The sequence below is a fragment of the Cupriavidus sp. L7L genome (assembly GCF_004353535.1).
GTDB classification, from domain to species: domain Bacteria; phylum Pseudomonadota; class Gammaproteobacteria; order Burkholderiales; family Burkholderiaceae; genus Cupriavidus; species Cupriavidus oxalaticus_A.
Genome location: NZ_SMNY01000008.1, coordinates 54,026 through 109,978, shown reverse-complemented (window position 1 = coordinate 109,978; position 55,953 = coordinate 54,026). Strand labels below are relative to the sequence as shown.

General features: G+C 65.4%; 54 protein-coding genes, 1 tRNA gene and 1 pseudogene (2 of these 56 only partly in view). 9 read left to right on the top strand and 47 right to left on the bottom strand.

Going from position 1 to position 55,953, the window contains the following annotated elements; all coding sequences use genetic code 11:
* From E1J61_RS07660 to E1J61_RS07645, 4 genes are all read right to left on the bottom strand, one after another.
* Positions 1-888: the 5' portion of an efflux transporter outer membrane subunit gene (locus E1J61_RS07660; protein ID WP_133093491.1), read on the bottom strand. 555 nt of this gene lie to the left of the window's left edge; only the first 888 of its 1,443 coding nucleotides appear in the window; it begins with the start codon at positions 886-888; the stop codon falls past the left edge of the window.
* A complete protein-coding gene (locus tag E1J61_RS07655) occupies positions 885-4,070 on the bottom strand; it encodes an efflux RND transporter permease subunit (protein ID WP_133093490.1) in 3,186 nt (1,061 codons plus the stop codon). Before E1J61_RS07655 ends, E1J61_RS07660 begins: the two co-directional genes overlap by 4 nt.
* Positions 4,067-5,326: an efflux RND transporter periplasmic adaptor subunit gene (locus E1J61_RS07650; protein ID WP_133093542.1), complete on the bottom strand. Its 1,260-nt coding sequence runs from the start codon at positions 5,324-5,326 to the stop codon at positions 4,067-4,069. The genes E1J61_RS07655 and E1J61_RS07650 overlap by 4 nt, the downstream gene beginning before the upstream one ends.
* A 196-nt stretch (positions 5,327-5,522) precedes the next feature.
* Positions 5,523-7,817 carry a carbohydrate-binding family V/XII gene (locus E1J61_RS07645; protein WP_133093489.1) on the bottom strand — a complete coding sequence of 765 codons (2,295 nt, stop codon included), beginning with the start codon at positions 7,815-7,817 and terminating at the stop codon, positions 5,523-5,525.
* A gap of 284 nt (positions 7,818-8,101) precedes the next feature.
* On the opposite strand from E1J61_RS07645, the gene E1J61_RS07640 reads away from it, so the two are divergent.
* Positions 8,102-9,247: a metallophosphoesterase gene (locus tag E1J61_RS07640; protein WP_133093488.1), complete on the top strand. Its 1,146-nt coding sequence runs from the start codon at positions 8,102-8,104 to the stop codon at positions 9,245-9,247.
* Between the two features lie 103 nt (positions 9,248-9,350).
* On the opposite strand, the gene ettA is transcribed toward E1J61_RS07640, so the two are convergent.
* Entirely contained in the window at positions 9,351-11,018 is a 1,668-nt protein-coding gene (gene ettA / locus E1J61_RS07635) for an energy-dependent translational throttle protein EttA (RefSeq protein WP_029048366.1), read from the bottom strand.
* A 137-nt stretch (positions 11,019-11,155) separates the two neighbouring features.
* Between ettA and E1J61_RS07630 the strand changes: the two genes are divergently transcribed.
* Both E1J61_RS07630 and E1J61_RS07625 read left to right on the top strand, forming a co-directional pair.
* On the top strand, positions 11,156-11,374 hold the full coding sequence (locus tag E1J61_RS07630; protein ID WP_133093487.1) for a hypothetical protein: 219 nt from the start codon (positions 11,156-11,158) through the stop codon (positions 11,372-11,374).
* A gap of 49 nt (positions 11,375-11,423) precedes the next feature.
* Positions 11,424-11,918, top strand: a complete 495-nt coding sequence (locus E1J61_RS07625) for a M48 family metallopeptidase (protein WP_133093541.1) — start codon at positions 11,424-11,426, stop codon at positions 11,916-11,918.
* A gap of 98 nt (positions 11,919-12,016) precedes the next feature.
* Here E1J61_RS07625 and E1J61_RS07620 read toward each other — a convergent pair whose 3' ends face one another.
* Both E1J61_RS07620 and E1J61_RS07615 read right to left on the bottom strand, forming a co-directional pair.
* Positions 12,017-12,469, bottom strand: a complete 453-nt coding sequence (locus E1J61_RS07620) for a PA2169 family four-helix-bundle protein (protein WP_133093486.1) — start codon at positions 12,467-12,469, stop codon at positions 12,017-12,019.
* Between the two features lie 371 nt (positions 12,470-12,840).
* Positions 12,841-15,570, bottom strand: coding sequence for a UPF0182 family protein (locus E1J61_RS07615; protein ID WP_133093485.1), 2,730 nt, complete (start codon positions 15,568-15,570; stop codon positions 12,841-12,843).
* Positions 15,571-16,154: 584 nt separating this feature from the next.
* Between E1J61_RS07615 and E1J61_RS07610 the strand changes: the two genes are divergently transcribed.
* Positions 16,155-16,343, top strand: coding sequence for a DUF1484 family protein (locus E1J61_RS07610; protein WP_133093484.1), 189 nt, complete (start codon positions 16,155-16,157; stop codon positions 16,341-16,343).
* Positions 16,344-16,397: 54 nt separating this feature from the next.
* On the opposite strand, the gene E1J61_RS07605 is transcribed toward E1J61_RS07610, so the two are convergent.
* Genes E1J61_RS07605 through E1J61_RS07595 form a run of 3 tightly spaced genes read right to left on the bottom strand, consistent with a single transcriptional unit; the run spans position 16,398 to position 20,810 of the window.
* Entirely contained in the window at positions 16,398-18,266 is a 1,869-nt protein-coding gene (locus E1J61_RS07605; protein WP_207951187.1) for a TRAP transporter large permease subunit, read from the bottom strand.
* A 39-nt stretch (positions 18,267-18,305) separates the two neighbouring features.
* The gene (locus tag E1J61_RS07600) at positions 18,306-19,325 is read right to left on the bottom strand and encodes a TRAP transporter substrate-binding protein (protein WP_133093482.1); all 1,020 of its coding nucleotides are present in this window, start codon (positions 19,323-19,325) and stop codon (positions 18,306-18,308) included.
* 21 nt (positions 19,326-19,346) lie between these two features.
* Entirely contained in the window at positions 19,347-20,810 is a 1,464-nt protein-coding gene (locus tag E1J61_RS07595; RefSeq protein ID WP_133093540.1) for a mannitol dehydrogenase family protein, read from the bottom strand.
* Positions 20,811-21,080: 270 nt separating this feature from the next.
* On the opposite strand from E1J61_RS07595, the gene manD reads away from it, so the two are divergent.
* Complete coding sequence (gene manD, locus E1J61_RS07590; protein ID WP_133093481.1) at positions 21,081-22,289, top strand: D-mannonate dehydratase ManD; 1,209 nt, start codon at positions 21,081-21,083, stop codon at positions 22,287-22,289.
* A gap of 65 nt (positions 22,290-22,354) precedes the next feature.
* Positions 22,355-23,389 carry a Zn-dependent oxidoreductase gene (locus E1J61_RS07585; protein ID WP_133093539.1) on the top strand — a complete coding sequence of 345 codons (1,035 nt, stop codon included), beginning with the start codon at positions 22,355-22,357 and terminating at the stop codon, positions 23,387-23,389.
* Between the two features lie 89 nt (positions 23,390-23,478).
* Here E1J61_RS07585 and E1J61_RS07580 read toward each other — a convergent pair.
* The 6 genes from E1J61_RS07580 to petA form a co-directional block, all read right to left on the bottom strand.
* Positions 23,479-23,554: transfer RNA gene (locus E1J61_RS07580), tRNA-Thr, on the bottom strand.
* Between the two features lie 52 nt (positions 23,555-23,606).
* Positions 23,607-24,095: a ClpXP protease specificity-enhancing factor gene (locus E1J61_RS07575; RefSeq protein WP_133093480.1), complete on the bottom strand. Its 489-nt coding sequence runs from the start codon at positions 24,093-24,095 to the stop codon at positions 23,607-23,609.
* Between the two features lie 56 nt (positions 24,096-24,151).
* A complete protein-coding gene (locus tag E1J61_RS07570; protein ID WP_010812311.1) occupies positions 24,152-24,763 on the bottom strand; it encodes a glutathione S-transferase N-terminal domain-containing protein in 612 nt (203 codons plus the stop codon).
* Between the two features lie 221 nt (positions 24,764-24,984).
* On the bottom strand, positions 24,985-25,728 hold the full coding sequence (locus E1J61_RS07565; RefSeq protein ID WP_133093479.1) for a cytochrome c1: 744 nt from the start codon (positions 25,726-25,728) through the stop codon (positions 24,985-24,987).
* A gap of 36 nt (positions 25,729-25,764) precedes the next feature.
* Positions 25,765-27,168 carry a cytochrome bc complex cytochrome b subunit gene (locus tag E1J61_RS07560; protein ID WP_133093478.1) on the bottom strand — a complete coding sequence of 468 codons (1,404 nt, stop codon included), beginning with the start codon at positions 27,166-27,168 and terminating at the stop codon, positions 25,765-25,767.
* A gap of 2 nt (positions 27,169-27,170) precedes the next feature.
* A complete protein-coding gene (gene petA, locus E1J61_RS07555; protein WP_133093477.1) occupies positions 27,171-27,788 on the bottom strand; it encodes a ubiquinol-cytochrome c reductase iron-sulfur subunit in 618 nt (205 codons plus the stop codon).
* A 214-nt stretch (positions 27,789-28,002) separates the two neighbouring features.
* Between petA and mscL the strand changes: the two genes are divergently transcribed.
* Complete coding sequence (gene mscL / locus E1J61_RS07550) at positions 28,003-28,428, top strand: large conductance mechanosensitive channel protein MscL (protein ID WP_133093476.1); 426 nt, start codon at positions 28,003-28,005, stop codon at positions 28,426-28,428.
* A gap of 45 nt (positions 28,429-28,473) precedes the next feature.
* On the opposite strand, the gene E1J61_RS07545 is transcribed toward mscL, so the two are convergent.
* A complete protein-coding gene (locus E1J61_RS07545; RefSeq protein WP_133093475.1) occupies positions 28,474-29,220 on the bottom strand; it encodes a Nif3-like dinuclear metal center hexameric protein in 747 nt (248 codons plus the stop codon).
* 20 nt (positions 29,221-29,240) lie between these two features.
* Between E1J61_RS07545 and E1J61_RS07540 the strand changes: the two genes are divergently transcribed.
* A complete protein-coding gene (locus E1J61_RS07540; RefSeq protein ID WP_133093474.1) occupies positions 29,241-30,434 on the top strand; it encodes a Do family serine endopeptidase in 1,194 nt (397 codons plus the stop codon).
* A gap of 348 nt (positions 30,435-30,782) precedes the next feature.
* On the opposite strand, the pseudogene E1J61_RS07535 reads toward E1J61_RS07540, so the two are convergent.
* The 28 genes and pseudogenes from E1J61_RS07535 to E1J61_RS07400 all read right to left on the bottom strand — a co-directional run bounded on the left by E1J61_RS07535 (position 30,783) and on the right by E1J61_RS07400 (position 53,434).
* Positions 30,783-32,027, bottom strand: a pseudogene (locus E1J61_RS07535) (IS3 family transposase).
* Between the two features lie 134 nt (positions 32,028-32,161).
* On the bottom strand, positions 32,162-33,262 hold the full coding sequence (locus tag E1J61_RS07530) for a porin (protein WP_133093473.1): 1,101 nt from the start codon (positions 33,260-33,262) through the stop codon (positions 32,162-32,164).
* A gap of 241 nt (positions 33,263-33,503) precedes the next feature.
* Positions 33,504-34,301: a twin-arginine translocase subunit TatC gene (tatC, locus tag E1J61_RS07525; RefSeq protein ID WP_133093472.1), complete on the bottom strand. Its 798-nt coding sequence runs from the start codon at positions 34,299-34,301 to the stop codon at positions 33,504-33,506.
* 125 nt (positions 34,302-34,426) lie between these two features.
* Complete coding sequence (gene tatB, locus E1J61_RS07520; RefSeq protein WP_133093471.1) at positions 34,427-34,936, bottom strand: Sec-independent protein translocase protein TatB; 510 nt, start codon at positions 34,934-34,936, stop codon at positions 34,427-34,429.
* Between the two features lie 84 nt (positions 34,937-35,020).
* Positions 35,021-35,260 carry a Sec-independent protein translocase subunit TatA gene (gene tatA, locus E1J61_RS07515; RefSeq protein ID WP_133093470.1) on the bottom strand — a complete coding sequence of 80 codons (240 nt, stop codon included), beginning with the start codon at positions 35,258-35,260 and terminating at the stop codon, positions 35,021-35,023.
* Between the two features lie 146 nt (positions 35,261-35,406).
* Positions 35,407-35,763: a histidine triad nucleotide-binding protein gene (locus E1J61_RS07510; RefSeq protein ID WP_133093469.1), complete on the bottom strand. Its 357-nt coding sequence runs from the start codon at positions 35,761-35,763 to the stop codon at positions 35,407-35,409.
* A gap of 54 nt (positions 35,764-35,817) precedes the next feature.
* Positions 35,818-36,207, bottom strand: coding sequence for a hypothetical protein (locus E1J61_RS07505; protein WP_133093468.1), 390 nt, complete (start codon positions 36,205-36,207; stop codon positions 35,818-35,820).
* Between the two features lie 73 nt (positions 36,208-36,280).
* Complete coding sequence (locus tag E1J61_RS07500) at positions 36,281-36,658, bottom strand: phosphoribosyl-ATP diphosphatase (protein ID WP_133093467.1); 378 nt, start codon at positions 36,656-36,658, stop codon at positions 36,281-36,283.
* Positions 36,655-37,059, bottom strand: coding sequence for a phosphoribosyl-AMP cyclohydrolase (gene hisI / locus E1J61_RS07495; RefSeq protein WP_063241227.1), 405 nt, complete (start codon positions 37,057-37,059; stop codon positions 36,655-36,657). The genes E1J61_RS07500 and hisI overlap by 4 nt, the downstream gene beginning before the upstream one ends.
* A gap of 2 nt (positions 37,060-37,061) precedes the next feature.
* A complete protein-coding gene (gene hisF, locus E1J61_RS07490; protein WP_063241228.1) occupies positions 37,062-37,832 on the bottom strand; it encodes an imidazole glycerol phosphate synthase subunit HisF in 771 nt (256 codons plus the stop codon).
* 93 nt (positions 37,833-37,925) lie between these two features.
* On the bottom strand, positions 37,926-38,672 hold the full coding sequence (gene hisA, locus E1J61_RS07485; protein ID WP_029047635.1) for a 1-(5-phosphoribosyl)-5-[(5-phosphoribosylamino)methylideneamino]imidazole-4-carboxamide isomerase: 747 nt from the start codon (positions 38,670-38,672) through the stop codon (positions 37,926-37,928).
* Positions 38,673-38,860: 188 nt separating this feature from the next.
* Positions 38,861-39,514: an imidazole glycerol phosphate synthase subunit HisH gene (gene hisH, locus E1J61_RS07480; protein WP_165971443.1), complete on the bottom strand. Its 654-nt coding sequence runs from the start codon at positions 39,512-39,514 to the stop codon at positions 38,861-38,863.
* Positions 39,511-40,134: a YchE family NAAT transporter gene (locus E1J61_RS07475; RefSeq protein WP_133093465.1), complete on the bottom strand. Its 624-nt coding sequence runs from the start codon at positions 40,132-40,134 to the stop codon at positions 39,511-39,513. The genes hisH and E1J61_RS07475 overlap by 4 nt, the downstream gene beginning before the upstream one ends.
* Positions 40,135-40,224: 90 nt before the next feature.
* Positions 40,225-40,812, bottom strand: a complete 588-nt coding sequence (gene hisB / locus E1J61_RS07470; RefSeq protein ID WP_019451384.1) for an imidazoleglycerol-phosphate dehydratase HisB — start codon at positions 40,810-40,812, stop codon at positions 40,225-40,227.
* A gap of 4 nt (positions 40,813-40,816) precedes the next feature.
* Entirely contained in the window at positions 40,817-41,917 is a 1,101-nt protein-coding gene (gene hisC / locus E1J61_RS07465) for a histidinol-phosphate transaminase (protein WP_133093464.1), read from the bottom strand.
* Positions 41,918-41,952: 35 nt separating this feature from the next.
* On the bottom strand, positions 41,953-43,296 hold the full coding sequence (hisD, locus tag E1J61_RS07460; protein WP_133093463.1) for a histidinol dehydrogenase: 1,344 nt from the start codon (positions 43,294-43,296) through the stop codon (positions 41,953-41,955).
* 51 nt (positions 43,297-43,347) lie between these two features.
* Positions 43,348-44,022, bottom strand: a complete 675-nt coding sequence (gene hisG, locus E1J61_RS07455; RefSeq protein ID WP_029047631.1) for an ATP phosphoribosyltransferase — start codon at positions 44,020-44,022, stop codon at positions 43,348-43,350.
* 19 nt (positions 44,023-44,041) lie between these two features.
* Positions 44,042-45,292: a UDP-N-acetylglucosamine 1-carboxyvinyltransferase gene (gene murA, locus E1J61_RS07450; protein ID WP_133093462.1), complete on the bottom strand. Its 1,251-nt coding sequence runs from the start codon at positions 45,290-45,292 to the stop codon at positions 44,042-44,044.
* 81 nt (positions 45,293-45,373) lie between these two features.
* Positions 45,374-45,622 carry a BolA family protein gene (locus tag E1J61_RS07445; RefSeq protein WP_133093461.1) on the bottom strand — a complete coding sequence of 83 codons (249 nt, stop codon included), beginning with the start codon at positions 45,620-45,622 and terminating at the stop codon, positions 45,374-45,376.
* Positions 45,623-45,673: 51 nt separating this feature from the next.
* Positions 45,674-46,495: an ABC transporter permease gene (locus E1J61_RS07440; RefSeq protein ID WP_133093460.1), complete on the bottom strand. Its 822-nt coding sequence runs from the start codon at positions 46,493-46,495 to the stop codon at positions 45,674-45,676.
* Positions 46,492-47,442: an ABC transporter ATP-binding protein gene (locus tag E1J61_RS07435; RefSeq protein ID WP_133093459.1), complete on the bottom strand. Its 951-nt coding sequence runs from the start codon at positions 47,440-47,442 to the stop codon at positions 46,492-46,494. Before E1J61_RS07435 ends, E1J61_RS07440 begins: the two co-directional genes overlap by 4 nt.
* A gap of 261 nt (positions 47,443-47,703) precedes the next feature.
* Positions 47,704-48,021, bottom strand: a complete 318-nt coding sequence (locus E1J61_RS07430) for a lipid asymmetry maintenance protein MlaB (protein WP_133093458.1) — start codon at positions 48,019-48,021, stop codon at positions 47,704-47,706.
* A 153-nt stretch (positions 48,022-48,174) separates the two neighbouring features.
* Positions 48,175-48,804 (bottom strand): phospholipid-binding protein MlaC, encoded by a 630-nt coding sequence (locus tag E1J61_RS07425; protein ID WP_133093457.1) that lies wholly within the window; start codon positions 48,802-48,804, stop codon positions 48,175-48,177.
* 211 nt (positions 48,805-49,015) lie between these two features.
* On the bottom strand, positions 49,016-50,020 hold the full coding sequence (locus E1J61_RS07420) for a VacJ family lipoprotein (RefSeq protein ID WP_371703153.1): 1,005 nt from the start codon (positions 50,018-50,020) through the stop codon (positions 49,016-49,018).
* Positions 50,017-50,538, bottom strand: coding sequence for an outer membrane lipid asymmetry maintenance protein MlaD (gene mlaD, locus E1J61_RS07415; RefSeq protein ID WP_133093456.1), 522 nt, complete (start codon positions 50,536-50,538; stop codon positions 50,017-50,019). Before mlaD ends, E1J61_RS07420 begins: the two co-directional genes overlap by 4 nt.
* A 77-nt stretch (positions 50,539-50,615) precedes the next feature.
* Entirely contained in the window at positions 50,616-51,395 is a 780-nt protein-coding gene (gene mlaE, locus E1J61_RS07410) for a lipid asymmetry maintenance ABC transporter permease subunit MlaE (RefSeq protein ID WP_133093455.1), read from the bottom strand.
* A complete protein-coding gene (locus E1J61_RS07405) occupies positions 51,392-52,210 on the bottom strand; it encodes an ABC transporter ATP-binding protein (RefSeq protein ID WP_133093454.1) in 819 nt (272 codons plus the stop codon). The genes mlaE and E1J61_RS07405 overlap by 4 nt, the downstream gene beginning before the upstream one ends.
* A 135-nt stretch (positions 52,211-52,345) precedes the next feature.
* Entirely contained in the window at positions 52,346-53,434 is a 1,089-nt protein-coding gene (locus E1J61_RS07400; RefSeq protein ID WP_133093453.1) for a tripartite tricarboxylate transporter substrate binding protein, read from the bottom strand.
* A 250-nt stretch (positions 53,435-53,684) separates the two neighbouring features.
* Here E1J61_RS07400 and E1J61_RS07395 point away from each other — a divergent pair, with 250 nt between their 5' ends.
* Complete coding sequence (locus E1J61_RS07395; protein WP_133093452.1) at positions 53,685-54,224, top strand: GNAT family N-acetyltransferase; 540 nt, start codon at positions 53,685-53,687, stop codon at positions 54,222-54,224.
* A gap of 86 nt (positions 54,225-54,310) precedes the next feature.
* Here the strand turns inward: E1J61_RS07395 and E1J61_RS07390 are convergent, their stop codons facing one another.
* Positions 54,311-55,774, bottom strand: coding sequence for a glutamate synthase subunit beta (locus E1J61_RS07390; RefSeq protein WP_133093451.1), 1,464 nt, complete (start codon positions 55,772-55,774; stop codon positions 54,311-54,313).
* A 115-nt stretch (positions 55,775-55,889) separates the two neighbouring features.
* Positions 55,890-55,953: the 3' portion of a glutamate synthase-related protein gene (locus tag E1J61_RS07385; RefSeq protein WP_371703147.1), read on the bottom strand. 4,742 nt of this gene lie beyond the right edge of the window; 64 of the gene's 4,806 nt are visible here — the last part of the coding sequence; its start codon lies off the right edge, out of view; its stop codon occupies positions 55,890-55,892.

Here is a 55,953-nt window from a genome sequence, read left to right as displayed (position 1 = left end):
CGCATTGGCGGCGATGGCGGCCTGCTCGGCCTGCAGCACATCGGGCCGGCGCGAGAGCAAGGCGGCCGGCAGGTCGGCGCCGACTGGCGGCGCCTGCAGCTCGTGGATCGGCTTGCCACGCTCGATCGGGCCCGGCGGCCGGCCCAGCAGCACCGACAGCGCGTTCTCGGTCTGCGCGATGCTGGCACGCAGCGGCGGGATCGAGCCCTCGGCCACGTAGTAGTCATTCTCGGCCTGTGCCAGTTCAAGCTGCGAAATCACGCCGCCTTCATAGCGCTGGCGGAAGATATCCAGCCCGCTCGCGCGCGATGCCAGCGTCTGCTGCGCGACATCGAGCTGCGCATCGAGCCCGCGCAGCGTGGCATACCCCTGCACCACGGAAGCCGCCAGCGCCAGCACCACGCCGCGGCGCGCGTACTCGGCATTCCACAGGCTGGCCTCGGCCGCCTCGGCCTGCCGGCGGATGCGGCCCCACAGGTCGATCTCCCAGTTGGCGTTGGCCAGCAACTGGTAAGTATTGCCGGTGCCGCTGCCGAACTGCGTGCTGTTCAGGCTGCCGATGCTCTGGCGCGCGGCCGACGCGGAAAGATTGAGCTGCGGGAAAAAGCCGGCGCGCGCCACCATCAGCTGGCCACGGAATTCGTCGATGCGTGCGGCGGCGATGCGGATATCGTAGTTGCCTGCCAGCGCCTCATCCACCAGCGCGTTCAGCACCGGGTCGCTGAACTGGTTCCACCAGTCGCTGTCGGCGGCGATCGCCAGCGCGCCGGTGTCGAGCCGGTACTGCGACGCGTCCGGGGTCTCGGGACGCTGGTAGTTGGGGCCGATCGCGCAGCCGCCCAGCGTTGCCGCCGCACAGGCCGCCAGCATCCACACGCGCGGGCTCATAGCGTTTCTCCGGCCGACGGCGCGGTGGGTGGAGTAGTGGGTGGCTGCTGTGCATCGCCGGCCTTGGCGGGCTTCCTGGGCTTGCCTTCGGACATGCGCTCCAGGCCCCAGAAGAACATCGGGATAAAGAACAGCGCGATCACCGTCGCCCCGAGCATGCCGCCGATCACGCCCGTGCCGAGCGACTGCCGGCTGGCGGCCGAGGCGCCGCTGGCGATGGCCAGCGGCACGCAGCCCAGGATAAAGGCCAGCGAGGTCATGATGATCGGCCGCAGGCGCAGCTTGGACGCGTGGATAGCGGCATCGTAGGCGCTCAGCCCTTCCTTCTCGCGCATTTCCACCGCGAACTCGAAGATCAGGATCGCGTTCTTCGCCGCCAGCGCGATCAGCACGGTCAGGCCGATCTGGAAGTAGACGTCGTTCTCCATGCCGCGCATCAGGATGCCGAGCAGCGCGCCGAACAGCGCGAACGGCACCGCCAGCAGCACGCCCAGCGGCAGCGACCACTTCTCGTACTGCGCCGCCAGGATCAGGAACACCATCAGCAAGGCAAAGGCGAAGACGTAGACCGCGGTGGAGCCGGCGGTCTTTTCTTCATAAGCCTGGCCGCTCCAGGCATAGGCGTAGCCCGGCCCCAGCACCTCCTGCGCCACCTCCTCCATGGCCGAGATAGCCTGCCCCGAGCTGTAGCCCGGCGCGGCGTCGCCCATGACCTTGGCGGCCGGGAAGTTGTTGAAGCGTGTGACGATGTCCGCCCCCGGCACATACTTGGTGGAGGTCACCGCCTTGATCGGCACCATCTCGCCGTTGTGGTTGCGCACGTAGACCTTGTCGAGGTCTTCCGGGCGCGAGCGGAACTCGGGCTCGGCCTGCAGGATCACCTGGAACAAGCGGCTGTTCTTCGGGAACTGGCTCACGTAGAGCGAGCCGAACATGGTCTGCAGCGCAGAATAGACGTTCTCGACCGGCACGCCCTGGGTCTCGGAGCGCTCCCGGTCGACTTCGACCAGGAACTGGCGCGAGCGCGAATTGATGGTGGAGTTCACGCCGGTCAGCTCCGGCCGCTGGCGGGCCTTGGCGATGAACTCGTGGACCTTCTGCTCCAGCTGCTGGTAAGTCCCGTCCGCGGTGCTCTGCAGCCAGAACTCGAAGCCGCCGGTGGTGCCCAGGCCCGGGATCGAAGGCGGATTCAGCGGGATCACGACGCCGTCCTGGTAGCGCGAGAATTCCCGCATCGACTTCTGGATCAGGTCGGCCGCGGACTCGCCCGCGCCACGCTCGTGGAAGCCCTTGAGCGTGATGAACAGCGTGCCGGCATTGGCCTTGTTCTGCGAGTCGATCAGGCTGTAGCCATCGACCGTGGCCACCGATGACACGCCGGGCTGCCTGGACAGCCAGGATTCGGCCCGGCTCGACAGCGTCTGGGTGCGATCCAGGCTGGCCGCGTCCGGCATGACCACTGCGCCGAACAGGTAGCCCTGGTCCTCCACCGGCAGGAACGAGGTCGGGATGCGCATGAACATGACCACGCTGACCGCCACCATCGCCAGGATGATGGCGATCGACATCACCGTGCGCCGGATCACGATCTGCAGCGACCTGTCATAGCCGGCAATGAGCCGGTCGAAGGAGTTGTTGAACCAGGTGAAGAAGCGGTTCTTCTTGTGCTGGCCGGGCTTGAGCAGGATCGCCGCCATCGCCGGCGACAGCGTCAGCGCCACCACGCCGGACAACACCACCGACACCGCGATGGTGATGGCGAACTGCTTGTACAGCTGCCCGGTGATGCCCGACAGGAACGCCACCGGTATGAACACCGCCAGCAGCACCAGCACGATCGCGACCACCGGGCCGCTGACCTCGTCCATCGCCTTCTTGGCCGCCTCCTTGGGCGGCAGGTTGAACTCCGTCATGTTGCGCTCGACGTTTTCGATCACCACGATCGCGTCGTCGACCACGATGCCGATGGCCAGCACCATGCCGAACAAGGTCAGCATGTTCACCGAGAAGCCGAACGCGCTCATGCCGACGAAGGCGCCGATGATCGACACGGGCACGGCCAGGATCGGCACGAGCGTGGCGCGCAGGCTCTGCAGGAACAGGAACACCACCAGGATCACCAGGATCACCGCGTCGCGCAGCGTGTGCACCACCTCGTCGATCGACTCCTGCACGAACTCGGTGGTGTCGAGCGCGATCTCGTACTCCAGCCCGGGCGGAAAGCTCTTCTTCAGCTCCGCCAGCGTGGACCGCACCTGCTTGGCCACATCCAGCGCATTGGCTCCCGGCTGCTGGTACACCGCCAGCAGCGTGGCGGTCTTACCGTTGTAGCGGCTGCGCAGCGAGTAGTCCTTGGACCCGAGCTCGGCGCGGCCGATGTCCTTCAGGCGCACCAGCGCGGCGTCGCCGGACTGCGCGCGCAGGATCATGTTGTCGAACTCGGCCGGCTCGGTCATGCGGCCCTTGGTGGCGATCGGGAAGGTCTGCTGCACCGGCCCGGTGGTCGGCGACTGGCCGATGCGCCCCGCGGAGAACTGCTGGTTCTGGTTGGCGACCGCGTTCTTGACGTCCTCGGTGGTGATGCCCAGCGACGCCATGCGGTCGGGCCGCAGCCAGATGCGCATGGCGTAGTCCGGGCTGCCGAAGATCGACGACTGGTTGGCGCCGGGAATGCGCTTGAGCGCGTCCAGCACGTAGATGTTGGCGTAGTTGCCGACGAAGGTCTGGTTGTAGCTGTTGTCGGGCGAGTAGATGGCAATCACCATCATGAACGCCGACGACCGCTTCTGCACCGAGACACCCTGCGCCGTCACGGCATCGGGCAGCGTGGGCAGCGCCAGGTTGACGCGGTTCTGCACGTCCACCTGCGCGAGCTCGGGGTCGGTGCCGATCTCGAAATACGTGGTCAGCGTCAGGTCGCCGGTCGAGGAACTCGTCGAGTTCATGTACATCATGTGGTCGGCGCCGTTGACCTGCTGCTCGATCGGCGCGGCCACGTTCTGCGCCACCACCTCGGCGCTGGCGCCGGGGTACTTGGTCGTGACCGTGATGGACGGGGGCGTGATATCCGGGAACTGGGCGATCGGCAGCTTGGTCAGCGCCACCAGGCCGCCCACCGTGATGATGATGGACAGCACCGATGCGAAGATCGGCCGGTCGATAAAGAAATGGGCAAGCTTCATGGCTTGCCCCCGGTGGAGCCCGCCGCCTGCTGCGCGCCTGCACCGGATGCAGCCGGAGCGGCCGGAGTGGCCGAGCCCGCGGCAGCAGGCTGGGCACCCGTGGGCTGGGCACCGCTGGCCGCGCCATGCGCGGCCAGTTCGGTCGCCGGCACGGCCTTGACCGTCGCGCCCGGCATCAGCCGCACCAGGCCGCTCACCGCCACGCGCTCACCGGCCTTCAGGCCCGAGCGCACCACCCAGTTGGAGCCGGTCCATTCCCCCACGTCGACCACGCGCTGCTGCGCCTTGCTGTCCGGGCCGATCACCCAGACCGTCTGCCCGCGCGGGCCTTGCACGATGGCTTCCTGCGGCACGGCAATGGCCTGCGTGCGCATCGCGCCATGCACCTTGACCCGCACGAACTGGCCCGGCCTCAGCGTGCCCTGCGGATTGGCGACCTCGGCGCGGACCAGGTAGGTGCCGGTTTCCTGGCTGAACGAGGCGTCGGCGAAAGCGATCCTGCCATGGTGCGGGAACTCCGTCCCGTCGGCCAGCACGATGACGATGTCGAAGGCTGCCTGCGCCGGGTACCGGACCGCCCCCGACTTCTCCGACGAGCGGAACGACAGCACCTCGTTCTCGGACAGGCTGAAGTTGACCCACATCGGATCCAGCTTGGCGACATAGGTCAGCAGGCTGTTGGTGGTATCGATATAGGAGCCCACCTGCCGCTTGGCAAAGCTCGACAGGCCCGCCACCGGCGACTTGATCGTGGTGTAGCTCAGGTTCAGTTTGGCATTGATCACATTGGCGCGCGCCTGCTCCACCGCGGCTGCTGCCTCCTGCTCCTTGCCGGTGGCGTCATCCAGGTCGCGCTGGCTGAGGGCATTGCGCGCCGCCAGCGGGCGCACGCGGTTCAGGTCTGCGCGTGCGGTGTTCAGCCGCGCCTGCTGCTGCGCAAGCTCGGCCTCGGCCGCCTTCAGCGTGGCCTCGAACGGCTTGGGATCCATCAGGAACAGGGTCTCGCCCGCCTTGACCAGCGCGCCTTCCATATAGACCCGCTTCTCCAGGAAGCCATTGACGCGCGCACGTATCTCCACCTGCTGCGAACTCTGGGTCTGGCCGACGAAGTCATAGACGAGCGGCACGTCGCGCAGCGCCACGGTGATGACACCCACCTCGGCTGCCGGCGGCGCCACCGCCGCCGGTTTTTCCTTGCTGCAACCCGCCACCAGCAGCAGGGCCAGCAGGCCCGCCACGCCGCACCCGTTAAGCATTGTCCTCACAAAGCCTCCTCCGCCAGCAACCATGGCCGCCCCCGATGCCGGACGCAGCGGCGCCCGCCGCCGATCCTGTGCCTGTTCAGGCAGGTTAAGGCGCGCCCATGGACGCGCCAATTCAATCTTTCTTGTGCCCGTGTTTACTCATTTCGACAGCCGGGACCGGGCTGGCGGCAGTTGTCCGGCCACCGCTTCAGCGCCGGAATCCGCCATGGAAGCCGCCCCCGCGGAAGCCACCGCCACCACCGCCGCCAAAGCGCCCTGCGCCCTGCCAGTGCTGCGCCATGCCCTGCCAGCGCTGCTGGCCGACCTCGCGTGCCTGGCGCTGCGACTCCAGCCGGCTGGTGGCGTCGTTGTTCGGCTGCACCGGTTCCCAGCCGCCGGCGGTGTGTTTCTGCCAGCCGTCGTCGGTGTGCTGGTACACGGAGCCGTCGTGGCCGGCGTAGACGTTGCCGTTGTTCCACACCAGGGCGTTGTCCTTGCCGGGGTTGGCGACAAAGCCGCGGCTGCCGGCGGTGTGCGCGCCGGTCCGGGTGTTGCCGGCAATACCGGCCTCGCCCGCGCCGATGCGGCCGGTCGACGGTTTGGCGAACGAGCCCTGGTGGCCGGCCGCGTAGTTGCCGGAATATGGGTTGAACGCCGCGCCGCGGCTGCCCTGGTAGCGCGCGCCGGTCGCCGGGTTGAAGCCCGAGGCCGCGCTGCCGCGCCACTCGGTGCCGGTCCAGGCATTCCAGCCTTGCGCATGCGTCACCGTCCCCTGTCCCCAGCGGCCATAGAAATTGGCCTGGTTCACATTGACGTAGTTCCAGTTAAACGGGGCGCCCCACCAGTACGGTCCCCAGTACGGCGACGCCGCACCCCAGAACGCACCCGCGGCGAAGCCGAAGGCAAACCCCTCGGCCATGCCGACGCCAAAGCCTGCGCCGTATCCATAGGTAACCGGGTAGCCGTAGTAGACCGCGCCGACGTAGGCCGGATAGACGTAGCCGGTGCCGTACACGACCGTGCCGTCGGGGCTGACCACCACGCCCATGTAGCCGGGGGTGTAGCCGACCGCGACGGTGTCAGGCGTGACCGAGTAGATCCGTACATAGGTCACGTAGTGGAGCGGCGAGGCCGGCGGGATGGTGTAGATCGCCGACGGCACCTCGGTGGCGACGCGCCACGGTCCCGACGGTGCGGGCGCCGCGAACCAGACACCATTGGCGACCGCGTAGTAGTGGCTGGCATCGACCTCGATCACCGGCGTGCCCGTGTTCGCCGCATAGCTGAGCGAGGTACCGGTGATCGGCGTAAAGCGCGGCGCGCCGTCGTAGGCGACGTTCAGGCTGGCCTTGCTGCGCGAGACCGTGGCGGTCTGCGGGATGGTGGCGGCGATCTCGGCCTCGCGCGCCTGCGGCGTGCCCGGCACCGACACCAGCACGTTGGCCTTGGGATCGGTCGTCGGGATCTTGGCAAAGTCGGCCGGCAACTCGCGGCCAGGCACGTATTCCCACGGCCCGGTCAGCATCGGCGCGCGGAACCAGCGGCCTGACACCAGCACGTAATACTGGTTGGTGGCCGGGTCGACGAAGATGGCGTGATCGGCGTTGGAGACCGTCAGCAGGCCCACGCCACTGACCGGCGTCATCTGCGGCGCGCCGCTGGTGATCACCAGCTCGGTCGGCCGGGTGGCGAAAACGATGGCCGGCGCCCGCGCCGGGCGCTTGCCGTCCGCGGGCAGCATCGCGTCCGGTTTCATGCCGGCGGCGGCCTTGGTGGCGGCATGCTCCAGCGCCTTCGGCACCGTCGTCATGACCTCCCATGCGCCGCCCGCGGATTCCGAGCGGTACCAGTAGCCAGCGGCCTTCAGGTACAGCTCGCCGCCCGACTCGCGCAGCAGCAGGGCGCGGCTGTTGAGCGCGCGTTCATATTGCGTGCCGGCAACGGCGCGCCAGGCGGGGTCGCCGTCGACCAGCACCAGCAGTGTCGGCGTGGTCGCAAACAGGATCTGCGGGGCGTCGTTGCGGACCGGCACGCGGCCGGCGCGGGCCAGCTGCTGTGACACGGCATAGCTGGCCTGCAACTGGTCCAGCGGCACCGTCAGGCCGTTGGCCGGCAGCCGGGACACCAGCGCCTGGCGCACCCGGTCGGCGGCGTCCGGCCTGGTGGGGACTTCCACGCTCTCGATGCGCAGCGCACTCAGCTGCACCAGCCCGGACGGCTTGTCGATATCGGCGGTGGCCAAAAAATGCACGACGCCGTAGGTAGGCGAGCCGCTCTTCTCGCCTACCGCCACGGCGGCACGGCCCGACAGGCGGTTGCCGTCCCATGTCTCGACCTGCGGCTGGTACAGCTCGACATGGTCGTTGGCGGCGTCGAAATTGCGCGGCCAGGCCAGCGCTGCGGCGGTTGGCTGCGGTGGCGTAGCGGCCTGCGGCGCGAGGGGCGCGAGCGCAAGCCACGCCGCCACGATCAGGGCGCTGGTCTGCTTGAGGCGAAAAGGCATGGCTTTCTCCAGCGTGGAGGGCACGATGCAGCACAGCAGGCGGCCCATGCTGGCAATCTAAATTAGGCCGGACAGGCGAACAATCGCATTTGAAAACATTCAGGGCGCTTGCAAAAAAAGACAGATCGGGCCGTCTGCGTGCATGATGCACCGCCCCTGCGGCGCCTGGTGGTCAGGAAGACACCGAGGCGCGATGCGCCGTTGCGCCAGCCACCAGCCGCCGCCCTTGAAGCGACCGCGCCACGGCCTCATCTCTAGTGTTTCCCTGGCTATTGCCGCGCCCCATGCCTCCTCGCACCACGATCCTGACTGCCGCGCTGATCACGGCGCTGCTGCACGCCTACATCGGGCTGCGCCTCTTGCCGGCAATGCCCGTGCCGATGCTGGTCAAGATGCTTGCTGTTGTCTGGCTCGCCCTGTCTTGCGCGCTGCTGCCCGCCGGGCTGCTGGCGCGGCGCTTCAGCCAGCCGTGGGCGGACCGGATTTCCTGGATCGGCATGCTGGCAATGGGATTCTTCTCATCCCTGCTGGTGCTGACGCTGGCGCGCGACGTCGCGCTGGCCGCCGCCTGGCTGGCGGGCAAGCTGCTCGGCTGGCAGGCCGCCGGACTGGCATCGGGCAGCGCCCTCGCCGTGCCGCTGCTGGCACTGCTGGTCACGCTGGCCGGCTATATCAACGCCCGCCGCGTGGCGCGCGTGGTCGAGGTCGACGTGCCGGTGGCCGACCTGCCCGAGGCGCTGCACGGCTTCACCATCGCGCAGATCAGCGACATCCACGTCGGCCCCACCATCAAGGGGCCTTACCTCGACCGCATCGTCGAGCGCGTTAACAGCCTGCAGCCGGACGCCGTGGCCATCACCGGCGACCTGGTCGACGGCACCGTGCGCGAACTGTCCGCGCATACCGCGCCGCTGGCGCGGCTGCAGGCGCGCCATGGCAGTTACTTCGTCACCGGCAACCATGAGTATTACGCCGGCGCGCAGCCATGGATCGACGAACTGCGCCGGCTCGGCCTGCGCGTGCTGATGAACGAGCACGTGGTGGTGGAGCACGGTGGGCAGCCGCTGGTGCTGGCGGGCGTGACCGACTACTCCGCCGGCCGCTTCCATGAAAGCCACCGCAGCGACCCGCACCGCGCCATCGCCGGCGCTCCGGCGCAGGCCGGCGTGCGCGTGCTGCTGGCGCACCAGCCACGCACTGCCGCCGCCGCCGCGGAGGCTGGCTTTGACTTGCAGCTATCAGGGCATACTCACGGGGGGCAGTTCTGGCCGTGGAACCTGTTCGTGCCGATGCAGCAGCCGTACACCGCGGGGCTGGTGCGGCATGGCGCGATGTGGGTCTATGTGAGCAGGGGGACGGGGTACTGGGGGCCGCCGAAACGGTTCGGGGCGCCTTCGGAGATTACGCGGTTGCGGCTGGTGCGGGCGTAGGACTAAGCAGCATCGCCAATGCGCTCGCGAGCGTTACAGCCATAAAAAAGCCATAAAAAAACCAGGCCCGCAGGCCTGGTTCTCTTTCACACTCAGCAGTACCTTACCGCGCAATCGGCTTGTACCGAATCCGCTTCGGCTTGGCCCCTTCTTCACCCAGCCGCTTCTTCTTGTCCGCCTCGTATTCCTGGTAATTGCCCGGGAAGAACTCCACATGCGAGTCGCCCTCGAACGCCAGGATGTGCGTCGCGATCCGGTCCAGGAACCAGCGATCGTGCGAGATCACCATTACGCAGCCGGCGAACTCCAGGAGCGCATCTTCCAGAGCGCGCAGCGTTTCCACGTCGAGGTCGTTCGACGGCTCGTCCAGCAGCAGTACGTTGCCGCCGGCGATCAGCGTCTTGGCCATGTGCAGGCGGCCGCGTTCGCCGCCCGACAGCGTGCCGACCTGCTTTTGCTGGTCGCCGCCCTTGAAATTGAAGCGGCCGATATAGGCGCGCGACGGGGTTTCGTAACGGCCAACGGTCAGCACGTCGGCGCCGCCGGAGATTTCCTCGAATACGGTCTTGGTGCCGTCCAGCGCATCGCGGCTCTGGTCGACAAACGCCATCTTCACGGTCGGCCCGATCTTGATTTCGCCGCTGTCCGGCTGTTCCTTGCCGGTGAGCATCTTGAAGAACGTCGACTTGCCGGCGCCGTTCGGACCGATGATGCCGACAATGGCGCCCGGCGGCACCTTGAAGCTCAGGTTTTCGATCAGCATGCGGTCGCCGAAACCCTTGCTGACGTTGTCGAACTCGATCACTTCGTTACCCAGGCGCTCACCGACCGGGATGAAGATTTCCTGGGTTTCGTTGCGCTTCTGGTATTCCTGGCTGTTGAGCTCGTCAAAGCGGGCCAGGCGCGCCTTGGACTTGGCCTGGCGGCCCTTGGGGTTCTGGCGCACCCACTCCAGTTCCTTGTGCAGGGCCTTCTGGCGCGCCGACTCGCTGGCCTCTTCCTGCTTCAGGCGCGCTTCCTTCTGGTCCAGCCACGAGCTGTAGTTGCCCTTCCAGGGGATGCCCTGCCCGCGATCCAGCTCCAGGATCCACTCGGCGGCGTTGTCGAGGAAGTAGCGGTCGTGGGTCACGGCCACCACGGTGCCCGGGAAGCGCGTCAGGAACTGTTCCAGCCAGTCGACCGACTCGGCATCCAGGTGGTTGGTCGGTTCGTCGAGCAACAGCATGTCGGGGCGCGACAGCAGCAGGCGGCACAGCGCCACGCGGCGCTTTTCACCGCCGGACAGGTGGCCGATCTTCGCGTCCCACGGCGGCAGGCGCAGCGCGTCGGCGGCGATCTCCAGCTGCAGCTCGACGTTGTTGCCATCGCTGGCGGCCAGGATGGCTTCGTACTTGGCCTGGTCGGCGGCAAGCGCGTCGAAGTCGGCGTCCGGCTCGGCATAGGCGGCGTAGATCTCATCGAGCTTCTTGCGCGCCTCGAACACGCCGCCCAGCGCCGCCTCCACCGATTCGCGCACGGTCTGCTCGGGATCGAGCTGCGGCTCCTGCGGCAGGTAGCCGATGTTCAGGTTCGGCATCGGCGTGGCCTCGCCCTCGATCTCCTTGTCGAGGCCGGCCATGATCTTGAGCAGCGTGGACTTGCCCGAGCCGTTCAGGCCCAGCACGCCGATCTTGGCGCCGGGGAAGAACGACAGCGAGATGTCCTTCAGGATGTGACGCTTGGGCGGAACGATCTTGCCCACGCGGTTCATGGTGAAAACGTACTGTGCCATGGGTGCGTGTTGGTGTTGGTGCGGGAATGGCGGGAGTGTATCAGGCACGCCGGCGCGCGCTGCCGGCCCCAGCCAGCTTTGGCCCCCGCCGGTACAATGGCGGGTTCGACTTTCCGCTGATTTTCCGAGCCATCGCCATGAGCAGACCCGCCCTGACCCTGAAGTTCAAGTGCAAGAAGTGCGCAAAACCCGTCACCCTGTACCTGCAGAAGACGTCCGCGTGCTCGCACATCACTCCGTACCAGGGCTTCTGCAAGTGCGGCGAGATGATGCGCCACGCCACCGGCGACAAGGACGCAGTCGAGTCCTTCGTGAACTCGCTGGACAACAGCTGGATGCATCACCATCACCACTAAGCAGGCTGCAGCAGTGACGGAAACCTGGCGCCCCGCCGGCAAGGACCCGATGCGCTTCCTGGGCGGCTATCCGCCCGAAGTGCTCGACCAGGTGCGCGAACTCGCCGCCGCCGGCCGCCTGGGCGACCACCTCGCCCGCCGCTATCCCGGCCGCCATACCGTGCAGACCGATCGCGCGCTGTACGACTACGCCACCGAACTGAAGCAGGAATTTTTGCGCAGCGCGCCGCCGCTGCATAAGGTCGGCTTCGATGCCACGCTCGACTCGGCGCACAAGGCCTTGGGCCTGCACACCGCGATCTCGCGCGTGCAGGGCGGCAAGCTGAAAGCCAAGAAGGAAATCCGCGTGGCGTCGCTGTTCAAGGAAGCGCCGACGGAATTCCTGCGCATGATCGTCGTGCACGAGCTCTCGCACTTAAAGGAGAGCGACCACAACAAGGCCTTCTACCGGCTCTGCGAACACATGGAGCCGCGCTACCACCAGCTGGAATTCGACACGCGCCTGTGGCTGGCGTGGCGCGAACTGGACAAGGCGGGAAGCTAGTTACAGCTTCTTCGCGAATCGTCGGCCGGATTGGCGAAGTCGCATTACCGCCGGCAACGCGGCGGTAATGCACCTCCGCTTGGTGTGACTGCGAGCCCTCAATGAACCTGCATGCCGCGCATGGCATGTATCCGCTCATGCTGCCGCTTCAACGCGTCATATTGGCGCTGAAGTGTCGCGCTGGCATCGGGTGGCAGTGTCTTCATCATGACGGACTGATACTCGCGCCTGGCGGCATCTTCCTCGTGCTCGCACATTCCCAGCACGGCGTCGTCGTTGTTTGGCTGCAGCATGTGACGGAACGCCATCCAGCCACGGAACAGCGTGCCATTCATGGTGCCCCGGTCGGTCGGCCGGCCGCCCATGGCACTGACCATCGATTGCAATTCCTTCACCGACGCCCGGTAGGTGTCCGCCGTAGCGGTCAGGATGTCGCGAAGCTGTGCATCGCGCACTTCACCGGCACCGCTCATGCAGGCCAGTTCGCTGTCCTTGCCAGCTTCGATCAGCTGGTTCAGCGCCAAGACAGTTTGTTGCTGGTTGTCGCCCATGGCATTCTCCCAACACGCATTCAGGCGACGCGCAGATTTGGCGCCGCCAGGTAAGCCAAAGGAGGAACCGCCGCCGCGTAACCGGCCGTGAGAGCGGCGTCGCAGACGCCATCGACATGAATCAGCTGGTTCGCGCCGGGCCCCATTTGCCTGCTCGTTCAGAGGTAAGGCGTGACTACATGATAGGAGATGGCTGAAGCCCGGCGGGATGGCGCCGGCGCCACGATCCCAAGGGGCTATGCTTGAGCGGCAGCAGGAGTACAAGCGGATCATGCGCCACCCACACCTTCAGCCCGGCGCACTCTGGCCGGCCCTCGTGCAGCGCCCCCCTCCCCCAGAGGGCGGCGACAGCGGAGCCTTAGACGGGCTGTTCACCTTTGCCTGTCGGCACCCCCGCCCCCGAGCGCCTCAAGCAGCGGCCGCAAGGCATCGAGTTCCGCGCCGAAGCCGGCCCAGTCCCCTGCTTTCAGGCGCTCGATGGCGCGGTCATAGTGCGCGAGTGCCTCGCGCGCACGGGTGTTCGCAGCGCCCTGCTCAAATATCGCCACCGGGGCGGATCCCCCGAAAAGGGCCGCAAGGGCCGCGCCCAGGGTGTCCTCCATGGCAACGCGATCACCATAGGCGGCGATCACCCGCTTCAGTTCGGGTAACTGGCCGGACTCCGCGCGCAGGTAGAGCGGCGAGACATAGAGGATGGAATTCTCGATCGGCACGACCTGCAGATGGCCGCGGATGACGCGCGAGCCCATCTGGTTCCACAGCGAAATCTGCTGCGAGATCTCGGTATTCTGCTGGATGCGCGCCTCGATCTGGAACGGCCCGTAGACCAGCTTCTCCTTGGGGAAGGTGTAGGCGACAAGCTTGCCGTAGTTGGGCGGATCGGAGCGCGCCGCGAGCCACGCGATCATGTTCTCGCGCTGGCTGGGCACCATCGGCAGCATGAGCACGAACTCGGCGCTCGCTTCCTCAGGCAGCCGCAGGATCATGTAGTAGGGCATCATCCGCGCGGCGGGCGTGTTCCCTGCGCTCATGCCCGACAACTGGCGCGGGAACTCCCAGAGATCCTCGCGGTTATAGAAGACTTCCGCCGCTTCCATGTGGTAGGCGCGGTAGATCTGCGCCTGGACCAGGAACAGGTCTTCCGGGTAGCGGATATGCCGCTGCAGGTCCCGCGGCATTGCGCCCAGCGGCCTGAACATGCCCGGGAAGATGCGCTGGTACACCCGCAGGATCGGATCAGCGGGGTCGCTGACGTAGAAGTCCACCGTGCCGTTGTAGGCATCGATCACTACCTTGACTGCGTTGCGGATGTAGTTGTCGGCGTGGCCGGTGCCAGGCTGCGAGTAAGGGAACCAGCGGCTGGTGGTGTAGGCGTCCTGGATCCAGTAAAGGCGCCCGTCGCTTGCCACGATATAGGGGTCGCGGTCGAGGATGAGGAACGGGGCAATCGTGCGCACCCGGTCCCGGATGTTGCGATGGAGCAGGATGCGGCTCTGCGGCGTGATGTAGCCGCTCAGCAGGATATTGGGATCGTCGAGCTGCCAGGCAAACAGGACCCGGCGCGCCAGGCTGCCGACGTCGATGCCGTCGCGCCCGCGGTAGGCCGTATAGACGTTGTCCTTGCCCTTGGGGTAGTCGAACTCGGGCACACTGCCGTTGACGATGACATAGCCTTTGCCGCCTTCTCCGAAGTAGAGGCGCGGCTCGTGGATGACCGGGCCGCGGTCTGAGAGCGGTGGAATGTCATGCAGATAGAGCAAGGGCAGGCCTTCGGCGGATTTCTCGGTGACCGGCGACATGACCACGCCATTGCCATGGGTGAACAAGAGATGCAGGTTCACCCAGGTCTGGGCATTGGGCGGGATCAGCGCCGGCTCCAGCTCCCGCGCCGACAGCATGACCTGCTGGTAACCGGCGTCGAGTTGGTAGCGGTCGATATCCGTCGCGAGGAACTTGTAATAGGTCCTGATCTCCTGCAGCTGCGCATAGGTATCGCGCAGCGGCTGCAGGTCCCACAGGCGGATATTGTCGATGGTCGGGCGATTGGCCTGGAGTGAGGCAAGATTCAGGTTCTGTTCGACCGGGAACGGCTTTGCCCTGATCTGCGTTACGCCATAGGCCTCACGTGTCAGCGCGATATTGTGTTCGAGGTACGGCGTCTCCAGTTGCAGTTCGTTGGGCTTGACATAGAATCGCTGGAACAGCGCCGGATAGACCGTGCCGAGCAGGAACGCGCTGCCGGCCACCAGGATTGCCCCGGCCGCAGGCACCCGGTAGTCCCGCCAGCGCAGATAGGCCCATGAAGCGGCGGCAGCCGCGGCAGACAGGCTGCACTGCAGCCACAGGACCGGCAGCCCCACATGGATGTCGGTATAGCTCGCGCCGACCACGACGCCGTTGTCGCCATAGAGAAGAAGGTAGCGGTCAAGCCAGTAGGACCACGCCTGCAACGCGAAGAACAAGCCCAGCAACGCGGCAGCATGGATAGCGGCCGCCGCTGAAAGCCCGCGCGGCGGCTGGACCAACGCGATATCGCCGCGCAACCCATAGACCGCGCCGGCAATCACTGCGCAGCAGCCCAGCAGCAGGAGCAGCCAGTTCCTGAGTGCCAGATACGCAGGCAGCGAGAAGAAGTAGAAGCCGATGTCCTTGCCGAAGATCGGATCGGACTTTCCGAATGGAACCTGATTGATGTAGCGCAGCGCAGTGTCCCAGCTCGACAGCTCTCCGACGGCCATCAGCAGCCCTACAAAGACGGCAACGCCGGCAATGGCGGCGCGCCAGGGCAGGCGCATCGCCATCTCGCCGACCGGTTCGCCCCGGGCCTCCGGCGTCCAGGCCTGCGCCTGCCTCGCGCAGCGGTGCGCCAGCCAGCCCGATACCCAGATCGCACCCGCCGACACGCCGAAGACGGCAAGCAACAGCACCGCCTGGGTCGAGAATATGGTGCGGAAAACCCCGGCGTAGCCAACGGAGGTAAACCACAGCCAGTCAACGATGAGGTCGCTGACGCGCCCGGCAGCGACCAGCGCGACGATGACGGCCACTACCCAGGTCGCGGGGCGTCTCAGGCGCGTGGCATCCATCGCTGGCGAGCGCATCGATCATGCTCCTTTGCCGCACTGTCGTCCGTGACCTGCTTGCCTGTGCGATGGGTCCGGGTCGAATTGTGCAGTCTGATTCATTGTAGGCGAGGCGATCGGGTGACAGCGAGCCCTGCACTCGCAGGAGGCCATGCAAAAGACGCCAGCGCGCCGGCTGACTCCGCGATGTGCCCGTCTTCGACTTTCTGCCCACGTACAAGGACGCGCAGTACAAATCGGAAGATGAGCGAGGGTGTTTCGGCGTTTGGCTATTTGCTGGCCGATTGCGCTCAGGCAGGATGCGGCGTCCGTATGGGAATGCGAAGTGTCTTATCGCGCTGTTGATAGCGGCGCGAGAGACTGGCACCGTCATCGCACACAACGATGACCGGGCGTGGAACCCCGAGTGCAAACATGACAGGCCGGCGTCCTTGACGCCGCCTGTTTTCGCGTACGCGCTTGTCATCCATGGCGGGCCGACACGAGGCAGCCGCAAGGCTGGCCGGCTTAGTGTATGCACCGGAGTTCCACCCTCGCTGTCGGGCCTGCCGCCACCCCTTCACGGCTGTGCGGCAGACCTTCATCAAACGATGGGAGGTCCTATGTCGGAAATTCATTTGTCCACGTTGCAGTACAGCCTTGGGGCGGTGTTGGCTGGGTTGGAAGGCGTGCTCGCACTGCTAGAACAGCATAGTGAGCGGTCAGAAGCCTGCTTTAGTGGGTTTTGCTTGTTGGCGCTGGTGAAGACGCAGCTGGAAGGTGTGTTGGCCGATGAGTTGCTTGCAGCATAGCGGGAATGGCTTCCCGGCAAAAGCGCTGATGACTGCGACGCCGGGAAGCCTCCCTCACAGGAACCCGATCGAGAACCACGGCACCAGCGTCAGCAGCAACAGCGCAACGGCCAATGCCGCCATATGCGGCCAGACCCGCGGCATGGCAACGTCCGGCGACACGCGCCCGATGGCGCAGGCGGCATAGAAGCCCACCCCGAAGGGCGGCGCGAACAAGCCCAGCCCCATGGCGAAGATCACCACCATGGCGTAGTGCACCTCATGCACGCCGACCAGCCTGGCAATCGGGAACAGCAGCGGCCCGAACAGCACGATGGCCGGGATGCCTTCCAGCAGGCTGCCCAGAATCACAAAAGCCAGCGCCGACACCAGCAGGAAGCCGGTCTTGCCGCCTGGCACACCGGACATGACGCGGACCAGGTCCTGCGCGAATCCCGACTGCGTCAGCGCCCACGCCATGGTGGTGGCACAACCCACGATCAGCAGGATCGCGCCAGACAAGGCCGCCGTATCGATCAGGATCGGATAGATACGCCGGAAGTCGAACTGCCGATACATCAGCACACCGGCCAGCACCGCATAGAAGATGCCGATGGTCGACACCTCGGTGGCAGTGGCCACGCCCTCCACCACTGCGGTGCGGATGATGACCGGCAGCGCCAGCGCCGGCAGTGCCACCATCAGCAATCGCAGCAACGCGCGGCCCGATGGGCGTGCCGTGCCCCGCATGTCCTCCTTGCGCGTCTGCCACCAGACCACCAGCGCCATCATCGCCAGGCCGACCAGCGCCGGCATCAGCCCGCCGATGAACAGCGAAGTGATCGACACGCCCGTGACCGACCCGACCGTGATCAGCACGATGCTCGGCGGGATCGTCTCCGACATCGCGCCGGACGCCGACAGCAGGCCGATCAGGTCGCCATCGTTCGCGCCACGCCGCTTCATCTCGGGGAACAGCGCCGGCGCGACCGCCGCCATATCGGCAGCCTTCGAACCGGAAATGCCCGAGACGATATACATCGCGCCAAGCAGCACGTACTGCAGCCCGCCGCGCAGATGGCCAAGCAGCCCGGCCAGGAACTGGATCATCGCGCGCGCCAGGCCCGTCATTTCGATCAGCCCGCCCAGGAAGATGAACAGCGGCACCGCCAGCAGGATCAGGTGCGACATGCCCTCCTGCATGCGGTTCGGGATGATGGACAGCGGCGTGGCCGTGGACAACGCCAGATAGCAGAGCGTGGAGAGCCCGAAGGCAAAGGCGATGGGCACGCCGATGGCGACGCAGCCAACCAGCATCAGCAGGAAGAAGATCACCAGGTTGGCATTGCCCAACCCCATCAGCACCGGCGAGAGCAGCCACAACACGCCGGCACCGAGCCCGACCAGCAAGCCGCTGATGGCCGCCTGCCTGCGGCTGGCGCGCTCCAGCAGGCGGATCACGGCGGTCACGAGCATCAGCACGGTGCCGGCGAGCACCGCTCCGGCGCGCCAGGCTTCGCTGACCTCCAGGGTCGGCGTCAGCACGTCCACGTGTTCGACGAGATGTTCCCAAGCCGGCCGCACCAGCAGCAACAGGAACGCCACCACCATCCACATGCCACAGGCATCCAGCCATGCGCGCCGGTGCGGCGGCATTTTGCTGATGAAGGTGGTGAGCTGCATATGCGCGCTGCGCTGCAGGGCAATGATGGCGCCGAGCATCGCCAGCCACAGGAACAGGATGCCGGCGAGCTCCTCCGTCCAGGGCAGCGGCGCATGCAAGGCATAACGCGCAAACGCGCCTCCCCCGAGGATCAGGGTCTCGGCCACGACGATCAGCGCGGCCGGAACCTCGACCACGCGGGCCAGGACGCGGCTCCAGCGTGCGCTGGCCGTGGAGGGGGTACTGGCGGGCCGGTCCAGGGTCTCGGCGGTGTGCTCCATCTTTGTCTCCTCTTGCATGTCGGCTTGATGGTGCCTGCCTCAGACCAGCGGCCCGGTGTATTTTTCCAGCATCTGCCATGCCTCGTCGCCAAACTTCTTGCGCCACTCGGCGTAGAAGCCCGCGTCCCGCAGCAGCTTGCGGAACGGCGCTGGATCCGGCTGGTTGAACTTGATGCCAAGCCGGGTCATCTCCGCCTGCGCCTCGACGTCGACCCGCGCGATATCCTCGCGCTGCTTCAGCGCCGCGGTGGTGAAGCGTGTCGTCAGCGAAGCCTGCACCTCGCGCGGCAGTGCCTGGAATTTCCTGGCGTTGCCGAAGATAAAGTGGCCGTCCCAGGTATGCGCGGTCATCGAGCAGAACTTCTGCACTTCATACAGCTTGCCGCTGCGGATCAGCGACAGCGGCGTCTCCTGGCCATCCACCACGCGTGTCTGCAGCGCCGAATAGAGATCGGCGAACGGTATGACCGTCGGCGCCGCGCCCAGCATCCTGAACATCGAGACCCACAGCGGGATCGCCGGGACGCGGATCTTGAACCCCTTCAGGTCCGCTGGCGTGTTCACCGGGCGGGTAGCGGAGGTGATGTTGCGATAGCCGTTGTCGAGGCACTTCTCGAACACGTGCAGGTTCACCTTGCCCAGCGCGCCCCGGACATAGGCGCCCAGTCCGCCGTCCATCGCGGCCCACACCGCGGCGTAGTCCCTGAAGGCAAAGGCCACACCGTTGATGCTGGCGGCCGGGACACGTGTCTGCAGGTTGGTGCTGGCCGTGGACATGAAGTCGATGGCACCGGCGAGGACCTGAGAGACCATGTCCGGCTCGCTGCCCAACTGGCTATTGGGATAGACCTGCAGGTCGACCTTGCCGCCGGTGTCCTGGCGAATGGCCTCGGCGGCCTCCTTGATGCGCAGCGTGCCCGGATGGTCGGCCGGGAAGGCCGTGCCGTACTTCAGCCTGATGGTGGCGTTCTGGGCGAACGCGTTGCGCGCGGGCAATGCCAGCGCCAGTCCGCCGGCGGCGAGTGCGCCGAACTGCCGGCGAGTGAACCGATGGGCCATGATGTGCTTGTCTCCTGTTGTTCAAGTTGTGGGCGGGAAGGACAGCAGTGCTGCCGCGCCGCGCTCGCGCAATACCGTCAGGTGTGCGGCAAGCCGGCGCCGGAACTGCTGCGGCCACGGGGCGTCGCCAAATACGGCGCCGTGCGCCAGGGCCCGGCGCACCGCGTCCGCATCGCTGTCCGTGCCGCGCAGCGCTGCGGCAAGCGGCGGCGCACCGGGATCGCTGGCGACCAGCGGCTCGCCACGCTCGTTGATGTCGCAGCGCAGATAGTGGAGCCACAGCGCCAGCGCACGCTCCAGGCATGGCCGCTCGATGCCCGCGGCCAGGCTTTCGCGCAAGGCCGGCAGCCAGCGCACCGGGACCTTCTGCGTGCCATCCATCGCGATCTGCGCGGTGTGATGCGAGATCGCGCCATTGCGCAGGCGGCACAGCAACGCATTGCCATAGCGGGCGACGTCGAACCCCGGCGGCGCGGTGACGGTGGCATGCATGTCCTCCATCACCCCGCGCGCGAAGGCACCGAGGACCGGATCGGCCATCGCCCCGGCCACGGTTTCTATGCCGCACAACTGCGCGGCATAGGCGATCGCCGAATGCGTGCCGTTCAGCATGCGCAGCTTCATGGCCTGGAACGGCCGGACATCACCGGTCATCAGCGCGCCGCCAGCCTCCCACGCGGGCCGCGCTCCGGCGAAGCGGTCTTCGATCACCCATTGCGTGAACGGCTCGCAGACAATGGCGGCTTCATCGCGTAGTCCGAGGCGCTGCTGCGCCCAGTTCAGCGACGTTGGCGTCGCGGCCGGCACAATGCGGTCGACCATGGTGTTCGGCAGCGCCACCTCATCGTGGATACGCCGGGCCAGCGCCGGATCGACCTGCGACGCGTACTGCGTCAGCAGCTTGCGCAGCGTGTCGCCGTTGTCGGCCATGTTGTCGCAGCAGACAATGCTCAGCGGCGCGCCGGACGGCCGGCGGCGTATCCCCGCCGCCAGCACGCCGAGCGTGCTGCGCGGCGCCTCGGGATGGGCCAGGTCATGACGGATATCCGGATCGCTGGTGTCGAGGTCGGATGTCGACGGATGCCGGTGGTAGCCTTTTTCAGTCACGGTGCAGGTCACGACCGACGCGGCGGGATCGGCGATGGCGCCGATCACCTGCTCCAGTGCATGCGGCGCATACAGGGCCTGCACCAGCGCCCCCACGATGCGCCCCGTGGCCTCGGCACCCTGTCGCTCGATGACCGCGTACAGGCAATCCTGCGCAGTCAGCGCGCGCGCCATGCGCGGTTCCCGCAAGCTGACGCCCACGATGCCCCAGCGCGTGTCGCCATCATGGATCGCTGCCTCGGTGTACAGCGCCTGGTGCGCGCGGTGGAAGGCGCCGAGCCCGATATGCACCACGCCTCGCGACAGACGGCTGCGCTCGTAGCCGGGCTGTTGCACGGCGGCGTCGGCGCTGCAGACGGTACGCTGCGCCAGCCTCATGCCCTGACCCTCGATCGTTTGTATTGCGGCATCGTGCGTGGCATCCGTGCTGTTGACCATGGCAAAACGTACCATTGAGAAATGCTGCAGACGTGCAGCCGTTTCGCAAGATTTGTGCAGCCCATGCGCTTTCCCGCTGCAGAATCCGCTCGTATCCGCCCCGCCCTTCGCGCGGTAACCTGCTTCGCATCCTTCCCATACGGTCATGCCCGTGCGCACCCCGCATGCGATGACGCAGCAGTGGGAAGCGCACAACTGCCGGAGCACGTCTTGAAGATCGAACGGATACAAACCATAGTCACCTGTCCGGGCCGCAACTTTGTCACGGTCAAGGTGATGACGGACCAGGGCGTCTACGGACTTGGCGATGCCACGCTCAACGGCCGCGAGCTTGCGGTCAGCGCCTACCTCGACGCGCATGTCATCCCCTGCCTGATCGGCCGCGACCCGCGCTGCATCGAAGACATCTGGCAGTACCTGTATCGCGGCGCCTACTGGCGGCGCGGGCCCGTCACGATGACCGCGATCGCCGCAATCGACATGGCGCTGTGGGATCTCCTCGGCAAGCTGGCGAACATGCCGGTGTACCAGCTGCTCGGCGGCAAGAGCCGGCAACGGCTGCTGGTCTACGGGCACGCCAATGGCCGCGACCACGAGGAAGCCGTCGATGCCGTCCACCGGCATATCGAGGAGGGCTTCAAGGCGATCCGTGTGCAATCCGGCGTGCCGGGACTCTCCAAGGTGTATGGCGTGGGCAAGCAAGCCGGCCACTATGAACCCGCGGAGAAGGGGCTCCCGCCGGAAGAACCGTGGGACACTGCCCTCTACCTGCGCCACACGCCGGAACTGTTCCGCAAGGTGCGCGATGCCATCGGCTTCGGGCCACACCTGCTGCATGATGCGCACCACCGGCTGACGCCGATCGAAGCGGCCCGCCTTGGCAAGGCACTCGAGCCGTTCAGCCTGTTCTGGCTGGAAGACGCCACGCCGGCCGAAAGCCAGGACGCCTTCCGCCTGATCCGCCAGCACACCACCACGCCGCTGGCGGTAGGAGAAGTCTTCAATTCGATCTGGGATTGCAAGGACCTCATCGGCAACCAGCTGATCGACTTCATCCGCACCACCATCGTCCATGCCGGCGGCATCACGCATGTGCGGCGCATCGCGGACTTCGCCGCGATGCACCAGGTGCGCACCGGATTCCACGGCGCCACCGACCTGTCGCCGGTGTGCATGGCGGCGGCGGTCAACTTCGGGCTGTGGGCGCCGAACTTCGGCATCCAGGAACTGATGCCGCACAACGCGCTGACCGACGAAGTGTTCCCGCACAACTATCGCTTTGCGGACGGCCATCTGGTCATGGACGAGGTGCCTGGACTTGGCGTCGACATCGACGAAGCGCTGGCCGCCAGGTACCCGTATGAGCGTGCCTACCTGCCTGTGGCAAGGCTACGCGATGGAGCGATGTGGAACTGGTAGCCTGGCACGCGATAGATGACGCTCACTTCCACACAATGCCGTCCCCCATGCCACCAGCACCCAACATGTTGAGCATCGTCGTTAACCAACCCCACGGCCTGTCCTTGTGCGCAAGGCCCATCCCCACCCCCGCCCCCGGCGAAGTCCGCCTGCGCGTGCGCTATGCCGGCATCTGCGGCTCCGACCTGCACATCTTCCACGGCAAGAATCCGTTCGCAGCGTATCCCCGCGTTATCGGCCATGAATTCATGGGTCATATCGACGCTGTCGGCGCGGGCATCAGCGCGCAGCGCATCGGCGAACGCGTGGTGGTGGATCCGGTCATCAGTTGCGGCCAATGCCACGCCTGCCGCATTGGCCGGCGCAACGTCTGCAGCCGCATGCAGGTAATCGGCGTGCACCGTGACGGCGGCTTCAGCGAATACACCTGCGTGCCGGCGTGCAATGCCTACGCGGTGCCGGCTGGCCTGGCGGCGACGAGCGCGGCGGTGATCGAGCCCTTCGCCGTCGCGGCAAACATGACCCACCGCACAGGCGTGCTGCGCGAAGACATCGCGTTGATCTATGGCGCCGGCCCTATCGGTTTGAACCTGCTGCAAGTACTCAAGCGCGTCTACGGTGCACGGGTTCTGATCACCGACCACCTTGACGAACGGCTGGCGCTGGCCCGCCATTGCGGCGCCGATGCGGACGACGTAATCAACACCTCACATGAGGACATCGGACAGGCCCTTGCAAAACGCGGCGTGGCAGAGGGCCCGACACTTATCTACGACGCCGTCTGCCACCCATCGATCCTGGAGGAAGCCGTGCGCATTGCCGCCCCGGCAGGACGCATCGGCATACTGGGCTTTTCCGCGACGCCATCGGCCGTTCCGCAACTGGAGCTGACCCGGAAGGAACTCTCGCTCTATGCCTCGCGCCTGAACTGCGACATGTTTACCACCGTGATCGACTGGATCTCCCAGGGGCTGGTCGACCCCGGCTGCATCGTCTCGCATCGGATCGATTTCCACGATGTCGCCGATGCCCTGGACCTTGCCGAACACAACCCGCGCGAGAGCTGCAAGATATTGCTCGACTTTGGCGAGCCTGCCTGATATGCCGCCAATCTTAGATATCGTCGAATGTTGCTAATGCACTACCCAAATGAAAATGGCCTCCCGAATCGGGAGGCCATTTATATTCCTGGTGCCGGCTGCAGGACTCGAACCCGCCACCTGATGATTACAAATCAACTGCTCTACCTGATGAGCTAAGCCGGCATGTCTGGTGCAGACCGCGATTCTACTGCATCGCAGCCCACTTGGGGATGGCTTACTTCACCACCTTCAACGCTGGCTTCTTGCCGCCGATGCGAGGCACCGGGGGCGGCGTTTCGTCGTCGCCCGGGTCGGAGTCGGCGGTGGTGGCCGGGGTCTCGGCTTCCACCGGGGCCAGCTTGGGCGGCGGGTTGTTTTCGCGCTCGGTGGCGGCCTGCGTTTCCGGCACGCTGCGTTCGACCGGGAAGGCCATGCCCTGCCCGTTCTCGCGGGCGTAGATGGCCAGCACGTTCTCGACGGGAACGTCGATCTTGCGCGAGACACCGCCAAAGCGCGCACTGAAGGTGATCCACTCGTTACCCATATCCAGGCCGCTAGTGGCGTCGAAGCTCACGTTGAGCACGATCTCGTTGTTCTTGACGAACTCGCGCGGCACGTTGGTGTTGGCATCGACGAACACGGCGATGTACGGCGTGAAGCCGTTATCCGTGCACCACTCATAAATGGCGCGGATCAGGTAAGGCTTGGTGGAGGTTTCAGGCATTGTGCTTCCAGTGGCGCCGGGTGGCCCGAGGGCGGATGCCTTCGGGCCGGTGCCGATTAGCGGCGCATCACCTTCTCGGAGGGGGTGAGCGCTTCGATGTACGCGGGACGGCTGAAAATGCGTTCAGCATACTTCAACAGCGGCGCGGCGTTTTTCGACAGCTCGATGCCGTAGTGGTCCAGGCGCCACAGCAGCGGCGCGATGGCGACGTCGAGCATCGAGAACTCTTCGCCCAGCATGTACTTGTTCTTGACGAAGATCGGCGCGAGCTGCGTCAAACGGTCGCGGATCGCGGCGCGGGCGCGTTCGTGGTTCTTCTCCGCGGCCTTGCCCTTTTCGTTCTCGAGCGTGTACACGTGCGTGAACAGTTCCTTTTCGAAATTGAACAGGAACAGTCGGGCACGGGCGCGCTGGACCGGGTCGGCCGGCATCAGCTGCGGGTGCGGGAAGCGCTCGTCGATGTATTCGTTGATGATGTTCGACTCATACAGGATGAGGTCGCGCTCGACCAGGATGGGTACCTGGCCGTAGGGGTTCATCACCGAAATATCTTCGGGCTTGTTGAACAGGTCGACGTCGCGGATTTCAAAATCCATGCCCTTTTCGAACAGGACAAGGCGGCAACGTTGGGAAAACGGGCAAGTCGTACCCGAATACAACACCATCATGGTTGGATTCCTTGGGCTTAGCCGGAGCTGGGTCGGACGGTAAGGTCTGCCATTCTGCCAAAAGCGGACACCGAAAAGCAAATAAGTGGCATTTAATCCACTTACCCCGGCATATTTCATCACCCTGGCACAATGAAAAAGGCCAGAGCGATGCTGCCTTCGCAACGTCCGCATCTGGCCTTCGGCGTGGCTGCCCGCCTCCGGGCCGCCACCAGCAAGACTTACTTCACATCCTTCCAGTAGGCCGCGTTCAGGCGCCATGCAAAGACGGTGAATATGCCCAGGAACAGCAGCACCCACACGCCAAGGCGCTTGCGGTGATTCTGCGCGGGTTCTGCCATCCAGTCGAGGAAGCCGACCAGGTCGGCGGTGGCCTGGTCATATTCGACCTTGCTCATCTTGCCCTGGCTCAGTTGCTCGAAGCCGGCGAACTTGTGCACCTTCTCGCCATGCTCTTCCACTTCCGTAAACTTGGCGGCGCGCTGGCCCTGCAGTTCCCACAGCACGTGCGGCATGCCGACGCTCGGGAACACGAGGTTGTTCCAGCCCGTCGCGCGGCTGTCGTCACGGTAGAAGGTGCGCAGGTAGGTATAGAGCCAGTCGTCGCCGCGGGCACGCGCGATCACCGACAGGTCCGGCGGTTGCGCGCCGAAGAAGGCCTTGGCTTCCTTCGGCTGCATGGCGATGGTCATGGTCTCGCCAACCTTGTCCGCTGTGAACAGCAGGTTCTGGCGGATCTGGTCGTCGGTGAGGCCGATGTCCTTGAGCCGGTTGTAGCGCATCATCGATGCGCCGTGGCAGTTCAGGCAGTAATTGACGAACAGCTTGGCGCCGCGCTGCAGCGACGACAGGTCGGCAGTGTTCACCGGTGCGGGCTCCAGCGGGAAGCCTCCCTCTGATGCCATGGCGGGCGCGCCGGCAAAGCAGGCGCCGGCCAGCGCGATGATCGAAAGCAGCTTTTTCATCTTGTGTCCTTGTGCTCTTGTCGGGGTTCGCGTCGCTCAGTGCGGGTGGAACGTGACACGCTCAGGCACCGGCTTGAACTCGCCGGCACGGCTCCACAGCGGCATGGTCAGGAAGAAGGCGAAGTACAGCAGCGTACCGAGCTGCGAAACCTTCTCACCAACCGGCGACGGCGGTTGCACGCCGAGATAGCCGAGCACCAGGAACACCACCACAAAGACGATCAGGATGGACTTGTGGAAAGCGGGACGATAGCGGATGGACTTGACCGGCGAGCAGTCCAGCCACGGCAGGAAGAACAGGATCACGACCGAGCCGCCCATCACCAGCACGCCCCAGAACTTGGCGTCGATGAAGTAGAAGCCCACGGCCAGGATCACGGCGATGGCAATCGCACCGATCTTGACGCGTGCGTCCTTGCTGCGCAGGAACACCATGCCGAGCAGCAGCGCGAAGAACACCCACAGGATCGGCAGGAAGTTCGACGTGGTGGCACGCAGCATCGAGTAGAACGGCGTGAAGTACCAGACCGGCGCGATATGCGGCGGAGTCTTCAGCGGGTCAGCCGGGAAGAAGTTGTTATGCTCCAGGAAATAGCCGCCCACTTCCGGGAAGAAGAAGATCACCGCCGAGAAGATGATCAGGAAGCCGGCAACGCCCAGCGTGTCGTGCACCGAGTAGTACGGGTGGAAGGGGATGCCATCCAGCGGCACGCCATTCTCGTCCTTCTTGGCCTTGATCTCGACGCCGTCCGGGTTGTTCGAGCCCACTTCGTGCAGCGCGATGATGTGCGCGATCACCAGGGCCAGCAGCACCAGCGGCACGGCGATGACGTGGAACGAGAAGAAGCGGTTCAGCGTGGCATCGCTCACCACGTAGTCGCCGCGGATGAACAGCGACAGGTCCTGGCCGATCACGGGAATCGCCGAGAACAAATTCACGATCACCTGCGCGCCCCAGTACGACATCTGGCCCCACGGCAACAGGTAGCCCATGAAGGCTTCCGCCATCAGGCACAGGAAGATCAGGCAGCCGAAGATCCAGACCAGTTCACGCGGCTTGCGGTACGAACCGTACAGCAGCCCGCGGAACATATGCAGGTAGACCACGACAAAGAAGGCCGAGGCGCCGGTCGAATGCATGTAGCGCACCAGCCAGCCCCACGGGACTTCGCGCATGATGTATTCCACGCTGGCGAAGGCCACGGGAATGCCGGCGGCGTTGAGCGTGCCGTCCGGCTTGTAGTTCATCACCAGGAAAATACCCGTGACGATCTGAATCACCAGCACCAGCAGCGCCAGCGAACCGAAGAAGTACCAGAAGTTGAAGTTCTTCGGCGCGTAGTACTTGGAAAGGTGGTCTTCCCACAGTTGCGTTGCCGGGAAGCGGGCGTCGATCCAGCCCATCAGGCCGGTCGTCTTGACTTGTTTTTCGGCCGCCATGATCAGGCTTCTCCTTTCTCATCCTTGCCGATCACGATCTTGGTGTCAGTCAGGAATTGGTAGGGGGGAACATCGAGATTTTGCGGAGCCGGCTTGTTCTTGAAGACGCGCCCGGCCAGGTCGAACGTGGAGCCGTGGCAAGGGCAAAGGAAACCGGGATCGGCGCCGAGTTGGGGATTGGCACCGGAAGCGAAGGGGCCGGAAGGCGAGCAGCCAAGGTGGGAACAGATGCCGACCACGACCAGGACGTCCTTGTGTTCTGCGCGCGAACGGGTTTCGTTCTTGCAGTAATCCGGCGTCTGCATGGTGAAAGGAATTTCGGAATTCGGATCGGCCACCTCGCCGTCCGTCTTCTTCAGCGACGCCAGCTGTTCCTCGGTCCGCTTCATGATCCAGACCGGCTTGCCGCGCCATTCGACAGTCATCATCTCGCCCGGCTTCAGCGCACCGATATCTGCTTCGACTGGCGCACCCGCGGCCTTGGCTTTCTCCGATGGTGCAAAGGTACTGACGAAAGGAACCGCTACCGCCACGCCTCCGACGCCGCCAGCGACGGATGTCGCGATCAACCAATTGCGGCGACCTTTATCCACGCTCTTCACGTCTTGCTGGTCACTCATTCCAAACCCCAGGGGAAGTCAATTTAGATTTTGCGTCAACCATAAAGTGTACCTTAGACATCTGCGCACTAGATAGGCGCAAATTGCCTTGTCCTTGATCGATAATCGGACATGCAAGCCGGGAATCCGCCTCCAGACTTGCTTTCCGGGCAGTGATGCGGCAGGCTGACAGCTTGATACCGTTCATCGCTAGCAACAAGAAGGAGAACCCCCCATGGGCATGGTCTCGGAATTCAGGACCTTCGCAATGCGCGGCAACGTCATCGACCTCGCGGTCGGTGTGATCATTGGCGCTGCATTCGGAAAAATTGTGGATTCAGTGGTCAATGACCTGATCATGCCGGTAGTGGGCCGCGTCGTCGGCAAGCTGGACTTCTCTAGTATGTTCGTCACGCTGGCCGATCCACCGCCTGGAACGCCATTGACGCTGGACGCGTTGAAGAAGGCTGGTGTGCCCGTATTTGCCTATGGCAGTTTCCTGACTATCGTTGTCAACTTTGTGATCCTGGCCTTCATCATCTTCATGATGGTGCGCGCGTTCAACAAGATGCGCGAGAAGGAGCCGCCCCCGCCGCCGGCCGCGCCGCCTGAAGAAGTGGTGCTACTGCGCGAGATCCGCGACGCCCTCAAGACGCGCTGAGCCCAGAACGATAAAACGGCCCCGATGGGGCCGTATTGTTTTGGGTCAGACAGGGTTGGGAATATCGATGAATGTGTGCCGCAATCCGAAGCGTTGCGCCACATGTTCGCCCAGTGAGCGGATGCCGTAGCGCTCGGTGGCGTGATGGCCGGCGGCCAGATACGCCACGCCGCTCTCGCGCGCGAGGTGCGTGGTCTGCTCCGAGACCTCGCCGCTGAGGTAGGCATCGACGCCCGCGGCTACCGCCGCATCGAAATAACCCTGCGCCCCACCAGTACACCAGCCGATCGTGCGGATCATCTGCTCCGGCTCTCCGATTGACAGCGGCTCGCGCCCGAGCACGCCGCCGACGTGTGCCGCCAGCGCGGACAGCGGCATCGGCGCGGGCAAGGTGCCGGTCCAGCCGAGCTGGTCATCGCTGAAACGCCCGGTCGGCGTGAAGCCGAGTTGCAGCCCGAGCTGCGCGTTGTTGCCGAATTCCGGATGGTTGTCCAGCGGCAGGTGGAAGGCGAACAGGTTGATGTCGGCGCCAAGCAGCCGCTTCAAACGCGCGTGCTTCTGCCCGACCACACGCGCATCTTCGTTTTTCCAGAAATAGCCGTGATGGACCAGGATTGCATCGGCGCCGGCTTCGGCCGCGGCCTCGACCAGTGCCAGGCTCGCCGTGACGCCGGTGACGACGTGAGTGACTTCCGGTCGACCTTGCACTTGCAGCCCGTTGGGACAATAGTCCTTGTAACGGGAAACCTCTAACAGGTCGTTCAAGTACAATTCAAGCTCTTTTGTTTTCATTTCCTGCTCAAAACTCCAATATGTTGCGGCGCTTTTGGCTGTTCTTTGCCCAGGCTGTCACCGTCGTGCTGGCGGTCTGGTTCGTCGTGGCAACGCTCAAGCCTGATTGGCTGCAGAGGGGGCGCGTCGCGGTCCAGTCCGGGTCGCCGATCGTGGCGCTCAAGGAAGTCGTGCCTAACGTGTCCGGCCCTGCCGCCGAAGGGTCTTACAGTGAAGCCGCACAGTCCGCCATGCCGGCGGTGGTGAATATTTTTACCAGCAAGAACGGCAACAAGCGCTCGCCCAACCCGCAGGCCGAGGATCCGTGGTTCCGCTTCTTCTTTGGCGACCGCCTGCCTGAGCGGCAGGAGCCGGTGTCGAGCCTGGGATCAGGAGTGATTGTCAGTGCTGAGGGTTACATTCTAACCAACCACCACGTAGTGGATGGCGCCGACGAGATCGAGATCGCGCTGACCGATGGCCGCAAGGCCAACGCCAAGGTGGTCGGCTCCGACCCCGAGACCGACCTGGCCGTGCTCAAGGTGACGCTGAAGGACCTGCCCGCGATCACGCTGGGCCGGCTGGAGAACGTCAAGGTCGGCGATGTGGTGCTGGCGATCGGCAATCCGTTCGGCGTGGGCCAGACGGTGACGATGGGCATCGTGTCGGCGCTGGGTCGGAGCCATCTCGGCATCAATACCTTCGAGAATTTCATCCAGACCGACGCGGCGATCAACCCGGGCAATTCGGGCGGTGCGCTGGTTGACGCACAGGGCAACCTGCTGGGCATCAATACGGCGATCTACTCGCGTTCGGGCGGCTCGCTCGGGATTGGCTTTGCGATCCCGGTATCCACGGCCAAGCAAGTGATGGAGTCGATAATTTCCACCGGAAGCGTCACACGCGGCTGGATCGGCGTCGAGCCGCAGGACATGACGCCGGAAATCGCCGAATCGTTCGGCCTCGATGCCAAGGAAGGCGCACTGATCGCCGCGGTCGTCCAGGGCGGCCCGGCCGACAAGGCCGGCGTGAAGCCGGGCGATGTGCTGACCAAGGTGGATGGCTCGTCGATCACCGACACGACGGCGCTGTTGAATGCCATCGCCCAGCTCAAGCCGGGTGTCGACATCAAGATGATGGTAATCCGGCGCGGCAAGCCTACCGAACTGACGGTAACGATTGGCAAGCGCCCGCCTCCGCCGCGCCGGGCGATGCCGTTCGAAGAGGAGGAGTGAGACCGAGTCGTTCCCGGCCTGGATGCAAAACCCCGCTAGCGATGGCGGGGTTTTTTTATTGCGCGAAGGATGAGCTGACCCAGCGAAGGTGACGGGCCCAATTCAGCTGGTAGCCCGTAGCCCATGCCCGAGCCCGAGCCTGAGCCCCGAACCACGGGCCCCGAACCCCGAACCCCGGGCCACGAACCACGAACCACGACCCTCCTGCTGCGTAACAGTACGCGCCGCGACGCTGCACAGAGGTCCCGGCTGGCTCCCGCCTGCTCGTGAGCCTCTGCCCCGACGCGAAGACTTCTCAGTGTCAAGTCCTGACATAGGTTGACAGGTTTTGATGGCGCCTCTGGGCGCCTAGCCCGCCAAGGCAACAGACGCCCGATGAACCTCATCGGGCGTTTTGTATTTCAGGGCCTGATGGGGTCGTTCCCGGTTATAGATCCGCACGGACTCCCTGACCATGTGACTGGCTTGCTGCAGGTCGGCGGGGCGATTGAGCAGGAATTCGCTCTTGAGGATGCCCGTTGATGCGCTCGGCCATGGCGTTCTGGTAGCAGTCATACCCGTCGGTCATGGAGCAGGTCAGTCCATGCCGCTGATGGATGGCCTGATAGTAGCCGGAGCAATATTGAATTCCACGGTCCGAATGGTGTACCAGCGTTTGCCGCGTCTGGCGCGAACGTAGCGCCATCTTCAGCGCTTGGCTCACCTGCTCGGTCTGCAGGCTGTCGTGGACATGGTAGCCCACAATCTTTCGCGACCAAGCGTCTGTGACCAGGCTCAGATAGACGGTCTGCCGGGCGGTCGGAAGATAGGTAATGTCGGCGACCCAGACCTGCTCGGCCGCCAGGGGCACTACCCTCTGCGGCCCCTCCTTAAGCAGGTTGGGATGTCGCCGGAAGCGGTGGTGGCTGTTGGTGGTCTTGTGATAGGCCCGATGCGGCTTCACGAGCAATCGCGCCGCGCGCAGAACATCGAATAACCGGTCACGCCCCATCCGGATATCCGCCTTCGCCAGGGGCGCCTGCAGAACCCGCTGCAGTTTGCGCGTGCCCAAACGTGGTTGGCGCAGCCGCACCGCGGTGACCAATGCGCAGATCCTGGCGTCCCGGGCCGTCTGTCGAAGCTCGCTGTGGCGGCGCTTGTAGTAAGCCTGGCGGCTGATGCCAAAGTAACGGCAAGCCCTGCTAACGCTTAGCCCTTGGACGAGCTTTTGCGCGAGGACTTGCCCGAAGGCTTTTTTACGACGCGTACCCCGTGCTCCTTCTGAATCACGTCGAGCACTGCTTCGAACAGTCGTGCCTTCTCCTGCGCCTCGCGCAACTGGACTTCCAGTTCCTTGATGCGCTGCTCCGGTGTGCGGAGCTTGGCTTTGCCTTGGTTTTCCATCGTCGCGTACCGAGCGCCCTGTGGCAACGAGCCGCTCCAGTCCTGTAGTCCGTGCTTGCGTAACCATACCAGCACTGTGGACCTTCCCTGGATTCCGTACTTGTGTTGCGCCTGCTTGTACGTCAGTTCGCCTTTTTCTACTTCCTCCACGACCGCCAACTTAAAAGCCAGCGTGTAGTCGCGTTGCGTTCGCTTCCGATCCATCTCCAAGGCACTCTCCTCATCACTGTGGGAAAAGTGTCAACCTTATTCAGGACGGGTCACAGACAAGACAAAAGGCCGGCATCCTTGCGGACGCCGGCCTTCTGCAAGCCAATCTCAAGCGAGCTTACGCTCGCGCTGGATTAGAACTTGTGGCGCAGACCAACCACAGCACCGAACTGATCCTTGTTCGGCTGAACGTTGGTGGTCGTGGCGGTGTTGAAGCCGTTCACGCCCAGGGCCGAGCCCTTGTCGTTCAGAGCGTACGACAGCGAGGTGTACACGTCGGTACGCTTCGACAGCGCGTAGTCGGCCGTGATCACGAATTGCCACGGATCTGCGTCGCTCTTGCGGAAGTCCTGGTAGTAAGCAGCGCCCGACAGCGAGAACGCCGGGGTCAGTTGGTAGCCCAGACCCAGCCAGTACAGGTTGGACGAGGTCGACGTGGTGACAACACCGTTGTCAACCGTCGTGCCGCCCGTCAGCGGGGCGCCGTCGAAAGCCTTGGCCCAGCGATAGCCAGCGTACACCTTGGCCGGACCGAAGGCGTAGTTGGCGCCAACGGTAGCGCGGCGGGTGCGCTGACCGCTTTGGTCAACACCAGCAGCCGACACGGTGCCGTGGATCTCGTCGTAGGCAGCGCCAACCGAGAACGGGCCAGCTGCGTAGTTCAGCAGCGCGCCGTACTGTTGGCCGCGGCGGAACGCGCCGGCGGTTTCCTGGCCGTTGTTGTTGAAGCTGTAGAAAGCCGATGCGGTCAGGCCACCGAAGGTGCCGATGTACTTGACGGTGTTGTCAGCGCGAGCAGCAAACTGGGAGTCTTGAGCCAGGATGCCATAACGCGACGAGATGGCCATCGGGTCATAGATCAGACCGAAGTCATAGAACGAGGTCTGTTGACGGCCCAGCAGCAGCGAGCCGTATTGGCTTTGCAGACCGACGTAAGCTTGACGACCGAACAGACGACCGCCTTGGGCCGAAGTACCGTTGTCCAGTTCGAAACCGCTTTCCAGCACGAACACGCCCTTCAGGCCGCCGCCCAGATCTTCCACGCCACGCAGGCCCCAGCGCGAACCGGATTGGTTACCCGACGCCATACGGAACAGGTCGTCGCCAGCGGCGTTGGCATTGGTGTTGTACTCGAGGCCAACGTCAGCCACGCCGTACAGGGTCACGCTCGATTGGGCATACGCGCCGCCAGCGGCCAGAGCGGCGACGGCAGCAGCAAACAGTTTCATCTTCATATCGACACTTTCCTTGTCAACTGATTGGGAAATCTTGGTTGCCCAAGTGCTTGGGCGACGTATTTACATTCACGTCTGCTGCGTATTATGTGCCAGCCCCCCCAGCCCTCAGAAGGCTTTTTCGGCGTAAACCACGCTTACCAACGGTTTTTGTTGTGATCGAACAACACGGCTGGGCAAAAAAATCCCCGTTTTGGTGCAAAAACGGGGTGGATGGCTCGGTATACCTACCTCAGCGGTATTAGTCCGTCTGCGTTTCCGCTGAAGCCTCGGTTTGCGCGGCCGGACGGCCGACGAAGCGCGCCATGACCAGCCCAAGTTCATAGAGCAGCACCAGCGGAACCGCCAGCAGCAACTGCGACAGCACATCGGGCGGCGTCACGATGGCGGCGATGATAAACGCCCCGACGATCACATACGGGCGGATCTGCTTGAGCTTTTCCAGTTCGACCACGCCGAACCGGACGAGCACGATCACCACCACCGGCACCTCGAAGGTGATGCCGAAGGCCAGGAAGGTAGTCATGGCGAAGCTGAGGTACTTGTCGATGTCGGTCGACATGTCCGCACCCAGCGGCGCGTTGTAGTGCGCCATGAAGTGGAACACCGTCGGGAACACCAGGAAGTACGCAAACGCCACGCCACAGAGGAACAGGATGTAGCTGCTCGAGACCAGCGGCAGGATCAGCCGCTTCTCATGCTGGTACAGCCCGGGCGCGACAAACTGCCAGACCTGGTACAGCACCCATGGCAGCGCGATCAGGAACGCCACCAGCAACGTGACCTTCATCGGCACGAAGAACGAGCCGGTGACGTCGGTCACGATCATCTTGCCGCCCTTGGGCAGCGACTGCATCAGCGGCGCCGCAAACAGGTTGAAGATGACCGGCGCCCAGTAGACCAGGCAAACGAAGACCAGGATGATCCCGGCCACCGCCTTGACCAGGCGCTGGCGCAACTCGATCAGGTGGGAAATGAAGGTTTCCTGCTGCGACTCGTCTTGCGGGTCTTGGGGATCTGGGGACCGGGTGTCGCTCATGGCGTGGACCGCTCAGCCGCGCAGGCTGGCAAGGTGGGGTCGATGATGCCGCTCGGCGCGGCGCGGTTGGACGGGCATGGCGATGGCGGCGGCAGCCCCGGCATGGGCCGGCACGCGCAACATGCTCACTCGAAGAAGGAACGGGACGGCCGGCTGGCCGGGCGGTGGCGCTTCACGCGCGCGGCGCCCGACTGCACCCAGACCCGCACATTGTGCTGGCGCTTGAACCACAGCGGCCGCGCGCCCTGCTTCACGCGCCAGCTCTTGCGGCCGTTGTGAGCCTTGTGCGCCGCGTCCCAGCTTGGCACGAAGCTGTCGCCGCCGGCGCTGACGCCTTCGGTGCCCGCTTCAGTGCCGCCGAGCGCTTCGTTCAGTGCCTGGGTCTGCTCGCTGACTTCCTTGTGGATGGTGCGCTCGACGTCGCGCGCCGCTTCCTCGAATTCAGAGCGCATCTTGCGCAACTCTTCCAGCTCGACTTCGCGGCTGACCTCGGCCTTGACGTCATTGATATAGCGTTGCGCGCGGCCGACCAGAGCGCCAACGGTGCGGGCGACCTTGGGCAGCCGCTCGGGACCGATCACGATCAGTGCCACGGCACCGATCAGCGCCAGCTTGGAAATGCCGAGATCAATCATGCGGACATCATGCGGAAGACAGCGTAGACGCGGGGCTGCGCACAGGCAGCCACGATCGCGGGAAGGGGATAGCGCACCGCCGGCTTACTGCTGCTGGCGCGACTTTTCCTTGGCTTCTACGTCGATGGTGGTGGAGTCGCGCAGTTCCTTGGACTGGGCGGCCTGGGCCGACTTTTCCTTGTCTTCGCCGTCCTTCATGCCATCCTTGAAACCCTTGACCGCGCCGCCCAGGTCCTGGCCGATATTGCGCAGCTTCTTGGTGCCAAACACAAGCATGACGATCACCAGCACGATCAGCCAGTGCCAAATGCTAAACGAACCCATCTCTTGCTCCTGGTGAAGCCTCGGGCGTAGTCATAGTCGCCCGGACCCGTTGTTCCGTCCCGTTATGGCCGCGCCGGGCGACGGTTGCCGGCGCAGCATTTGCCCCGGCGTTGCCGCCCGGGCGCTCCCATGCCAAGGCTGCCCGTTCAGGGCAGCGGTCCCTTCCACTCGTGGCGCGGCCCACCGAGCACATGCAGATGCAGGTGGTAGATTTCCTGGCCGCCGTCCGGCCCGGTATTGATCACCGTCCGGAAGCCGTTGCCACAGCCTGCCGCGCGCGCCAGTTCAGGCACCTTCAGCATCATTCTAGCAAGCACCTCCCCTTCGCCGGCGCCGCAATCGGCCAGCGAGTCGACATGCGACTTGGGGATGACCAGCAGGTGTACCGGGGCCTTGGGATGGATATCGTGAAAGGCCACCATGTCGTCGTCTTCGTACACCTTGCGCGACGGTATCCGGCCGGCCACGATCTTGCAGAAGATGCAATTATCCTGAACGTTCATGAAAATTTCATTGCGGCGAACCCTGCACCCCGAGGGTACCGTGTCCGCCCGGCATCAGAACTGCTGATCCGGGTACATCGGCTTGCTGTCGTTGAGGTACAGCCAGCCCTTGACGATACGATACAGCATCCACAGCGACAGCACGGCCCACACCGCAAACGCCAGCGGCATCAGCACCACGGTGGCGAACAGCACGCCGCCCAGCACCGCCCACGCCACCGACCACCAGAACGAGCGGATTTGCCATGCGAAGTGCGAGGCATACAGCGAACCGCGCGCGTCGTCGCGCTTGACGTAGTCGATGATGATAGCGATCAGCGCGGTAATGCCGCCGGTCAGCCAGAAGATCGCGTACAGCGCGTACAGGATATGCAGCAGCTTGCGCAGGCTGCTCTGCTGTTCGCTGCTGGGGCCGGTAACCTGCGCGGTATAGTCGTTCGCCATGTTTGCCCTTGTTCTGCGATGGCCTGCCTCGCGGCAGGCGGGAAACTGGCCAGCACAGCGACTGGTCAGCCGGTCAGCCCTCTTCCTTGCGCCGGGCTTTTTCTTCCAGGCCGGAGAGCCCTTCGCGCCGTGCCAGTTCGTTGACAACGTCGTCCGGGCCCAGCCCGAAGTTTGCCAGCAACACCAGGGTGTGGAACCACAGGTCCGCCACCTCATAGACCAGCTTGCCGGCCTCGCTGCCGCTGTGGCCGGCAGCGCGCGCGTCCTTGGCCGCCATCACGGTCTCGGTGGCTTCCTCGCCGATCTTCTTCAGGATCGCGTCGTCGCCCTTGCTGTACAGCTTGGCAACATAGGACTTGGCGGGGTCGCCGCCATTGGCGGGCTTGCGCGATTCGAGCACTTCGGCCACGCGTGCCAGCACATCGCTGCTGCTCGGTTGGGTGTCGCTCATGGCTTGGTATAGATCTGTGCAGGGTCTTTCAACACGGGCTCGACGGTCTGCCAGTCACCCGCCTCCGCATCGCCCTCGAATTTCTGGAAGAAGCAGGAATGGCGCCCGGTATGGCAGGCGATGCTGTCCACCTGCGTGACCTTGAGCAGCACCACGTCCTCGTCGCAGTCGAGGCGGATCTCATGCACCTTCTGCACGTGGCCGGACTCTTCGCCCTTGTGCCACAGGCGCTTGCGCGAGCGCGACCAGAACACGGCCTCGCCCAGTTCCACGGTGCGCTGCAGCGCGTCGCGGTTCATGAACGCGAACATCAGCACGTCGTTCGAACCCACTTCCTGCACGATCACCGGCACCAGGCCGTTATCGTCCCACTTGACCTTGTTGAGCCACTTCTTTGCCATGATCAGATCCGCACTGGAATGCCCTCGCGGGCCATGAATGCCTTGGCTTCGCCCACGGTATGCTGGCCGTAGTGGAAGATGCTGGCGGCCAGCACCGCGTCGGCGCGGCCCTTGGTGATGCCGTCGGCGAGGTCCTGCAGCCCGCCGACGCCGCCCGAGGCGATCACCGGCACCGGCACCGCGTCGCTGACGGCGCGGGTCAGTTCCAGGTCGAAGCCGCTCTTGGTGCCGTCGCGGTCCATGCTGGTCAGCAGGATCTCGCCGGCGCCGCGCGCGGCCATTTCACGCGCCCATTCGACCGCGTCCAGGCCGGTAGCCTTGCGCCCGCCGTGGGTAAAGACTTCCCAGCGCGACGGCTCGCCCGGGGCGGAGCTGCGCTTGGCATCGATCGCCACCACGATGCACTGCGAACCGTATTTGGCGGTGGCGTCGGACACCAGCTGCGGGTTGGCGATGGCCGACGAGTTGACGCTGATCTTGTCCGCGCCGGCATTGAGCAGGCGCCGCACGTCTTCGACCGTGCGCACGCCGCCGCCGACCGTCAGCGGAATGAACACCTGCGAAGCGACGTCCTCGATGATATGCAGCATCAGGTCGCGCCCGTCGCTGGTGGCGGTGATGTCGAGGAATGTGATTTCGTCGGCGCCCTGCTCGTCATAGCGGCGCGCGATTTCCACGGGGTCGCCCGCATCGCGCAGCTCGACGAAGTTGACGCCCTTGACCACCCGCCCGTTGGTCACGTCCAGGCAGGGGATGATACGTTTGGCTAGCATGAGAGTCCTTGTCCGCCGCCGCGCCGGCAAGGCACCGGTGCGACAGCGGCTGCGCCCGCGGGCGCGTTGGCTTGCGTTGGGCCCGCGTTGGCCTTACTGGCCGTCGCGCAGCTTGTCGGCACGGGCCTGCGCATCGGCAAAGTTCAGATCACCGGAGTAGATCGCGCGGCCGCAGATGACGCCTTCCACACCCTCGCCCTCGACCGCGCACAGGTTGTCGATATCCGCCAGGTTGGACAGGCCGCCGCTGGCGATCACCGGGATCGACATCGACTGCGCCAGCTTGACGGTGGCGTCGATATTGATCCCCTGCAACATGCCGTCGCGGCCGATGTCGGTATAGATGATGGCTTCGACACCGTAGTCTTCATACTTGCGCGCCAGGTCCGCCACTTCATGCCCGGTCAGCTTGCTCCAGCCGTCGGTGGCGACCTTGCCGTCCTTGGCATCGAGGCCGACGATGATGTGGCCGCCGAAGGCCGAGCAGGCGTCCTTCAGGAAGCCGGGATTCTTCACCGCCGCGGTGCCGATGATGACGTACGACAAGCCGTCGTCCAGCCAGCGTTCGATGGTGTTCAGGTCGCGGATACCGCCCCCCAGTTGCACCGGGATCTCATCGCCGACCTCGGCGATGATGGCCTTGATGGCCGCCTCGTTGCGGGGCTTGCCCACGAACGCGCCGTTCAGGTCCACCAGGTGCAGGCGCCGCGCGCCCTGCTCCACCCAGTGGCGTGCCATGGCGGCGGGATCTTCGGAAAAGACGGTGGCCTGGTCCATGTCGCCTTGTTTGAGGCGTACACACTGACCGTCCTTCAGGTCGATGGCCGGAATGAGCAACATATGCGTGACGAGCGTGGTTGAGTAAGTGAGGTTGAGCGAGACCGGCGAGGCCGGTCAGGTCGGGGTCGATGTTCGATCGGGAACTGGTCGCTTGACGGGTTGCGTGAAGGGTCAGGGTCCGGTGACGGGTCTGTCTGGTTCTCGGTCGAACAATCGTCAAACAAGCGATTCGGGGTGTCCGGTGCGCCTTATGGATTCCAGTGGACGAAGTTCCGGTACAGCTGCAGGCCCAGGGCCGCGCTCTTCTCGGGGTGGAACTGCGTCGCGAAAATATTATCGCGGGCTACCGCGCTGGTAAACACGACTCCATACTCCGTTTCGCCGGCGATATGGGCCGGATCCTGCGCCTGCACGTAGTAACTGTGGACGAAATAGAACCAGCTGTCGTCGGGAATCCCGGCCCACAGCGGGTGCGGCTTCGCCTGGCGCACCCGGTTCCAGCCCATCTGCGGCACCTTGAAACGCGAGCCATCGGGCTGCGTCATGCCGTCCAGCGCAAAACGCACCACCTGGCCGGGCATCAGCCCCAGCGCCGGTGTGCGGTCCGCGCCAGCACGACTTTCGGTGCTGAACTCGAACAGCATCTGTTCGCCGACGCACACACCAAGCATCGGCTTGCTGCCGGCGGCCTCGACCACCGCTTCCTGCAAGCCCGAGGCGCCCAGTGCCGACATGCAGTCCGGCATCGCGCCCTGGCCGGGCAGCACCACGCGATCCGCGCTGCGGATGCCTTCGGGGGCATCCACCACCCGCACGTCCGCTTCCGGTGCCGCGGCACGCAGTGCCTGCGCCACCGAGCGCAGGTTGCCCATGCCGTAATCCACAATTGCTATGGTAGTCATGATTTCAAAACAGGCAACAATGTCTTCAGCCCGTCCACGATGAATTCAACAGCCAGCGCCGACAGGATCAGCCCCATCAGGCGCGTGCCGATATTGATGCCGGTGCGGCCGATCACCCGGGCGATCGGGTCGGCCGCGCGGAACACCATGTACACCACCGAACCCAGCAGCGCGCCAATGCCCACCAAAATCAGCAGCTGGTACCAGTGCTGGGTCTTGCCGGCATAGACGATCACCGTGCTGATCGAGCCCGGCCCGGTCAGCAGCGGCAGCGCCAGCGGCACCACCGCGATGCTGGACTTTACCTCGGCCTCATCCTCTTCTTCCGGCGTGGCCTTGGTGCGGCCGGTCTGCGCGTTCAGCATGTTCATGGCCATCATGATCATGATGAGGCCGCCACCCACCTGCAGCGATGCCACCGAGATATTGAAGAACTCGATGATCTGCTGCCCCAGCAACGCCGACACCGCCACCACGATCGCCACCGAGATCGACGCGATCTTGATGGTACGCAGCTTTTCCGCTTCGGTCTGCTGGCTGGTCAGGCTGATGAAGAACGGGATCGCCCCGATCGGGTTGATCAGCGCCAGCAGCGAGATAAACGACTTGAGCGTATCCATCGGTTGCGGGTTGCCAGCATCGCTGGCGGTATTGGATAGAGAGGTGGGCGGGCGCCGCAACCAGCCGGCACGCCTACGGGTTCAGGAAGCTCAGAGCGTACCCTTGGTCGACGGGATCGTGTTGGCCGCGCGCGGATCCAGCTCCACCGCCATGCGCAGTGCCCGGCCAAAGGCCTTGAACACGGTTTCGCACTGATGGTGGGCATTGATGCCGCGCAGGTTGTCGATATGCAGGGTCACGCCCGCATGGTTGACGAAGCCACGAAAGAATTCGATGGTCAGGTCGACGTCGAAGCTGCCCACGCGCGCACGTGTGAACGGCACGTGGAATTCCAGGCCGGGGCGGCCGGAGAAGTCGATCACCACGCGCGACAGGCATTCGTCCAGCGGCACGTAGCTGTGGCCGTAGCGGGTGATGCCCTTCTTGTCGCCAATGGCCCTGGCGACGGCCTGGCCGAGCGTGATGCCGACGTCTTCCACCGTATGGTGGTCGTCGATATGCGTGTCGCCGGTGGCTTCGACCTCCAGGTCGAACATGCCATGCCGGGCGATCTGGTCGAGCATGTGGTCGAGGAACGGCACGCCCGACGCCAGCTTCTGGCGGCCGGTGCCGTCGAGATTCAGGGAAACGCGGATTTGCGTTTCCGAAGTATTGCGGGTGACCTCTGCAACACGCATGGTGTTAATCCTGCAGCGACGCTGCGAATGCCTCAAGGAACTGCGCGTTTTCTTCGGGCGTGCTGACCGTGACGCGCAGACAATTGGCCAGCAACGGGTGCATTTTACTCACGTTCTTGATCAATACCTTCCGCGCCAGCAGGCGGTCGAAGGTCTGTGCCGCATCCGGCACGCGCGCCAGCAGGAAGTTGGCGGCGCTTGGGAACACCGTGACGCCTGCATGCGCGGCCATGCCGTCGGCCACGCGGGTGCGCTCGGTGCGCAGTTGCGCGGCCTGTTCGTCCAGCACCGACACATGCTCCAGCGCGAAGAGCGCGGCGGCCTCGGTCAGCACGTTGACGTTGTAGGGCGGGCGCACCTTGTCGATCTGCGCCAGCCACTCCGGCGCCCCGGCCAGGTAGCCCAGGCGGATGCCGGCCAGGCCGAGCTTGGACACGGTGCGCATCACCAGCAGGTTGCCGAAGTCCGTCAGGCGCGGCATCCAGCTTTGCTGCGCGAACGGCTGGTAGGCCTCGTCGACCACCACCAGGCTGTTGCAGACATCGCCTTGCGCGGCACGGAGGATGGCCTCCATGTCGGCCGCGTCGAACAGGTTGCCGGTGGGGTTGTTCGGATAGGCCAGGTAAATGATGGCGGGCTGGTGCTCGGCCATCGCCGCCAGCATGGCGTCGCGATCGAGAGTGAAGTCGGCGCGCAGCGGTACGCCGACGAACTCGAGCCCGGCAAACTGCGCCGACATCGCATACATGACAAAGCCCGGCACCGGCGCCATCACCGTGGCGCCCGGCTTGGCCGCGGCCAGCGCCAGCATGCTGATGATCTCGTCCGAGCCGTTGCCCAGCAGCACGTCCATGCCGGCGGGCACCTGCATCACATCCTTGAGCCTGGCGCGCAGCGCTTCGCTGCTGGGCACCGGGTAGCGGTTCAGCGCCACCTCGCCCAGCCGCGCGGCCAGCTGCTGGCGCAGCTCCTGCGGCAGGCGGTACGGGTTTTCCATCGCGTCGAGCTTGACCAGACCGTGCGAATCCGGGACGTGGTAGGCGCCCATGGCGCGCACGTCGTCACGGATGATGCGTTCGATCAGGGAGGGCTCTACGGCTGACATGGAAACTCCTGGTTTGACTGCGTTGGTTCAGTAAATCAACTGCGCTTGAAACGGTATTCCGCGCTGCGGGCGTGGGCCTGCAGACCTTCGCCATACGCGAGCTCGGCGGCGATCTGGCCAAGCATCTGCGCCCCGCCCTCGCTGACCTCGATCAGGCTCGAGCGCTTCAGGAAGTCATAGACGCCCAGCGGCGACGAGAAGCGCGCCGTGCGCGAGGTCGGCAACACGTGGTTGGGGCCGGCGCAGTAGTCGCCCAACGATTCGCTGGTATAGCGGCCGAGGAAGATGGCGCCGGCGTGGCGGATCTTCTCGCTCCACTGGCGCGGGTTCTCGGCGGAGATTTCCAGGTGCTCCGGCGCGATCGCGTTGGCGATCTCGCAGGCTTCTTCCATGTCGCGCACCTTGACCAGTGCGCCGCGGCCGGAGATCGACGAAGCGATCACGTCGCGGCGCGGCATGGTCGGCAGCTGGCGCTGGATGCTGGCTTCGACGCGGGCGATGTAGTCCGAGTCCGGGCACAGCAGGATCGACTGCGCCAGTTCGTCGTGCTCGGCCTGCGAGAACAGGTCCATCGCCACCCAGTCGGGGTCGGTGGTGCCGTCGCAGATCACCAGGATCTCGGAAGGCCCGGCGATCATGTCGATGCCGACGGTGCCGAACACGCGCCGCTTGGCCGCGGCCACATAGGCATTGCCCGGGCCGACGATCTTGTCGACCTGCGGCAGCGTCGCGGTGCCGTAGGCCAGCGCGCCCACGGCCTGCGCGCCACCGATGGTGAAGACGCGGTCGACGCCGGCGATCTGCGCGGCGGCCAGCACCAGCTCGTTGCGCACGCCGCCGGGCGTGGGCACGACCATGATGATCTCCTTCACGCCGGCCACACGCGCCGGGATCGCGTTCATCAACACCGACGATGGGTAGGCGGCCTTGCCGCCCGGCACGTAGATGCCGACGCGGTCCAGCGGCGTCACCTTCTGGCCCAGCATGGTGCCGTCGGCCTCGGTGTACTCCCAGCTGTGGCTGCCGCACTCGATCTTCTGCTTCTCGTGGTAGGCACGCACGCGCGCGGCAGCGGCTTCCAGCGCGGCGCGGCGCTTGGGCTCGAGGTCTTCGAGAGCGGCTTCCAGTTCAGTCTGGGACAGCTCGAGCGCCGCGATCGACGGCGCTTCCATGCGGTCGAAGCGCTTCGTGTACTCCAGCACCGCGGCGTCGCCGCGGACCTTCACGTCGGCCAGGATCTGTGCCGCGGCGCGGTCGATGGCCTCGTCCTCGCCGGCCTCGAAGGCCAGCACCTGGCGCAGCGCCTCGGCAAAGCCCGGCTCGCTGGAATCAAGCCGGCGGATCGGCAGGTTTTCCATTTCGGATACGGTTGCGTTCATGACTTCTTTTCCTTCTCGGTCGGTACCGGCCTGATGTGGCCCGATGTGGCCCTACACCAGCGCCGCCGAAGCGCGTTCGAAAGCGTCGAGGATCGGCGCCAGCCGCTCGCGCTTGAGTTTGAGCGCAGCCTGGTTCACCACCAGCCGCGACGAAATTTGCACGATCTCTTCCACTTCGACCAGGTTGTTGGCGCGCAGCGTGCTGCCGGTGCTGACCAGGTCGACGATGGCATCGGACAGGCCCACCAGCGGGCCCAGCTCCATCGAACCGTACAGCTTGATCAGATCGACGTGAACGCCCTTTTTCGCAAAATGCTCGCGCGCGGTCTGCACGTACTTGGTGGCCACCGCCAGGCGCGCGCCCTGGCGCACCGCGCTGGCGTAGTCAAACCCGGCCGGCACCGCCACCGACATGCGGCAGCGGGCGATATTGAGGTCGATCGGCGCGTACAGGCCGGCCATGCCATGCTCCATCAGCACGTCCTTGCCGGCCACGCCGAAGTCGGCGGCGCCGTACTGCACGTAGGTCGGCACGTCCGAAGCGCGCACGATCACCACGCGCACGGCGGGGTCCGAGGTCGGCAAGATCAGCTTGCGCGAGGTCTCGGGATCCTCGGTGACCTGGATGCCGGCGGCTTCGAGCAGCGGCAGCGTCTCGGTGAAGATGCGGCCCTTGGACAGCGCCAGCGTCAGCTGGTTGGGCGATGCGTTGAAAGTGGGGCTCATCGTGCGTCAGTCCTCGTGCTCAGGCAATGCGGCGAATCTTGGCGCCCACTGCAGACAGCTTGTCTTCCATGCGGTCGTAGCCGCGGTCCAGGTGATAGATACGGTCGATCACGGTGTCGCCCTCGGCGACCAGGCCGGCGATGACCAGGCTGGCGGAGGCGCGCAGGTCGGTCGCCATCACGCTGGCGCCGGACAGGCGCGGCACGCCGCTGACCACCGCGGTGTTGCCTTCCACGGCGATGTCGGCGCCGAGTCGGTTCAGTTCCTGCACGTGCATGAACCGGTTCTCGAAGATGGTCTCGGTCACGCGCGCGGTGCCTTCGGCCACGGCATTCAACGCCATGAACTGGGCCTGCATGTCGGTCGGGAAGGCGGGGTATTCCGAGGTGCGGAAGCTCACCGCCCTGGCGCGGTGCGGCATCGCCAGGCGGATCCAGTCGGCGCCGGTCTCGATGCGGGCGCCGGCTTCGCGCAGCTTGTCGAGCACGGCGTCGAGCAGGTCCGGGCGCACGTCGCGCAGCACCAGTTCGCCCAGCGTCGCGGCCGCCGCGCACAGGAAGGTCCCGGCCTCGATGCGATCTGCGACCACGCTGTGGCGGGCGCCGTGCAGCCTGTCGACGCCCTGCACCACCAGCCGGTCAGTGCCGATGCCGTCGATCTTCGCGCCCATCTTGACCAGCAGGTGAGCCAGGTCGGTGACTTCCGGCTCGCGCGCGGCGTTTTCCAGCACGGTTTCGCCTTCGGCCAGCGTGGCGGCCATCAGCAGGTTCTCGGTGCCGGTCACGGTGATCATGTCGGTGACCACGCGCGCGCCTTTCAGGCGCCGGGCACGGGCATGGATAAAGCCATGCTCGATGCTGATCTCGGCGCCCATCGCCTGCAGGCCCTTGATGTGCTGGTCGACCGGCCGCGCGCCGATGCCGCAGCCGCCGGGCAGCGAGACCCGGGCCTCGCCGAAGCGCGCCACCAGCGGACCCAGCACCAGGATCGAGGCGCGCATGGTCTTGACCAGCTCGTACGGGGCTTCGAGCGAGTTGACGTCGGCGCCGTTGAGCGCGACGGTGGCGCCATCCTGCTCGGCGCGCATGCCCATCAGGCGCAGCAGCTTGAGCGTGGTGCGCACGTCCTGCAGGTTGGGCACGTTATCCAGCGAGACGGTATCGGCCGTGAGCAAGCCCGCGCACAGGATCGGCAGCGCGGCATTCTTGGCGCCTGAAACGCGGACTTCGCCCCGTAGCGGACCGTTGCCCTGGATCTGGAATTTGTCCATGTTGTGTCGGTTCTGGCCGGGCCTGGGCCCGGCATCATTGTTTTCAACCGCGCATGCGGCGCGGTGCGGCACGGCCTGAGCTTACTTGCCCTCACCTGCCTGCCACTCGGCGGGCGTCAGCGTCTTCATCGACAGCGCATGGATCTCGGCGCGCATGCGGTCGCCCAGCGCGGCATAGACACGCTGGTGGCGCTGGATCAGCCGCTTGCCTTCGAACTCGTTGCTGACGATGGTGGCAAAGAAGTGCTGGCCGTCGCCCTCGACTTCCAGATGTTCGCAGGGCAATCCTTGGGCAATGTATTCCCTGACTTGTTCCGGTGTAGGCAGCATGGGGTTCTCTTCAGCGTATTCAGAATGTGCGCGATGTCAGTGCGGCGGCGCTCAGTGGCGCAGCTTGTAGCCGGATTTCAGCAGCCGCAGCGCCAGCGCCGCCAGCACCACGAAGGCCGATCCCACCACCGCCAGGCTAAACAGCGGCGACACGTCCGAGACGCCGAAGAAGCCATAGCGGAAGCCGTCGATCATGTAGAAGAACGGATTGGCATGGGACACCGCCTGCCAGAAGGCCGGCAGCGAATGGATCGAATAGAACACGCCGGACAGGAAAGTGGCCGGCATGATCAGGAAGTTCTGGAACGCGGCGAGCTGGTCGAATTTCTCGGCCCAGATGCCGGCGATCAGGCCAAGCGTACCGAGGATGCCCGCGCCCAGCAGTGCGAACACCACGATCCAGCCGATGTTGGCAAAGTGCAGGTTGGCAAACCATGCCGTCACCAGCAGCACGCCCAGGCCCACGGTCAGCCCGCGGATCACCGAGGCCAGCACATAGGCACCGAACATCTCCCAGTGCGACAGCGGCGGCAGCAGCACGAACACCAGGTTGCCGGTGATCTTGGACTGGATCAGCGACGACGAGCTGTTGGCGAAGGCGTTCTGCAGCACGCTCATCATCACCAGGCCGGGCACCAGGAAGGCGGTGTAGCTGATCTGGTCGTAGATCTTGACGCGGTCTTCCAGCACGTGGCCGAAGATCAGCAGGTACAGCACCGCGGTCAGCACCGGCGCGGCCACGGTCTGGAAGCTGACCTTCCAGAAGCGCAGCACTTCCTTGTACAGCAGGGTCCGGAAGCCGACCAGGCCGCCAACGGCCATCGGGCCCAGGCGGGCGTCTTCCACCAGTTCGATTTCGCCAGGCTGCTTCATGCCGCGGCCTCCATGGCGGGGTCGGGCAGCGCGCCCGGCATGTGGCCCTCGCGGCGCATGATCTGGACAAACACGTCTTCGAGGTCGGCCTTGTTGATTTCCATGTCTTCGATGTCACAGCCCGCTTCGCGGCAGGCGGCCAGGATCGGCTCGACCGCCTGGTAGCCCGACAGCCGCAGCCGCACCGCGCGCTCGCCCGGGTTGGCCGGCATACGCAGCGGCTCCAGCGCATGCGGCAGGGTGCCCTGCGCGAAAGTCAGCACAAGTTGCAGCCCGGCGAACTGCGTCAGCAGGTTGCTGGTGCGGTCCAGCGCCACCACTTCGCCGAACTTGAGCATGGCGATGCGGTCACACAGCGCCTCGGCCTCTTCCAGGTAGTGCGTGGTCAGGATGATGGTGTGGCCTTCCCGGTTCAGGCGCGAGATGAATTTCCACAGCGTCTGGCGCAGCTCGACGTCGACGCCGGCGGTAGGTTCGTCCAGCACGATCACCGGCGGGCGGTGTACCAGCGCCTGCGCCACCAGCACGCGGCGCTTCATGCCACCGGACAACTGGCGCATATTGGAATCGGCCTTGCTGGTCAGGTCCAGGTTGGCCATGATCTCGTCGATCCAGTCGTCGTTGCGGGTCAGGCCGAAATAGCCGGACTGCAGCCGCAGCGTCTCGCGCACCGTGAAGAACGGGTCGAACACCAGCTCCTGCGGCACCACGCCAAGCATACGCCGCGCCATCCGGTAGTCGGATACGACATCGTGGCCCAGCACACGGACGCCGCCGGAGTCGGCACGGTTCAGGCCGGCGAGAATCGAGATCAGCGTGGTCTTGCCGGCGCCGTTCGGCCCGAGCAGGCCGAAGAATTCGCCGCGTTCGACGGTGAAGCTGACGCCCTTGAGCGCCTGGAGGTTGCGGTAGCGCTTGCGGACGTCGTGGATTTCAATGGCTTTCATGGCCGTTGTCTGTGGCGTGTCCGGCCTTTTTTGGGGGGCCAGCCGCCTGGAATGGGGAACTACTGTGTGCCCGGATTTCCTGGGCCGGCTTGGCATGCACCGGAATCAGGCGGGGGGAAGGGCGAACAACCCGGAATTATAGGGGATCAGGGGTAGGTCCCGCTTGATCCCCCACCGGATGGTCCGCTGGGCGCGGCGACGCACCAGGCCGTCGCCGGGGCATCGCGTTCGGACGCAATCGCTGCGCCCGGCGATGCCGGATCAATGTCGGTGGTGGTGGCCCGGACGGGAAAGCGCGTCGGCGCCGTTCGCCAGGCCCAGCAGGCCATCGACGCCATACAGGCCGGCCAGCTGCGACAGCTGCGCCGGCACCCCGCGCAGCGACAGCGCCAGGTTGCGCGCGGCTGCGGCACGATGCCACGCCAGCAGCACGGCAACTGCGGAGGAATCCACCTGCGCCAGGCCCGTGCAATCGACCTGCACCTTGCCCTGCGCCCCGCCCTGCGCCACGCGCGCCAGCCCGTCGCGCAGCACGGCCGCGGCGTTCTGGTTGGTCAGCGAGGTACCCAGCGAAAGCATGGTGGCGTCAGGAAACGTAATCGGCTTGGATGGAGAGCAAGGCGGCGCAAACAAAAGCTCCCGCGCTGAGGCGGGAGCCAGTGCCGCGAACGGCCATTGTAGTGCAAGATCGGCGCGCTGTGCTGCATTGCAGCGGCGCGCGCTCGCCGCGGCTTAGCTCTTGGCGTTGGCCAGCTGGCGGTTGCGGTCCTGCAGCGTCTTGATCACACCCTCGACGCCCTGCTGGCCGACGATGGTATTGAAGCTGCCCTTGTAGGCCTCGGTCAGCCACGCACCCAGCACGTTGATGTCGTAGACCTTCCAGCCGTTCGCGGTCTTCTCCAGGCGGTAGTCCATCTGGATCGGCTCGCCCTTGTTGATGACCTGGGTGCGGATGGTGGCATCGGTGTCCTCAGGCGTGCCGCGGTACGGGCGGTATTGCACGGCCTGGTCACGGATCTGCGCGATGGCGCCGGCGTAGGTGCGGATCAGCAGGGTCTTGAACTCCTCGGTGATCTGCTTCTGCTGCTCGGGCGTCGCCTTCGACCAGTTGCGGCCCATCGCGATCTGCGTGGTCTTCTGGAAGTTGGCGTTGGGGATGATCTTTTGCTCGACCAGCGCGGTGATCTTGGCAATATTGCCGGCCTGCATGTCCTTGTCGGCCTTGACGGTCGTCATTACGTCGTTGACCACGGCCTTCACCAGCCCGTCCGGCGTGGCGGCGTCCGTGCCCGACACCTGTGCATGGGCAGCGCCGGCGAAGGCTACTACCGTAAGGAAGGGGACCAACAGTCGCTTAATCATGGATTTTTCCTTCTTTCTCAAAGACGTTTGCCGGCGAAGTACACCGGACTGGCGCCGCCTGCCGGCAGCGGCCTTGCGGTGATTGGAACATAAGCACGGCCCGCGCGTTGCACGGACCAGCGCCTTCTCCGCCACTTCCAAACAAATTGTTTCAGCCCTGACAGGGCATTCACAGCCTGGCGCCGGGCCCCGGGACTGGCGCACAAGGCGCTTAGCGAATGCGGATCACGCCGGGGACGATACGCTGCATCGGCTCCACCGGCGGCACGGGCAGGCTCTGGCTTTCCGGCTGGATGTCGCCCTTGGGAGGCGTGGCGGCCGGGGCCGACGCATCGGCCGGCGGCGTGGCCGCGGGCGCGGACGCATCCGCCGGTTGTGCGGCAGGTGCCGGTGCCGCGGGCGTGGTGGCGCCAGCAGGCTTCTCGCCGGCGTCATCCGGGGCAGCCGGTGCTGCGGGTGCGGCGCCATCGCTGTCAGCGTCGTCGGCTTCCGGCGGATTGCCATCGTAAACCAGGTACTGGCGCCGCTGCAGGTAGGAGTCGCGCAGGAACGAGTACTTGTCCAGCGCCGCCTGCTCCAGCAGGTTGCTCGCGCCCAGCAGCTGCGCGCGGCCCGCGACGATGCGCACGCCGGCCAGCGAATTGCGCAGCGATACCGGGTAGATATAGGCCGACGGGTCGAACTGGCGGTCCACCAGCATGCCGCCGGTATCGCGCACCGAGCTCGGGCCGAACAGCGGCAGCACCAGGTACGGGCCTGGCGGCACGCCCCACACACCCAGCGTCTGGCCGAAGTCTTCCTTGTACTTGGGCAGGCCGGCCGGCGTGGCGATGTCGATCAGCCCGCCCAGGCCGAGCACCGAGTTCATCGCGACCCGCATCGAATCCTCGGCGGCGCGCGTGGGCTTGCCCTGCAGCAGGTTGTTCACCGCCGAATAGGCATCGCTGACGTTGGAGAAGAAATTCTCCACCGCGCGCTGCACCGGCGTCGGCATGTAGTCGGCGTACAGCTCGGCCACCGGGCGCAGGATGCCCTTGTCGAAGTCCTCGTTGATCTTCGAGACTTCGCGGTTAAAGGGCTCCAGTGGATCCTTCGGGTTGGCCGTGGGGCCGGTGGCGCAGCCGGCGATCAGCGCAGCGGCTGCCGCCGCGGCCATCAGGCCGGCCACCGGGCGGCGTGCAACGCGGCCCGGCTTGACGGGGGGGACAACCCTCATTTGGCATCCCCACCCAGCGCCGGCGCGCTGGCGCCGGCCGCGGGCGAGCCGCTGGCACCACCGGCATCCGCCGCCTTGTTGTACAGGAACTGCCCGATCAGGTTTTCCAGCACCACCGCGGACTGCGTCATGGTGATGCGGGCGCCATCGGCCAGCATGGCGGTGTCGCCACCGGCTTCCAGGCCGATGTATTGCTCGCCCAACAGGCCCGAGGTCAGGATCTTGGCCGAGGTGTCCTTGGGAAACTGGTAGCGCTTCTCCAGGTTCATCTCGACGGTGGCCTGGTAGGTCTTGTCGTCGAAGCGGATCGCCGCGACGCGGCCGACCACCACGCCGGCGCTCTTGACCGGCGCGCGCGGCTTGAGCCCGCCGATATTGTCGAAGCGGGCCTGCACGCTATAAGTGTCCTGGAAGGTAAAGGCGCTCATGTTGCCCGCCTTGAGGGCCAGGAACAGCAGGGCCACAAACCCCGCCGCAACAAACAGCCCCACCCAGAAATCGAGTGTGATCTTTTTCATTGGAATCTCTTTCTTCAACCCTGTAGTGTCTTGTCGCTGTCTTTTTTGTCAGTATCGCCCGCGCTTCTGGTGCGGCCTCAATTGCTGAACATCAGCGCGGTCAGCAGGAAATCCAGCCCCAGCACCGCCAGCGACGCGATCACCACGGTGCGGGTGGTCGCGCGCGAAACGCCTTCGGGCGTCGGCTTGGCCTCAAAGCCCTGGTACAAGGCGATGAACGTCACGGCAATGCCGAAAATAAAGCTCTTGACCACGCCGTTGAGCACGTCGGCGCGCACGTCGACGCCGCCCTGCATCTGCGACCAGAAAGCGCCGGCGTCGACGCCGATCAGCTGCACGCCGACCACATAGCCGCCCAGGATGCCCACTGCGCTGAAGATCGCCGCCAGCACCGGCATGGCGATCACGCCCGCCCAGAAGCGCGGCGCGACCACGCGCTGCAGCGGGTTCACCGCCATCATTTCCATCGCGGTCAGCTGCTCGCCCGCCTTCATCAGGCCGATCTCGGCGGTCAGCGAAGTGCCGGCGCGGCCCGCGAACAGCAGCGCGGTCACCACCGGACCCAGCTCGCGCACCAGCGACAGCGCCACCAGCAGGCCCAGCGCCTGCTCCGAGCCGTAGCGGTTCAGCGTGTAGTAGCCCTGCAGGCCGAGCACGAAGCCGACGAACAGGCCTGACACGGCAATGATCACCAGCGACAGGTTGCCGACAAAGAAAACCTGGTCGGTCACCAGCCGGAAGCGGCGCAGCAGCGCCGGCGACAGGCCCAGCACGGTAAGGAACATGCGCGTGGCATGGCCCAGGCCCGTCACGCTGCGGCGCACGGCCGCGCCGATGGTGGCAAGGAAGCCGATCACCGCGCACCTCCGGCAAAGTCCTCGGCCAGCGACGGTCCCGGATAGTGGAACGGCACCGGGCCGTCCGCCTCGGCGTGGACGAACTGGTGCACGAAGGGGTCGGTGGAGGCGCGCAGCGCCTCGGGCTCGCCCTGCGCGGCGATGCGCCCGTCGGCAATGAAATACACGTAGTCGGCGATCTGGAAGGTCTCGTGCACGTCGTGCGAGACGATGATCGTGGTCGCGCCGAGCGCGTCGTTGAGGCTGCGGATCAGGCGGGCGGTCAGGCCGAGCGAGATCGGGTCGAGGCCGGCGAAGGGCTCGTCATACATCAGCAGCGCGGGATCGAGCGCGATCGCGCGCGCCAGCGCCACGCGCCGCGCCATGCCGCCCGAGATCTGCGACGGCATCAGGTCGCGGGCGCCGCGCAGGCCGACCGCGTTCAGCTTCATCAGCACCAGGTCGCGGATCATCGAGTCCGGCAGGTCGGTATGCTCGCGCAGCGGGAAGGCCACATTGTCGAAGACCGACAAATCGGTAAACAGCGCGCCGAACTGGAACAGCATGCCCATCTGGCGCCGCACCCCGTACAGGCCGCGGGTATCCAGCCGGTGGATATCGGTGCCGTCGAAGCGGACCGTTCCCGCCTGCGGGCGCACCTGGCCGCCGATCAGCCGCAGCACCGTGGTCTTGCCGCACCCCGAACCGCCCATGACCGCGATCACCTTGCCACGCGGGAACTGCATGGTGAGGCCGGACAGGATGGGCTTGCCGTGGTCCGCATAGGCGAAATCCACCGCATTCAGTTCGATGAGGTTTTGAGCAGGGTCGGTCACGTTGGCACCGGTCGGGACAGGGGCGCATTATAAGGTGTACTACCTAGCCCTGCTGGCACCCGTGTGCCGGGCACCACATCGCTGCCGACCGATGCAATAGGAAAGCGTCGGATTCTGTGAGCGAAAATTCTCGCTTTAAGGTTCCTGCACCTGGCTGACGTCCCGCAGGATCACCTGCCACTGGATCGATTCCGAACGGATCGCCGTGGCGAACGCCTCCGGCGAATCGCGCAGCGTCGTCAGCCCGGCGGCCTGCAGCCGGGAGCGCACCTCGCGCTCGGACATCACCGCGTCGAGTTCGATTGCCAGCCGCGCAACGATCGCCCGCGGCGTCTTGGCGGGCGCCATCACGCCAAACCAGGCGGCCGCCGCGTACCCTTCCAACCCAGACTCCTGCAGCGTTGGCACCAGCGGCGCCAGCGGCGAGCGCGCCACGCCGGTCACGCCGATCAGCCGCAGCCCGCCACTGCGGACCTGGCTCTGCACCGCGGCATACGAACAGAAGCAGGCGCTGATGCGGCCGGCGAGCATCTCCTGCACCACCGCGGCCTCGCCCTTGGCGGTGACCAGCGGCACGCCGTTGTGGATGCCGCGCACGGCGTACTGGGCGTACAGGTGGGAGGGGCTGCCCGGCTGGCCATAGCCGTAGCTGTAGGAAGCCGGGTTGGATTTCACCGCTGTCATCCACTGCTCCGGCGTACGCATCGGCAGCCGGGCGTCGATCACCAGGAACAGCGGCGTGGTGGCGACCCGCGCCACCGGGGTGAAATCGCGCACCACGTCATATGGCACCGGCTCCAGCCCCGGCTGGATCAGCATATTGGCCTGGTGGAAAAGCAGCGTGTGGCCGTCCGAGCTGGCCTTGGCGACGACATCGCCGGCGGTAGTGCCGGCTGCGCCAGGGCGGTTGTCGACCTCCATCAGCACACCCAGCCGCTCAGACAGGCGCTCCGCCAGCAGGCGGGCGACCGCGTCGGCCACGCCGCCGGCCGGGAACGGCACGATCAGGCGCATCGGCCGGTTCGGGAACGACATGCTGCGTACCAACTGCGGCCCGGCTACCACCGGCGTCGCGGGTACGGCGAGCGCGAGCGTGGCACAGCCCAGGACATACAGGCACAGGAAAGGCTTGAGCCAGCGCCGGAGCAATGTCCACGTGGATTGCCACGACGCGAACTTTGCGTTACCTCGCCAAAGCTGCGGCATATTGCGCACTTCGGTCATCAATTTCCTCCCACCCATCCCCTGAGGGGACGGCGAGCTGGTTCTGGGGAAAAAGGATTCGCGAGGCGGTTTCCGTGAGTTGTTTTTTTGAAAATTGTAAGTACATTGCCGGGACGGCCACAGGCACGTAAACCATAGCCGGGAGAACCCTGAAGGCCTTGTCCAGCCTAGCCAAACGCGCCATGACCAGGTCACGGCCCGGTGCCTGCCGCACCGCGGCTCGGCATGAACCGCCGGCTATAATCGCGCGATGACGATGTTTCCCCTGCGGCGCATGACAGCCGCCGACCTGCCCGCCGTGCTGGCCGTGCAGGCCGCCTGCTATACCGAGGTGCTGCTGGAAAGCCGCGACGCGCTGGCCAGCCGGCTGGCGCTCTCCCCCACCACCTGCTGGGTCGCCGACGATCCGCACCGGCCCGGCACGCTGGCCGCCTACCTGTTCACCCACGCCTGGCCCGAGACCAGCCTGCCCCCGCTCGATGGCGTGCTCGACGACGGCTGGCGCCAGGCGCCAACGCCAGCGCCCCTGACCTGGTTCGTCCACGACATGGCCGTGGCGCCTGGCGGCCGCGGCGGCGGGCTGGCGCCACGCCTGTACGCGGCAGCGCAGGCGGCTGCGCTGGCGGCCGGACTGAAGCATTCGCGGCTGATTGCCGTACAGTCGGCGGCGCCCTGGTGGCGCAGGCTCGGGTACGCGCCGGCGGCGGTGGAAACGGCGGCGCGGCACGCTGGCAAGCTGGCGGACTATGGCGCCGCCGCGGTCCTGATGGAAAAGGCGCTGGCCGGCTGAGGCCCGCCGCGGTGCCGAGTCCACAACGAAAAAAAGCCCGCCGGCTTGCGCCAGGCGGGCTTTTTGTTGCGGCAATGAGCTGTGGATCAGCGCGGCAGGTCGGTATGCCCCATCAGGAATGCATCGACCGAACGCGCGGCCTGGCGGCCTTCGCGGATGGCCCACACCACCAGCGACTGGCCACGGCGCACGTCGCCGGCGGCGAACACCTTGGGCACGTTGGTGTGGTAAGCACGCTCGCCCTCGGTGGCGGCCTTGGCGTTCTTGCGCGCATCGGTGTCGACGCCGAAGGCTTCCAGCATCGAGCCCACCGGGTTGGTGAAGCCCATCGCCAGCAGCACCAGGTCGGCCGGCAGGATGAACTCGCTGCCTTCCACTTCCTGCATGCGGCCATCCTTCCACTCGACGCGGCAGGCCTTCAGCGCGGTGACCTTGCCGTTCTCGCCGATGAATTCCTTGGTGGCGACCGACCAGTCGCGTTCGCAGCCTTCGTCGTGCGACGACGAGGTGCGCAGCTTGATCGGCCAGTACGGCCACACCAGCGGCTTGTTCTCTTCTTCCGGCGGCTGCGGCAGCAGCTCAAACTGGGTCACCGAGGTGGCGCCGTGGCGGTTGGACGTGCCCACGCAGTCGGAGCCGGTATCGCCGCCACCGATCACGATCACGTTCTTGCCTTCGGCGCGGATGTCGTTGGCGCCATCGCCAGCCACTTCCTTGTTCTGCGGGATCAGCATTTCCAGCGCGAAGTGAATGCCGTCCAAGTCGCGGCCCGGCACCGGCAGGTCGCGCGGCACTTCCGCGCCGCCCGCCAGCACCACGGCGTCGAACTGGTCCATCAGGGCCTGGGCCGAGATGGTTTCACGCGCGTAGTTCTTGATGCCGGCCGGCAGTTCGCCATCGGTCACCATCACGCCGGCGCGGAAGGTCACGCCTTCTGCCTGCATCTGTTCCATGCGGCGGTCGATCAGCGACTTCTCCATCTTGAAGTCGGGAATGCCGTAGCGCAGCAGGCCGCCGATGCGGTCGTTCTTCTCGAACACGGTCACGTCATGGCCGGCGCGTGCCAGCTGCTGCGCGGCAGCCATGCCGGCGGGGCCGGAGCCGACCACGGCGACGGTCTTGCCGGTCTTGTGGCGCGGCAGTTGCGGTGCAACCCAGCCTTCTTCCCAGGCCTTGTCGATGATGGCGTGCTCGATCGACTTGATGCCCACGGGCAGCTCGTTGATGCCCAGCGTGCACGCGGCCTCGCACGGTGCCGGGCAGATGCGGCCGGTGAACTCGGGGAAGTTGTTGGTCTGGTGCAAGACCTCGATCGCCGACTTCCAGTCCTGGCGGTACACCAGGTCGTTGAAGTCGGGAATGATGTTGTTGACCGGGCAGCCGTTGTTGCAGAACGGGATGCCGCAGTCCATGCAGCGCGCACCCTGGATCTTCGCTTCGCTGTCGGACAGCGCGAACACGAATTCCTTGTAGTGCTTCACGCGCTTGACTACCGGTTCGTAGCCCTCATTCTGGCGCGGAAATTCGAGAAAGCCAGTCGCCTTACCCATGTTGCGTCCTTGGTCATGCTGCGCGGGACCGGCGGCTTCGCCGGCCCTGCGGTGGGGTCAGTATCTTGTCAGGGCCGCGGCGGCTGCCGCGGCCCATCGCTGCTTGGTTCTGCGCTCAGGCCGCGATGGCTTCGCGGTCGCTGTCGCGGGCGGCCTGTTCCTTGGCGTACATCTCGCCC

What these genes read in the sequence shown, in the direction of transcription:
- E1J61_RS07655 (WP_133093490.1), bottom strand. Translation starts at nt 4,070, where the DNA reads ATGAAGCTTGCCCATTTCTTTATCGACCGGCCGATCTTCGCATCGGTG.
- E1J61_RS07650 (WP_133093542.1), bottom strand. Translation starts at nt 5,326, where the DNA reads ATGCTTAACGGGTGCGGCGTGGCGGGCCTGCTGGCCCTGCTGCTGGTG.
- E1J61_RS07645 (WP_133093489.1), bottom strand. Translation starts at nt 7,817, where the DNA reads ATGCCTTTTCGCCTCAAGCAGACCAGCGCCCTGATCGTGGCGGCGTGG.
- E1J61_RS07640 (WP_133093488.1), top strand. Translation starts at nt 8,102, where the DNA reads ATGCCTCCTCGCACCACGATCCTGACTGCCGCGCTGATCACGGCGCTG.
- ettA (WP_029048366.1), bottom strand. Translation starts at nt 11,018, where the DNA reads ATGGCACAGTACGTTTTCACCATGAACCGCGTGGGCAAGATCGTTCCG.
- E1J61_RS07630 (WP_133093487.1), top strand. Translation starts at nt 11,156, where the DNA reads ATGAGCAGACCCGCCCTGACCCTGAAGTTCAAGTGCAAGAAGTGCGCA.
- E1J61_RS07625 (WP_133093541.1), top strand. Translation starts at nt 11,424, where the DNA reads ATGCGCTTCCTGGGCGGCTATCCGCCCGAAGTGCTCGACCAGGTGCGC.
- E1J61_RS07620 (WP_133093486.1), bottom strand. Translation starts at nt 12,469, where the DNA reads ATGGGCGACAACCAGCAACAAACTGTCTTGGCGCTGAACCAGCTGATC.
- E1J61_RS07615 (WP_133093485.1), bottom strand. Translation starts at nt 15,570, where the DNA reads ATGCGCTCGCCAGCGATGGATGCCACGCGCCTGAGACGCCCCGCGACC.
- E1J61_RS07610 (WP_133093484.1), top strand. Translation starts at nt 16,155, where the DNA reads ATGTCGGAAATTCATTTGTCCACGTTGCAGTACAGCCTTGGGGCGGTG.
- E1J61_RS07605 (WP_207951187.1), bottom strand. Translation starts at nt 18,266, where the DNA reads ATGGAGCACACCGCCGAGACCCTGGACCGGCCCGCCAGTACCCCCTCC.
- E1J61_RS07600 (WP_133093482.1), bottom strand. Translation starts at nt 19,325, where the DNA reads ATGGCCCATCGGTTCACTCGCCGGCAGTTCGGCGCACTCGCCGCCGGC.
- E1J61_RS07595 (WP_133093540.1), bottom strand. Translation starts at nt 20,810, where the DNA reads ATGAGGCTGGCGCAGCGTACCGTCTGCAGCGCCGACGCCGCCGTGCAA.
- E1J61_RS07585 (WP_133093539.1), top strand. Translation starts at nt 22,355, where the DNA reads ATGTTGAGCATCGTCGTTAACCAACCCCACGGCCTGTCCTTGTGCGCA.
- E1J61_RS07575 (WP_133093480.1), bottom strand. Translation starts at nt 24,095, where the DNA reads ATGCCTGAAACCTCCACCAAGCCTTACCTGATCCGCGCCATTTATGAG.
- E1J61_RS07570 (WP_010812311.1), bottom strand. Translation starts at nt 24,763, where the DNA reads ATGATGGTGTTGTATTCGGGTACGACTTGCCCGTTTTCCCAACGTTGC.
- E1J61_RS07565 (WP_133093479.1), bottom strand. Translation starts at nt 25,728, where the DNA reads ATGAAAAAGCTGCTTTCGATCATCGCGCTGGCCGGCGCCTGCTTTGCC.
- E1J61_RS07560 (WP_133093478.1), bottom strand. Translation starts at nt 27,168, where the DNA reads ATGGCGGCCGAAAAACAAGTCAAGACGACCGGCCTGATGGGCTGGATC.
- petA (WP_133093477.1), bottom strand. Translation starts at nt 27,788, where the DNA reads ATGAGTGACCAGCAAGACGTGAAGAGCGTGGATAAAGGTCGCCGCAAT.
- mscL (WP_133093476.1), top strand. Translation starts at nt 28,003, where the DNA reads ATGGGCATGGTCTCGGAATTCAGGACCTTCGCAATGCGCGGCAACGTC.
- E1J61_RS07545 (WP_133093475.1), bottom strand. Translation starts at nt 29,220, where the DNA reads ATGAAAACAAAAGAGCTTGAATTGTACTTGAACGACCTGTTAGAGGTT.
- E1J61_RS07540 (WP_133093474.1), top strand. Translation starts at nt 29,241, where the DNA reads ATGTTGCGGCGCTTTTGGCTGTTCTTTGCCCAGGCTGTCACCGTCGTG.
- E1J61_RS07530 (WP_133093473.1), bottom strand. Translation starts at nt 33,262, where the DNA reads ATGAAGATGAAACTGTTTGCTGCTGCCGTCGCCGCTCTGGCCGCTGGC.
- tatC (WP_133093472.1), bottom strand. Translation starts at nt 34,301, where the DNA reads ATGAGCGACACCCGGTCCCCAGATCCCCAAGACCCGCAAGACGAGTCG.
- tatB (WP_133093471.1), bottom strand. Translation starts at nt 34,936, where the DNA reads ATGATTGATCTCGGCATTTCCAAGCTGGCGCTGATCGGTGCCGTGGCA.
- tatA (WP_133093470.1), bottom strand. Translation starts at nt 35,260, where the DNA reads ATGGGTTCGTTTAGCATTTGGCACTGGCTGATCGTGCTGGTGATCGTC.
- E1J61_RS07510 (WP_133093469.1), bottom strand. Translation starts at nt 35,763, where the DNA reads ATGAACGTTCAGGATAATTGCATCTTCTGCAAGATCGTGGCCGGCCGG.
- E1J61_RS07505 (WP_133093468.1), bottom strand. Translation starts at nt 36,207, where the DNA reads ATGGCGAACGACTATACCGCGCAGGTTACCGGCCCCAGCAGCGAACAG.
- E1J61_RS07500 (WP_133093467.1), bottom strand. Translation starts at nt 36,658, where the DNA reads ATGAGCGACACCCAACCGAGCAGCAGCGATGTGCTGGCACGCGTGGCC.
- hisI (WP_063241227.1), bottom strand. Translation starts at nt 37,059, where the DNA reads ATGGCAAAGAAGTGGCTCAACAAGGTCAAGTGGGACGATAACGGCCTG.
- hisF (WP_063241228.1), bottom strand. Translation starts at nt 37,832, where the DNA reads ATGCTAGCCAAACGTATCATCCCCTGCCTGGACGTGACCAACGGGCGG.
- hisA (WP_029047635.1), bottom strand. Translation starts at nt 38,672, where the DNA reads ATGTTGCTCATTCCGGCCATCGACCTGAAGGACGGTCAGTGTGTACGC.
- hisH (WP_165971443.1), bottom strand. Translation starts at nt 39,514, where the DNA reads ATGACTACCATAGCAATTGTGGATTACGGCATGGGCAACCTGCGCTCG.
- E1J61_RS07475 (WP_133093465.1), bottom strand. Translation starts at nt 40,134, where the DNA reads ATGGATACGCTCAAGTCGTTTATCTCGCTGCTGGCGCTGATCAACCCG.
- hisB (WP_019451384.1), bottom strand. Translation starts at nt 40,812, where the DNA reads ATGCGTGTTGCAGAGGTCACCCGCAATACTTCGGAAACGCAAATCCGC.
- hisC (WP_133093464.1), bottom strand. Translation starts at nt 41,917, where the DNA reads ATGTCAGCCGTAGAGCCCTCCCTGATCGAACGCATCATCCGTGACGAC.
- hisD (WP_133093463.1), bottom strand. Translation starts at nt 43,296, where the DNA reads ATGAACGCAACCGTATCCGAAATGGAAAACCTGCCGATCCGCCGGCTT.
- hisG (WP_029047631.1), bottom strand. Translation starts at nt 44,022, where the DNA reads ATGAGCCCCACTTTCAACGCATCGCCCAACCAGCTGACGCTGGCGCTG.
- murA (WP_133093462.1), bottom strand. Translation starts at nt 45,292, where the DNA reads ATGGACAAATTCCAGATCCAGGGCAACGGTCCGCTACGGGGCGAAGTC.
- E1J61_RS07445 (WP_133093461.1), bottom strand. Translation starts at nt 45,622, where the DNA reads ATGCTGCCTACACCGGAACAAGTCAGGGAATACATTGCCCAAGGATTG.
- E1J61_RS07440 (WP_133093460.1), bottom strand. Translation starts at nt 46,495, where the DNA reads ATGAAGCAGCCTGGCGAAATCGAACTGGTGGAAGACGCCCGCCTGGGC.
- E1J61_RS07435 (WP_133093459.1), bottom strand. Translation starts at nt 47,442, where the DNA reads ATGAAAGCCATTGAAATCCACGACGTCCGCAAGCGCTACCGCAACCTC.
- E1J61_RS07430 (WP_133093458.1), bottom strand. Translation starts at nt 48,021, where the DNA reads ATGCTTTCGCTGGGTACCTCGCTGACCAACCAGAACGCCGCGGCCGTG.
- E1J61_RS07425 (WP_133093457.1), bottom strand. Translation starts at nt 48,804, where the DNA reads ATGATTAAGCGACTGTTGGTCCCCTTCCTTACGGTAGTAGCCTTCGCC.
- E1J61_RS07420 (WP_371703153.1), bottom strand. Translation starts at nt 50,020, where the DNA reads ATGAGGGTTGTCCCCCCCGTCAAGCCGGGCCGCGTTGCACGCCGCCCG.
- mlaD (WP_133093456.1), bottom strand. Translation starts at nt 50,538, where the DNA reads ATGAAAAAGATCACACTCGATTTCTGGGTGGGGCTGTTTGTTGCGGCG.
- E1J61_RS07400 (WP_133093453.1), bottom strand. Translation starts at nt 53,434, where the DNA reads ATGACCGAAGTGCGCAATATGCCGCAGCTTTGGCGAGGTAACGCAAAG.
- E1J61_RS07395 (WP_133093452.1), top strand. Translation starts at nt 53,685, where the DNA reads ATGACGATGTTTCCCCTGCGGCGCATGACAGCCGCCGACCTGCCCGCC.
- E1J61_RS07390 (WP_133093451.1), bottom strand. Translation starts at nt 55,774, where the DNA reads ATGGGTAAGGCGACTGGCTTTCTCGAATTTCCGCGCCAGAATGAGGGC.